Consider the following 57,671-nt stretch of genomic DNA (forward strand, 5'->3'; position numbering starts at 1 on the left):
AGGGCCATCACTTCAGACCTCATCCAATGAGGACCGTCAAGATGACTCAAGCGTGTAATCTATCTCTCTACAAATCGCGAGAAAAAAATGCCTCTCTTTGTCCTGAACCCATAACTGAGGGTTTACTTTTCCTAAATTCTCTTGATTGCTTTCTGTAATTATATTAAGCTAAAATTTGATTTATTGTTGGGCAACTGAAACGGCATCAAGAGTAGAAGGCTATCCATCTTTTGTGAAAACAGTGTTGTATCTAACTTGTATTATTACAAGACAGATATTTGAATGACAACAAATAATCAACTTGATTTTAGGAAACTATAATTAGAGACGCTAATATATTTTCATTATTAACGACTAATTCGCGTTATAAATTTGTGGAATCATTTTTGTCTTACGAGATGATCGAAGAATCTAGACGCTTCGGTATCTTGGTGCGTCGTTACGATCTGTTAGGAGAAGATCATGATTTAATGATCGAAGCAATCCGGTCTGATTCTCCTGATTTAGCCATAGTAAGAATACCTACTGTCCGGACAGACCTGATAAGGAAACTCCAGTCGCTTTTTAGTGATGTAGTGATTGGAGACTGCTTGGTCGTTTATGAACGAGACAATTTTAAGTTGGGGATACCAGGAAGTCTTAGGAATGCTGGATTCAGATTGAAAGAATCAGATAGTGGCGACGTCAAGACCCTGGACCATATGAATGCATCTGTTTTCAATGGGTATCGTAACCACTATTCGGCTAACCCCAGGCTAGAGAGATTTGATTTAGTTGAGGCATACAGCGAATGGACTCGATCTCACGTTGACAGCCCCCCTTGTAAATGCTTTCTGGCGCTGTTGGATAATGATCCCTGCGCTTTCTGTGCCGTGAGAATTGACCATCCTAGATCTATGATCGATTTGAACGGAGTGATGCCTGAGTTCAGAGGACGCGGCATATATAGCGACTTACTCAAATCGATAATCAAGATTTTTATTGATGAAGGATGTTCTTATGTGACCATTTCTACTCAGGTTCAAAACCTCGCCGTTCAGCGAGTCTGGGTCAAAGAAGGTTTTTTTATGGTCGGTTCATATTTTACCGTGCATTTGAATATTACCTAGTCAATTAGAAAATTTCAGGCCATGAATTTATTAAATATGCTCTACAACTTGCCGTCTATTTCAAATTTAAGATGCAAATCGGTATTGGTACATCGATGTCATATTGCATTAGGGGTATCTCGGTAGTAGTCCCGGTTTACAACAGCGAATCTGTCTTGAAGAGTCTTCTTGATAGGTTACATCCTGTTCTTGAGTCAACTGGCCGCTTATATGAAGTTATATTGGTAAATGATGGGAGTTCGGACAAAAGCTGGCCTATGATCCAAGCTGAATGCGCTTCAGAAGATTGGATCAGGGGCATAAATCTTATGAGGAATTACGGTCAACACAGCGCCCTGCTGTGCGGCATTAGGGCTGCCAGGTACGACATCACCGTGACAATGGATGATGATCTGCAAAACCCACCGGAAGAGATCCCGAGGCTTCTCATGGCCTTGGGCAATTATTGTGACGTAGTCTATGGCGTTACCCACGAACCGCACCACGGAACATTGCGCAAGCTCGCTTCCATTTCCGTAAAATTCTTTATTAAAAAGGCCCTAGGAGCTGCAATACCCTATAAGGCCAGCTCGTTCCGAGTTTTTCGTACCCAATTACGAGAGACGTTTAAAGATTATAGCGGCCCAGATGTATCTATAGATGTTTTGCTAACATGGGGGGCCCGGAATCTGTCATCTTTATCTGTCCGCCAGGATCGGCGCTTGGCTGGACGTTCCAATTATACTTTCGCTGCACTAGTAGGTCACGCATTAAACATGATCACTGGTTTTAGCAGCCTGCCGCTCAGACTTGCTAGTTTATTAGGTTTTGCTTTCATGTTGTTCGGGATTGCCGTATTGATTTATGTTCTCGGCCGTTACTTCATTCAAGGCGCCATTGTGCCTGGCTTTGCGTTTATAGCCTCAATAATTTCGATATTTGCGGGAGTTCAATTATTTTCATTGGGGATCATTGGAGAGTATATTGCCCGAATACACTTTCGTACCATGGACCGGCCACCATATTCTATCCGCGAAGAATCGTCTCCACGTAGCAAACCTTGCTTATCCTCCATGGATGGTTCACACGGGGATTCTTAGGCGCTTGTTCAAGAAATGATCGGAATCAACTAGCTATTTCAGTCTATTTTAGCCAAGAGGTAGAAATGCTTGACCCGCTGAGCGAGATACCTTTTAACAAACCTTCAATAGTTGGTAATGAAATATATTATATGGCTCAAGCTGTGATAAAAAACGGTCACATCTCGGGAAATGGGCCCTTCACAAAAAAATGTGAGCAATGGTTGGAAGATAAGTTGGGATGTCGGAGAGCCCTTCTGACACATTCGTGTACCGCAGCCCTCGAGATGGCGGCTATGCTGTGCGAAATTAAGCATGGTGACGAGGTGATTTTGCCATCGTTCACTTTTGTATCAACCGCAAATGCGATTGTGTTAAGGGGGGGGGTCCCTGTTTTTGTTGATATCCGTCGAGACACGCTAAACATAAATGAAAATTTTATCGAGAAAGCCATAAACTCTCGAACTAAGGCCATTGTGCCTGTTCATTATGGCGGGGCTCCGTGTGACATGGCTACCATAATGAGCATTGCCCATAAGCATGATCTTTGGGTTATCGAAGATGCAGCTCAGGGGCTTCTCTCGTCGTATCAAGATCAAAAAATCGGTACAGTGGGCCATATCGGCTGCCTGAGCTTTCACGAGACCAAAAATGTGATTAGTGGAGAGGGGGGGGCTCTACTGATTAACGATGAGCGTTTTATTGAAAGAGCGGAAATAATAAGAGAGAAAGGTACAAATCGGACTCAATACTTTCGGGGCCAGGTCGACAAATACACATGGTTAGATATTGGGTCTTCCTATCTTCCCAGTGACCTAATTGCGGCCTTTCTTTTTGCTCAGCTTCAAGAATGTGGTCGGTTGGTGGAGGCCAGGAGAAAACTAGCGGAATATTACGGGCAGGCATTACTCCCTTTGGCAGAGAAAGGTTTTTTTGAATTACCTTCATCTGAAAGAGTTTTTGCCGGAAACGGGCACATTTATTATATTTTAGTCGGCTCACTTGGTGAGAGAGATCAGCTTATCAAGTTTTTGAAAAAGAGACGGATAGCCACTGTTTTTCATTATGTTCCTCTTCATTCCTCTCCTGCTGGGCTGAAATACGGGCGCGTTTCCGGAACTATGGACGTCACCAATGATGTTAGTGACCGCCTCCTGCGATTGCCGCTCTACTACGAAATGACTTCGGAAGCAGTGAATAGGGTGGTCCAAAGTATTACTAACTTTTATAAGACGGTGGGGCGGAAAGAAAAGGCCTCCGCTTGAAATCGCTCATTGTGAGCAGAGTAACATTATCCGTTGTCTACTATGCAGCTCTTGACTGGCCTGCTCGTGTAATTTAAGCACTTGTGAACCCAATCATGATCAAGACAAAAAAATACTTCATCTTCGGGGCTGTTTTCTTTGGACTTTATATTGTTGGGTTGGTTCTGATACTGACCTATGTTTTTCCTGTTCGCCCTAGATTCGCTTCCATCTTGTGCTCAATATGGGATGTCGTAACGCTGTTACCATCTACATTATTCTTTTCTATTTGGCTCATCTCGACTTTTTCAGGCAGATTCAATAAATCAATCGACAATCTTTCTAAGCTGTCAATTGGCAATAAGACAGTGATAGTTTGTTTGACGCTTTCCGCTGTGATCATAATTAGTTTAATCGTTTTTGTCTTCCAGGGCCAGCCTGCGGTAGATGATGAAGAGGCATACCTGTTTCAGGCAAAAACTTATCTTACCGGTCGACTGGTTCTGCCTGTTCCACTCGCGCCCAATTCGATTTCCAGAACTTTCATGATTATCAATTGGTGTTGGACAACCAGATATCTCTGGGGACACCCTATCATTTTGGCTATTGGAATGGTTGTTGGTTCACCATACATAATAACGGTTCTGATGGCTCTTGGCTCGATCTTGTTACTCTATCTGGTTGGATGTCAAACAACATCGAAAAAAGAAGCGACAATAGCAGCCATTTTGATGGGATTATCACCATTTTTCCTGTTTGTCTCAGCGACACTTCTAACTGGCGTTTCCATGTTGTTCCTTCTTCTGCTTTTTATTCTAGGCTGGTTTCATCTAGAAAAATGCCCTAGGGTCTTATTGGCGCTTGGAATGGGATTCTGTTTGGGTTGGGCATTTACGATACGTCCTTTGACAGCTATTCTTTTCGGGGTACCTTTTGCTGTGATGGCCATGTGTAAAACATGGTACGATCCAAAGAACTGGCTCCCTCCTTCTTTGAGCTTAGCATTGGGCGGCGGGATGGTGCTACTATCAGTATTCGCTTACAATGAATTGGTTACTGGAAATCCCCTCACATTTCCACATTTCTACTACAATCCTATGGAACGCCTCGGATTTGGACAGAGAACCAATGGCTTGTTCACCCCGTTCCATGCTCTAATTAACCTATTCAAAAGCCTCATTCTGGTCAATTCCTGGCTGTTCGGCTGGCCTATTTCGTTACTGCCGATCGGCGCCGTGATGTCGTTGAGAGGAATTATGACCTTTGGCCCAACAACGAACTTCACTAGTACATGGAGTTTCGACCTATCGTGGAAGTCCTCGGACACGCTTTGGGTTGCTATAATATTTAGCGTCTGCTTCGGGTATTTTTTTTACTGCTGGTCTCTCTCCATCTTGACTATGCCGATATATTATTATGAATTGTTGATCCCATTATGTCTTCTTTCGGCAAAAAGTTTAATGGTTCTCCATACGTTTTTCTCTAACACGAAATTATCTCAACTGCGAACATTTGTTCCCGTTTTCTGTGGGCTTTCTTTCATCGGAAGTTTTCTTTTTTTCATCCCATTCAAAGCTGTTCACATGCGTGAAACATACAAATCATACAGAGCGCCCATCGAACTCGCATGTAGCTCCATAAAAGAAAAGGCCTTGGTTTACGTAGGTATCCGTAAACCTTCGAGGGCCCCTATGCAAAGCCTACCATATCCATCTCCTGAACTGGATGATAAAATCCTTTTCGTGTTTCTCAAAGACGACTACACCAATAAAGAGGCTAACAAAGTTTTTGCGGACCGAACCCCTTATCTCCTCTATTATGACAAAGATACAGAAACGTACACTATGCAAAAGCTTCCAAAATCAAACCCGTTTGATCAAATCAATTTGAGGGATAACATTAGACAGGAAAAAATATCAGGAAAAATTGTACGACCATGACATCCCTTCAAAGAGTCAAAACTGGAATTGTGGAGAATTTCAAAGGATTTTTGCGATGCCTAAATGGGAAAAGTCAATTTACTACGCTTTAATCGTTTTTTCGATAGTCGTTGGAGTTTACGAGTTAAATGTGTTTCGACATTTCATGGTGGACGACGCATTCATAAGTTTACGTTATGTAAGAAACGCTCTTGAGGGACATGGCCTAGTTTACAACATTGGTGAACACGTTGAGGGTTTCACGAGTCCATTATACATTTTGTTGACTTACATTCTCGGACGTTTTGGTTTAGATCTCGTCCTGGTCTCCAAGATACTGGGAGCATTGTCGTTCCTGCTGATTCTCGGATGTTTATGCATATGGGGTTCAATTAGAAAAACAGGTCAATTTCTTGATCTGCCCGCATTTGTATTAACATTTTCAATTGTAGTCACATCTTTCTCGCTCACTTTTTTCGCTATTACAGGCATGGAGACCGCGATATTTTCCTGGCTGACGTTGCTGGTTTTTCTTGACGCCACCCGTTTTGAAATCACTTTTAGATCAATTTTCTTAATATTTATTGCATTTTTGTGCAGACCGGAGGGAATTACTTTTTTGCCATGGATCATGTTGGCAATATTTTGTGTCAGGAGAACAGATAACCATCTAGCTGTCAGGAATATGAAAAGCATTCTTCATTTTAGACCGAAAGAAATTTCGGCTATTTGTGTTTTCTTGCTAGCTGTCGCAATATTCGAATTTGTACGTTGGATGTATTATGGGGAAATTCTTCCTAATACATTTTTTGCTAAAGCGCCGTGGACCATGGAAAGCGGAACTGTTCATTGGAGTCTGAAGGGTACGGGTTCGATCATTTATTTTTTTTCCGCCGCCGGCGGTGTGCTGGGGACTTTGCTCTTTCTGGCCGCCCTTTTCCGCAAAGGTAGCTCTTCGGGAATTCTGCTATTGGTATCGGCCTTGACGCTATCCCAACTATTTTTTCAGAAATACGCCGGAAGTGATTGGATGATCGGATCACGATATTTCATTCCCGTTCTACCCGTCTGGGCTATTGGCTTAGGTATTTCTCTCAGCGTCTTGGACATCTTAAAACCGCTTTTCTCCACTACACGGTGCATTGCAGTCAGTGGAATGGTAGTTATGGTCGCCACGATGAACTATTCAGATACCAATCAATTTCTCCGTAACATTCAGATTTATCCCAATAATGTGCAAACTTCCATAGGACTTAGACAAATTGGTAGTTGGATCAAACAAAATGTGCCTCCGGATTATCGTGTCAGAAACTGGCGCATCGGCGCTATCGGATATTACTGCGATAACCCAATTATTGACACATGGGGATTGGTCGACAAAGAAGTTGGAAGATTACGGTTCCATGCGTCGTCGCAAGATGAGGGGAACAGGCTGGTACAAGCTTATGTCGAAAAGATAAGACCAGAGATTCTAATTACCAAAATTGCTACTGGAGAAGAAACTCCAGAAAAAGGCTATCATTTGATTCACGAGGGACGAAATGGGAGTGAGATACTTGGCGTTTGGGTAAGAAACGACCTAACTGGAACCATCAAACAAACATCTGAGCCTGACAAATGATTTCCTGACAAAGGGGCAAAACGAAGAGTAATTGTTAGACCTACGAACCTTACAAAATCAAATGCTTTTCTCGAAGGTATTTTCGATCTGGGCATTAATCTTCGATTTCAAACAAGATTTGACAGCTCTGAATTTACCATTCGGTTCCCTCTCAATTTCAGGAACGTATAAACATTCTACTTCTAGAGCTGGACTAATCCATTTCTTAATCTCGTTCAAAATATATTTCTCGTCCGCTTCGCTATATGTTGATCGTTTAACTATATACAACTTTATTGCTCCCAACTTTTCCTGAACGACCTGGGCTTCAGAACAATTTTGAGAGTCTTTAAAAATATAATCAAACCTCATGATTCTACGGCCTTCCGGGGTTACTACGTAATCATCTTCCCTGCCTTCAATTTTCACTAACAATTTGGACTCTCTTCCGCAAGGGCAGTGAATATTAGGCTCTTCCCAAATTCCTATGTCTCCGACTTCATATCTGATAAACGGGAACTCCGGGCACGTAAAACCGGTGCACACTATCTTGCCCTTATAATGTTCGTCATCTATCGTCTCAGGCCCCAAACACTCTATTGCGCCTAATTCAAAATCCTCGTGATAAAAGCCGTCCGGGCATTGGGAAGCGTTCCCGCAACCTTCAGCGAATCCATATTGATCCGTTATTATAGCCCCAGTAAAATCTTCCAGGAACTTCTTCTGGAAATCCAGCGTATTTTCACACCCCATAAATATTACCCGGGGAGGACTCTCCAGACGTAGGCCGGCTTCCGCCGCGGTCACCGCAAAATTGTGAACAATAGAAGGATAGGCGGTGTAAAACTCAAAGTAATTCTCATTAAGGAAATCAACTATATGTGATATCTTTGAGGGTGTAATGTGCTGCATGTTGATTACCACCTGACGCATAGGGTTTATCCAGCGCCAAAATGGTGGCTTGTCTTGCTCTGCGGGTGTAAGGAGTTGAGCGCGAAAGTTTACGTGCCAGGAATCGTTTGTCATGCCGAACCGATGCCTGTGTCTCCACCACAAGGCCCACTGGAGTGATTCTGTTTCAGGGTTCACGTAAAAGTGTAAGCTCTTGCCAGTTGTTCCACTTGTGTGCCGAAACAAAAGTTTCTTCTTGTCGGTTTTTCGGGAAATGAATTTCTCGAGATTATTTCTAACATCTTCTTTTTTGAGGGTTGGAAGTTTCGGTAAGTCACTTATATGTTTGATGTCCGATGGACGGAGATTCAGTTGGTCCATCAGTTCTCGATAATACTGCACGTTGTCGTAGACTTCCTCGATAAGATTACTCAATCGCTCGTTTTGATAAGCTTCAATTTCTGAAGCCGACCATTTTTCTGACTCAAGTAGCCACTCAAGTTTTTGAAAAAAGTTTTGATCATACGTATTACGAACAAAATTGTAACCATAGAGCCAGCATGCTTTTGCTTGCAGCCATACGGGTAGGCGTCTGTATAAGAAAAATAGTGGGTGAGAACTCACTTTTACGCTTTATTGAAAGAAATGAATTTATCTTACACCAAGTATATCCAATAATTCAGGATTATGTTAGTATTTGCAAGATAAATTTTTATTCCGTCACTCCTTCAGACCTTATCAGGACAAAGCCATGCCCAGCCCAGCCCTTTCCAAAAAGTTAGTCAATTATTTCAGGGAAACCCTCAGTCTCTTGCCCGCCAACTATCAAACAATAGTCAAGGGGCTCTTGAGCTATCTGCCTGGAGTATATTCATTTGTGGATCAGACCCGCTCAGCGTCGGCCCGCTTCTGTTATTCAGTGTGGATGCGACACCTCGTGATTTCATGGGAATGTGGTGGTTTGAAACGCTTCCCCAACTCTTTACTGGAGCTTGGGCCGGGAAGCTCATTTGGGGTTGGGCTGGCCGCAATGCTTTCAGGGACTAATCAATATTACGCTCTCGACGCAATAAAATTTACTGATCTCAAGACTAACCTGGAAACTCTGGATGAGTTGGTCAGGTTATTTAAAGATCGAGCCTCAATACCTCATGGAGATGAATTTACTACCGAAGTTCGTCCTCCTTTGCAGACTTATGAATTTCCGACTCACATACTTGATGACGACCATCTTGAGAAATGCCTGCGACCAGAAAGGATTCAGCGTATTAGAGAGGCATTGAAAAAGGTTTTCTCCGAATCCCCCATGGATAAAAATGATGAAATCTGTTTTTTTTACCTCGCGCCGTGGTCTGATCACAGAGTTGTTCCTCAAGGCGCTGCGGACATGATTTTATCCAATACCGTCCTCCAATGTGTAGACAATCTGAAACAGGTTTATGAGAGTTTCAATTATTGGCTCGCGCCGGATGGCTTCATGACCCATAACATCGACTTCAGTTCATACGGCGCTACAAGAGAGTGGAATGGACATTGGGCATGTTCGAAACTTGAATGGTCTCTTATGAGGGGTAAGCGCCCATACCTTATTAATCGTGAGCCGTATTCGACACATATCAATTTTTTGAAAGAGCTACGCTTCAAGATTGTCTGTGACATCAAGTTTACGACCAAATCCGGAATAAAGCGTGAGGAGTTGGTGGAAGAGTTCAAAAATATGTCTGATGATGATCTTTATACTTCCGGAGCGATGCTTCAAGCGATTAAGCGGTTGAGCTGATTTTCAATCCGTCGCTCAGATCTGTAATTTCCGTTGGATTTGATGAGTTTTGTTCATTTTGGAGGTAGACTTGAAAAATGGAATGAAGCTAATCAAGACATCGATTTTCAGCGGATTGTTGGCTTTCATCATTGTGTGCGCCAGTGAACTTACTACAAGGGCTACTACTTACCATGTTGACGTAAATACGGGTGACAACAGTTTCCCTGGCACAGAAGAAAAACCTTTCCGGACTATCAACCAGGCTTCCAAAGTGATGGAACCGGGGGACAAGGCTATAATCCACGAAGGGATTTACCATGAGCAGATAATGGGCGGGAAATCCGGATTGCCGGACGCCCCTATAACTTACGAGGGCGTTGACTGGGATAAAGTCATTCTTAGAGGATCCGTCACAGTTAAAGACTGGAAGAAAGTTGGGCTGGTATGGTTCAAGGTTGGGTTGAAACCAATCACCAGGCAGAACCTTTTTGTGATGGTTGACGAAAAATATAAGCTCAAACAGGTGGAAAAGCCTCATGGCATGCCTGAAGGCAGCTTTTGCCTTGACGCAGACAGCAATTATTTTATCAGGCTCGCTGGAGACGCAAATCCAAACACTGATCACGTCGTGGATGTTTATGAACTGGATCTCGGTTTCAACGCAGGCGAACGTTACGGAGGAACTGCGAAGAAATACATTGTCCTGCGGAACATGACACTCGAAAAGTATGGTTCGTATGGAGTTTCAGCAGCGCCCAATCAACACGAACAAAATGCCCATTGGGAGCTTGATAATCTGAAATGTCAGTTTAGCGCTTGTGGAGTTTTTTCAGCCCTGGATGACTGGTATATTCATGACTGCCAATTCTTGCGAAACGCCATTCACGGATGTCAAATTGATGGATCCAGAGTCAGGTTTATAAATAATGTCAGCAATGAGAATGAGTTTTTCGGGCATTCAGGTTACGCAGGCGCAGGGCTGCTGATAGGCCCTAACCCGTGGGCTAACTCTTGTGAAGTCAAAGGCAATACATTCAAGGATAACGGCTACTCCGATGGATATGGATGCGCTATTTATCTGGAAGGTAGATCTCGGGACAACATTATAGAAAACAATTTTATAGAAGGTGGAACACACGCCGGAATATGTTTCTATGGTTCATCCAACAACAAAGTGTTCAATAATGTATTGGTTGATATTGCTCCGAAGAACACCTGGGAGCTTTGCGCAGCCTTTGTAATCGCCCATAGCCGTGAGGGAGCGCCGACTCAATCTGTAGGCAACTTGATCGCCTTTAACACGGTTTATCGATGCTCCTCCCCTATTGCTCTTTCCAAACCCGAAAGTTCAATACCGGAAAATCAGTTGAACCGATTTGTTGATAACGTTTTTTCCTATTGCCGACGCATTCTTCCCAAACCTTCCGCTCAAGTGGCTGAATTGAAAAATAACGCCTGGTTCAGTTGCCCTGAAGGGCATCAAAAACCGGCTTCAAACTTTGAACAGTCTGCAAGAAGATTCTATGAGGAAAGACTGGTTTCAGGAGTAGACTCTCTCGATTCTAAGCCGATAAGAGGCACGGATCCTTTGTTGGAAAATCCATCTGCGAAAAATTTCACGCCATCCAAAAATTCGCCTTTAGTGGATAAAGCTGTGCCCCTTGATTCTGTCAAGACCGATGTTCACGGAATTACGAGACCGCAAGGCGCTGCGCCGGATATAGGCGCTTATGAGTTACCGCAATAGATTGTTTCCTGAGAAAATTAAACGCCTAAAAGTCGCTTGAATTTTTGTATGTTTCCGGGATATGAAGACTTCGGATTATTAATCTGTAACTGTATATCTGAGTGGACGTCCCATGAAAATTATAGGTTGTGTTGGTCTGGTTTTAGTATTGTTAATGTCTTCCCCTCTCTTGGGCCAGGAAATACCGTTTATTGATCTTCTGCATCCCCCGGACGAAAAAGACATCACGGAGAGCACTCTCTTCAAATTGAGCAAAATGTTGAATTACTCGGACATGTATTTAGTCATACGGATCAGAGATAACCTGCCGGTTGGATACGCCCCATGGGACAGGATTAACAGGCGTTACACGCTGTTCAACATGCACGGAGAATACAGGGGGTTTATCCAGGCCACAATCGGTCAGCAGTTTATCAAACATCGTCGAGAAGACATCTGGTATCAATATTACACGCAATATCTTTTCTATTTTAAAGACAATATCTATAGAGGAGTGATGATCGCATCGTTGGGAGGAAGACCAAAGACTGAAATCCTTCCACTCGGTGAACTCGGCGGGAGTCTTGATCTGTATCCAATCGGAAACATTCCCATCCCCAAACCTGGGCCTCAACTCTTCATAGACCCAGCCAAGAGACCCATGGGAATAGACATATCAATTGTAAACCGTTTGCGTTAGAACCGTTTTTGGGGTGCACCCAACGTCTGAAAACATATGACTCTTGAATCCAAGAAAAGCCTGCTAAAGAATACTGTCGCTCTATCCATACCTAGCGCTGTTAATCCTTTCGTGTCACTGGCCCTGGTCTACGTCATTTCGAGGAAGCTCGGGGTCGAGGGCATGGGTCAATATTCGGTTTTGTTCTCCTACTTGAATATTTTTACAACTATAGCCTCACTAGGTTTGGGGGGCTTGATAGTCAGAGAAGTGGCTCGGAGACCTGAAGATCAGGGAGTTCTTACTTCTAATTCGGTCCTTTTTGGTATTTTTTCGAGTGTCATCGCTATGGTCATCATGGACCTGGGCGTTTCTTTGCTAGGTTATGATAGGGAATTGTATCTGGCTTTTCTGTTAGGATCAGTTTCCATAATCCCTGCAAGTTGCGTGCGTTTCCTCGAATCTACCTTTCGAGCCGTTGAAAAATCGGAGTTCATAGCGCTTGAGCAATTTCTTGAAAATATTTCAAAAGTGCTTTTGTGTATCGCCGTGGTTCTGACAGGTTATGGGATCATAGCTATATCCGCCGTGACTGTGCTGACAAAATTTCTGGCCTTGGGAGTATTGGCGTTTTTCTACTTCAAGGTGATCGGCAATTTTGCCATCAAATTCAAGAAGAGTGTTTGGAGCTTGCTTCTTAAACAGGCTCCGGTGTTTATGGGGATCGCTATTTGTTCAACCATTCATTTGAACATAGATACAATATTACTCTCCAAACTTTCCGGCGTGATTTCGGTGGGAATCTACAGCGCGGCTTCACGAATCAACCAGATGACAGTAATCGTTCCTATGGCCTTTTCAATGGCAATGCTGCCCATTTTTTCGAGACACTTCGGATATGGTCTGGAAAATCTGAGAGAAAAGACCGAGCTTTCTCTTCGTCTCGTCCTGATTGTCTGCTTGCCTATGGTTGCAGGAGTAATTTTGCTGGCGGACAAAATTATTTTCCTAATCTATGGATCCAAATTTGAGCAATCAATCTTGATTCTCCAGTTAATCGCTCCATTCCTGATTCCGTACAGCATAATCCTCATCCTTGCTCAAACTCTCATAGCCGCCAATTATCAGAGTATAGACCTTAAACTTAACATGGTAGCGGCGGTACTGGCGACGGTCCTGAATTATGTACTGATTAAACCGTATGCCGAATACGGAGCGGTAATGGCCAATATGGCGACAATCATAATATTTATGGCTCTTCAGCTTTGGTTTGTTTTGAAGTTGCTGTTCCCGCTGGATTTTAGACGAATCTCCACGAAACCCATTTTAGCGACGATTGGCATGTCGTTTGTTACATACATGGCGCGTGACATTAATTTTTTGTTGAACGTGACGCTTTCCGCAATCATGTATTTTGCGTTCCTGTTTTTAGTAAAAGGACTGTATCCTGAAGAAATCACAATCTTAAAAAATATAGGACAAAAAATTGGACAGCACTGCTTTAATTATTTCCGGCGCTCCCCGTGACTCGGATTCGGCCTATCAGTATAGAATCAGGAAGTTTGGAGAGTTGCTCATGGAGCGCTCAATAGACTGCGATTTCTTTTACACCCCTGAAAATAAACCTCTGAGCAAAGTCACGACTTCATCGCTGTTCATGCCGTCGTACCTAAATAGATTAAGGAAATATAAGTTTTTGTATTGTGGCGCGCCGTTTGTCGGACAGGCTCTTTGTTTCTGCCATACTATGATTCCCGGCGTGATTACTCTCGACATGCACGGGGATGACATAGGTCAATCGGCCCAAGCCAATCAGCTTCTTAAAAGGGACCCAAAGGCCGGCCCCTCTTTAATGGTGAAACTGCAGTATTCAATGGCGTTGCGTTCCTCAGACTTTATTCTGACACAATCGGAGTGGCACAAATCAGACTTGGTAAAGGCCGGTATAAAACCTGATCGAATTAGTGTCATAAGAAACGGGGTAGACCTGGATTTGTTTCAACCCTTGCCGCCCGCTGAGAATCCCCAGTTTACATTTGGTTACGCCGGTGAATTTCAGACATGGCAGGGAATTGATGATCTGATATCAGCCTTTGAGCTTGTCTCCAACAAGAACGCAACTATGGCGCTGATAGGCTTCAGGCCCACAGACCAAAAATTAAAACTCAGCTTTGCGGAAAAGTTTGGATCCAGGGTTACACTCGTTGATCGGACTGACAGAAAGACAATGCTTGATTGGTTAAGTCGCGCGTCGATTCTGATTTCACCAAGACCGAATCATGTGGCATCCAGGGCCGCCTTTCCCGTTAAATTCGCTGAATACGCGGCGCTAGGAAGACCAATTTTGGTCAACGCTGTGGATGAGACTGCGGATTTTGTCAGAAAATATAACTGCGGTTTCGTCTGCGCGCCGCCGAGTCCAACAAATCTGGCTCAAACCATGGATGTTGCGGCCTCGAGTTCGCGGGACACATTGATTCAAATGGGGCTTAGATCCCGTAGAATGGCTGAAGAAAATTTTTCGTGGCCCAAAGTAGGAGATGGTTACGCAAGCCTTGTTAAAAGCCTCATTGATAAAAATCACTCTAAAGAACTCAAAGCAAGCGGAATTTTCAGCCGATAATTATCTTTTTTTGTACAAATTAAAACCGGAAGTCTTCATCATAGGAACTTCCGGTTATTCTGGCTTTGCTGATATTTTGCTATCGGATCACATACCGGACCAGTGCTTCTTGTTACCAAAAGCGAGCCACAGTATAGCTGTTCCGACGGAGACTAAAAACAGTACCTCCATGTCCCTCACCTCCAACAGGAGAAAATATAACCGGCTTTTATATTATGTCAATAAGAAAATTAACGCGTTTTCATGCGCTTATGAAAAAATTACAGTCGTCCTCCCATTGATTCCACGTAGCCGGTGAGTTCCACGTAACCACTTCCGTGAACAACATGCCCATCCATGGTTCCTGTAATCTTTACCGCGCCCTCCCAGTAACTTGTTCCTGTACTCTTGTTGGCGGTGAGTTCCTGGTCCTTTACAGCAGGAGCTATTCGTAGGCTGAGCTTCTTATCGGGGATTTCTATAACCCACTCCGACGGATACCTTGCTTTTGATCTAGGACTAACCCATGAACCTGAAGATCTGATCTGTATTGAATCACCCGACAAATGAGTTGGCAATCCGGAATTGTCTACAAATGTCGCAAAAGGTTTTTCGAAAGAACCATCTTTTTTACGGAGATGAAAGGCCATCAGATCAACCCCGTTGTCTAGCTGCAAGCTGAACCAGTCCCAGCCTACCTGTCCGGTATTAAGTATGGACGACCCAAATTCATGGTCCATCCACATTAAACCTTGTACTTCATGTTTACGCCCTTCAAATGTTAGAATCCCTTTGGCTCTCAGTCTGGTAAACGAATAATAGTAGGAAGCCTGGTCCGGATCATTCCCTTTCACGCTGAGACCGCTGTCGCCATGCAATACCACAGGCTTTTCGGGAGTCAGGGTTAATTTAATGGAATAATCCCCTTGCGCCGCGTTCAACAGAATGTCTCGATCTTGTTGTGAGGCTCTCCAATCTTTCACGTGTACATCCAGGCGATCACCGGCGGCTCCAGCTAAACCAGGGCCTTCTCTAGACATAAGTTCCGTATGAAAAAATTTGTCCGCGCCAATATCCGTAATCGCCAAGTGGGCCGGGTACAAATCCCTGACCTCCCAAGCTGATCTTTCCTTGCCCATTTTGTTGAAAAGAGTCCGTCTGAAAAATGTCAACTGTGTTCCCCAATGATTATTTTTCGAAACAAGGTTTCCCGTAAAGTACCACCACTCCGTCTGAAAACCCGGATGTTTTCCATGATCTTTAGGAAACTGTAAAACTATTCCGGGAACCGCCTTTTCAAACGAACTGCAGTATGCGAATTGAACCAGACCGGTGAAAACTAAACTTTGCAGAGTCAGGGACACGAACCATTTGTATAAAAATCTCATAATCACCCTTTAAGGAAATTGATATGCGCTATTCTTTTTTTAAATGCTGCTTTTCTCTTGAAACCATCACAGAGATTGAGTTGACTAAAGGCATAAGGCCTCTAAGCTCTTTATCTTCCTTTTTTCGCTTTTGGCCCAGAACGTTGGCCATGTGATGCGTCACGCCAATTGAATCTTATCGATCCAGCTTTTGTAAAGGAGTTTTCATGTTTCCAATGTGGTTAAGAACAAATCTTAACAAATCCGTACCTACAAACTTATTCCTCATGAGCCGGCTTATTTTGGTCGTTTTTCTCATCTTTGTCGGGATAATGGGAACAACAGCCTATGCTCAAGCGCCTGTAAAAGGTGGCGCGAGAGAGTTACAGGATTCATTCCGAGCTGTGGCCAAAAACGTCCGGCCGGCGGTAGTCAATGTCTCTTCTGTAAGAATAATTCAAAATTCAGGGCCAGGTCCGGAAGTTGATCCCTATTTTGAAAACCATCCCTTCAGAGAATTCTTCGGTGATGATTTTTTCAGGCGCTTTTTTGGAGCCCCACCTTCTGGAGGCGGAAAACTTCGCCAGCAGGGCCTCGGCTCTGGATTCATATTCGATAGCCGTGGGTATGTGATAACGAACCGGCATGTCATAAAAGACGCTGACCAGATTATAGTGACTTTGGAAGGCAAGAAAAAATACCAGGCAAAGGTTGTCGCCGCCGATCCAAAGACAGATATCGCAATATTAAAAATAGATGGCAAAGATTTTCCACACGTGGTTCTCGGCAATTCGTCGACTTTGGAAGTCGGAGACTGGGTATTGGCAATAGGAAACCCCTTTGGCTTGACTCAGACCATAACAGCGGGCATCGTAAGCGCAAAGGGCAGATCTGACATGGGCATACTAGACTATGAAGATTTCATTCAAACAGACGCAGCCATCAATCCGGGAAACTCCGGAGGACCGTTGGTAAATATTGACGGCCAGGTCATAGGAATGAATACAGCTATTTTGTCTCGCAGCGGAGGATACATGGGAATCGGTTTCGCAATTCCTATTAATCTAATTAAGCAGGTGGTAGATAGAGTAATGTTAAAGAGGGCCAACCTTAATCGCCCTACTCGTACTCCTGAAAATGGGCATCCATTAAATCTTCCCGGGAAAAATCACGATACCAATGACCGCGTTTTTCCTCCGAGTTCAGGCCCAAGACGAGGGATTTAGCCCCTAAAACTAGGGGATACTTTTCGAGTGATTTGTAAAATTGAGATTTTGTGATGATGATATGACTTTTTGTTAGAAAAATGATATTTTGTTTTTTAAATTGTTTCAAATATTTAGTATAATTATAAGACCATTCCCGCGGAGGATATTATGAGAAAAAGCTGGGCGCTACTTGTTTTAGGTTTGACTGTCCTGTTCTGCTCCATGGTTCTGTCTGTTTCGTTTGCAGGCCCCAATGCGCCTGAAGGATACCGAAATGTTAAGCTGGGAATGACCAAACCGCAGGTCCTTGAGATCCTCAAAAAAGATCCTGGCTCAGATTCATTTGAAGAACTTGGGGACGAGATCGGAGAAATTATACGAAATGACAACCTCTTCAGGTTTGCCGCATATAAATTTGATCCGAACGGCGCCCTCATGGAAATTGATTTGCAGATGCGTGAGATATTGGGACGAGACAAGGTTATTGAACTTTTTAACGCCCAATATGGGTTGAACATTTCTGCAACAAAAAAGTTTGTAGGAGCGAGTCGGGCTATAGAGGTTCAAGACAACCGACTGGTGATCAAGGTCGCTTCAGACAATCCCAAGCGTTCGGCTAAAAGCGGGGAATGAGAGAGTCCTCACATCGGTACAAAATTCTGGATTATCAAGAGTCGAAAAGGCGGGTGGTTTTGCTAAGCGGCAAGCCATCACGCCTTTTTTGTATTCAATTTAGCGCTTGACTTCGTCTGAAGTCTCAATGGTGGTCGAAATTGCGTCAATGAATTGTTTCAATTGGTGAGCATTTTCTAAAATTCGTCGCGCTTCACGGTGTTGATATACTGTTCCCATTATTATCATGTCAGTCAATACGTCTTGTTCTTCGTAATACGCCTCACTGCTTATGGCGACTTCAGCTCCGATTTCGTTGTAAACCTTTTTTATGGACTTAGCGTAGGCTCCCGGGACCTGTCTAATGATCAGATTTACATGGATAGCTCTGGAGGCCATCAATTCGCTATTGTTGGAACCGAGAGAATCAATTGCCTCGGTCGCGCTTTTTACAGAATCAAGTTTAATCTTCTCAGCGATCATGGGGCATCCCTCTTCTAGGCGATTTATACTATTTGATAAGTTATGACCTTGATTCTTTGTGAGCTTAGACTTGCTTCGGCGTGCGTCAGGTCATATCATGAAAAATCTCGAAAACAGTTTGGGAATTCAGAACAAAGGTTCTTGATTAGATTAATTGAACTATTTAGAGTTGCAAACTTGGACTCACATATCTTTAGAAAGCGCCCAGGAGGTTCATAATGGGTGAATTTAAGATTAACAAGACTTTCGCGGAAATCAACAAAAAGATTAAGGACGGTTCTGTGGTCGTGCTGACCGCTGAAGAAATGATAGGGGCTACAAAAGAACTTGGGCCGATAGAGGCGGCAAAAAAGGTTGACGTAGTCACAACCGGCACTTTTGGGATAATGTGCTCTTCCGGCGCTTTTTTGAATTTTGGACACGCAAAACCCCGTATTAAGGCGAACAAAGTATATCTCAATGGAGTCGAAGCCTACGCCGGCATAGCTGCCGTTGACTGTTATATAGGAGCCGCCCAAACCCGCGAAGACGACCCATTAAACAAGGTGTTTCCCGGAAGGTTCCGTTACGGCGGAGGCCATGTCATAGAGGATCTTGTATCAGGAAAGAAAGTGAGGTTGGAGGCCTTCGGCTATGGAACTGACTGTTACCCAAATCTTGAACATGAAAGGGACATGACTCTAAAGGATTTTCCTGACGCCTGGCTTCTCAACCCCCGAAATGGGTATCAGAATTACAATTGCGCTGTAAATCTTTCAAAGAAAACCATTTATACCTATATGGGGGTCCTGAGACCGGATTGCATGAATGCGAATTTTTCCACGTCCGGACAGCTGAGCCCTCTGTTGAACGATCCTTTTTATAGAACCATTGGCTTGGGAACAAGGATTTTTCTGGGTGGTGGAGTTGGTTACGTCATAGGAAATGGGACTCAGCATAATCCAACCGTGAAAAGATCGGAAAACGGCGTTGTCATGGGCGGAGCGGGAACCCTCGCAGTCAAGGGCGATCTCAAACAAATGTCGCCGAAATACCTCAGAGGGGCTTCCTTGACCGGTTATGGCTGCTCGTTGAGTGTTGGGATAGGAGTGCCTATCGCCATTCTGAATGAAGAAATCGCCATGTTCACTTCCGTGTCGGATGATAAAATTCAGGCTCCGATAGTGGATTACGGGTCCGATTATCCCGAAGGTGGAGGATCGGCGCTCGGTTATGTCACTTACGCTCAACTAAAAAGCGGAGAGATAACCTTTGATGGAAGGAAAATCGCTACCGCGCCCTTGGCCAGTTATTCTACGTCCCTCGAAATAGCCAACACTCTCAAAGAATGGATCAGAACTGGGTCCTTTCTGCTGGGTGAACCTCAGGAAACGTTACCTACAGCTTCTTTTGGTGGCTTTGAGAATCTTAAATGAATCTTTCGGATAATTTCACAATTGGTGAACATCGCTCATACAGGTCTTTTGAAACTCATGACGTTTTTACAAGCTTTAGAGTTGTTGTTGAAACTTCAGATCTGTACATCAGGGCCCTCAGGAATCTTGAAAACGAAGCTAGAACACTGATTATAGAATGTCGCTCACAAATAGAGCGCTCTATAGCCAGAAGACCTGAATTCTTGACGAGTCTTGATCCTATAGACGCGGCTCCGTTTGACACCCCTGTGGTGACAAAGATGATTCACGCGGGTAAAAAAGCCGGAGTAGGTCCGATGGCCGCTGTGGCCGGGGCGGTCGCGGAATTTGTCGGAAGGAATCTCTTACCATCGTCAGAGGAGATTATAGTAGAGAATGGGGGAGATATTTTCATTCACGTCAAACGTCCTGTAGTAATAGGAGTGTACGCCGGCAAAACAAATTTAGGCGTAAAATTTGGTATAAAAATAGGACCAACGGTTATTCCCACAGGTGTATGCACATCATCAGCCAAAATTGGCCCATCGGCAAGCTTTGGAAGAGCTGACGCGGCGACGGTGGTCTCTGCAGATGTTAGTTTGGCTGACGCTGTGGCGACTGGACTGGGTAACAGGATCAAGACCACAAAAGACTTGGAAACAGGAGTCCAATGGGCGTGCAAGGTAGATGGGGTTCAAGCGGCGCTGGCTATTTGTGAAGATAAAATCGCCGTACTAGGTGATGTTGAACTCGTACCCATTGAATAGAAATTTCTGTGGGACCCGTATTTTGCTTGGATAACTCAGAAAGGATTTCCCATGAATTCGAAAAATGTGCTGTTGATATTCAAATCAAATATTATGTACAAACCGGTTATTTACCGGCTTGCACGCGATTTTGACCTTGTCTTCAACATACTTGAAGCTAAAATACTGCCGCGCAAAGAAGGACGGATACTACTTGAACTACAGGGCTCTGAAGACGTAATAGAAAAAGGAATCAGATTCCTCCAACAACATCAGGTAGTGGTTCAACCCCTATCTGACAAAGTATGGAGAGAGGAAGAAAAATGTGTTCATTGCGGAGCTTGTACCGGTTTGTGTCCAACCGGAGCTTTGGAAATGACGAGACCTGATATGCGAGTTTCCTTTGACGTCGAAAAATGCGTCGCGTGCGGCATGTGTGGTCTTGTCTGTCCTTTCGGCGCGATGAAGGATGTGACACTGTTCGATCCTTTTGCTGAAGGTCGATCGGACACCAAATAATCAATCTTGGCTACTTGCGGTTTTTTTTTCGGTAGACCCAGAACGATTGACTATCAGTTTTGAATGAACACAATCTCAGAAGGTATGGGGAAATTAACATGGTCAGTACACCCAATATTCAGAAGATTTTTGAGTATGCTCTCAATCAGGAGAGGACAGGAATGAGTTTTTTCCAGAATTCTATCGAGCGTATGGGTATTGGCGCAGCGGTAACTGCGCTCAAACGGCTTGTTGAAGAAGAAAGGAAACATATTTCGTTTATTGAAGGTATTCTCAAGGACATAAATCAGGGAAACGAGATTGATCTCAGCATTGCTTCGGACCCTTTAATCGTACCGACAAATTATTTTGACGCCAGAGCGCGAAGTGAATTCCTTGAGGAATGTGTCCAGGGATCGATGATCCCCGATGTAACTGTGTTTAACACCGCCTGGCTGATTGAAAAAGATCTGAGCGAGTTTTACGAGGCCATGGCCAAGAAGACCGAGGGGAAGGCGTCTAGCGCTCTGTCCATGCTTTCCGCTTGGGAAAAAGAGCATGAAAAGTTTTTTAGGGAATATCGTGACAAGCTGTCGGAAGTTTACGCTCAAATGCCATGGGGCGGATGACTTAATGTCATAATAGGGCTGATGAGTTCTGCCTGAATCAAATGAGAAAGAATCGTTTCTACCGGAATTGAGCGCCTACCGATGATTCTAACTTCGACCGACTATCATGACCTGACAAGCTATGACCGGAACAAAATGACCGGCCACCATCTCGATTGGTCCAACCAGCCTCGCACTTTCAAATTTTATGAAGGCTTGAAGAACATCAAGCTGATAGATCAAACAGGCTGGTCCGAGGCTAAGTTCTCCGACCTGTTTGCGGAACATGAAACTGTCCGCCAGAAATTAGATTTTAAGGACCTAAGCCGAATATTGACACTGGGCCATTGCCTGACCAGGAAAGAAAAGTTGGGAACGGGTGATTTCTATTTCAGAAACGTTGCCTCAGCAGGAGCCCTATACCCGTTCGAGATTTATATCGCCACAATGGGCGTGGATGATCTAGAGGACGGAATTTATCATCATTCGGTAGCGGATCAGTCACTAACTCAGCTACGCAAAGGAAACTTTTCAGGGGTCATCGCTTCATTGACGAATTTTATGGGTGGCCATAATTTTCATGTAGTCTTTTTATTAACCGCAATTTTTTTCCGAAGTTCATGGAAATATCGCGACCGGGCCTTTAGATACCATCTTCTGGACACTGGCCATCTGTGCGAAAATCTGGCTCTGGCTTTAAAAGCTGAATCTCTTGAATTTGATATATGTTATGATTTTGACGATTCTTCAATAAATCAACTTCTTGGTGTCGATCCGGCGCGGGAATCGTGCCTGGCTCTAATGACCGTTTCTTCAGGCGTAAATGAATTTGAGATCCACGAGTCATTAATTGAGAAGACGCCAGTCGATCTGAGTCGGTTCAGCAAATGCGCCCCTGAAGAGATACGATACCCTGCAATAAATGAGATCTACACTATAACGTCGAGAAAATCACATAGCTCTCCTTGTGAAAACCCCGAACAACTGTGTTCACCGGCTCAACTAAAGGGTGAACCGTTGAGATTGCCTGCGTTTGAAAACCAACCTGAGGTTTTAAAATATAGCGAGGCCATCTTTACCAGAAGATCCAGACGTAATTTCATTAGGAAGCCGATCCCGGAGTCAACTTTTAGCTGGATACTCGGCTTGTTCCATGGAAATTCCTCTTCTGGACCCTCCTGGTCCAAGTTTCTTTCGCTCGGGGTATTAATTTCTGATGTTGGATCTATTTCTAAGGGCTTTTACCTGCTGGATCCCTTTAACGGAGACCTATCTTTGGTTAAATCTGGTTTTCTAACGGAAAACATGGCTCATATATGTCTCGACCAGGCGTGGTTGGCAAATTGTTCCACACATTTCGTCTTAATAGCTGATTTGGATCATCTTGAAGGTCAATATGGTCCAAGGGCTTATCGTTACGCGATGCTTGAGGCAGGACGGCTCGGTCAGCGCCTGTATTTGGCGGCGGAATGCTTGAAGTTAGGCTGCTGTGGCATTGGCGCTTTTTATGATCAGGAGGCTCGGACGTTTTTGAATTTGAGGTCTGGGGCGCGTCTACTCTATCTTGTCGCGCTCGGCCCTCTCAAGAAATCATTTGCTTAGATTAAGTATCCTTCTTGCAGAGGTTATTACAAATGTTCGAAACCTTAAAAAACATCTTCACGCCGGTACAATCTTTGAGCGCGGATGAAGCTCGGGCTTTTATGGCGTCACGACCGGAAGGATCATACACGCTTCTAGATGTTAGGCAACCAGGTGAATATGAGGAATCTCATATCCCAGGAGCGACATTGATTCCCGTTGCGACCCTGTCAGACCGCTACAAGGATCTTGATCCCGATAAACCAATTATCGTTTATTGAGCCGCGGGAGGACGCAGTCGTGTCGCTGCGCAACTTCTATCCGGTTTTGGCTTCCGACAAATCTACAACCTCACGGGAGGAATAAAAGCATGGAACGGCCTCGTGGCTGAAGGCCCCGTTGAGATGAATCTGGGCTTGATCACTGGACTTGAGACTCCCACGGATATTCTCAAACTTGCCTATGGAATGGAACAGAATCTTGCAAATTTCTACCGGGAAATTGAAAAGAAATCTTCAGATGACGATTTGACAGAATTGCTAAATACCTTGGCTTCAGTTGAAGAACAACACACACAATATGTTTACAGTCTGTACAAATCCGGGGAAATAAATCCGCTTAGTTTAGAGGATTTCCAGAAAGCTGTTAAATCAGATGTTATCGAAAGCGGCCTTAAACTCGATGATTTCCTAAACACCAACCGGGACTTCCTGAAAACAGCTTCAGATCTTCTGGATCTGTCCATGATGCTGGAAACTCAGGCTCTGGATTTGTACCTTAGATTAGCTCAGAGGTCTACGAAAGAGGAGTCGCGATCCGCATTCCACAAAATCGCTGATGAAGAAAAAACCCATTTAATATCGCTGAGCAAGTTGCGAGATCGTCGGTCATAAGAGCATTTAAGTAAAAGGGCGACAATTTTCAGGTATAGCCTGTCGCTCGCCTGAGACACTCCGGCCTGATTAGCTGGATTGTCCGAAGTGGGCCCAATTCTGTCGACTATCTTTCTGAAATAGCTTTCAGACCTTAGTTGCCATAGAATTTTCGAATCAGACCAGCCACAAAGTTAATCTGATCCCAGCTTAATCCTGGGAAAATAGGTAAGGCCAGGGTTTGATCCGAAGCCTTTTCACTTTCCGGCAAATCACCTTTGGCAAATCCAACGTATCTGAAGCATTCCTGAAGATGCAGTGGCAGCGGATAATAAATAGCGGTTCCAACACCATGGTCGTTGAGAAAATGCTGTAAATCGTTCCTTCGTTCGGCTCGTATCACGAACTGATTGTAAACATGAAAATTATCCTCCAATTGAACTGGTAAGACAATTTTCCCTCTTTCTTCGACGTCTCTCAAAGCGTTCTTATAACAGTCCGCATTCTCTCGCCTTGTAGCTGTCCATTCATCGAGATGTCTGAGCTTAACTCTCAAAGCCGCCGCCTGGATAGCATCCAATCTGAAATTTCCACCGATGCGATCATGAAAATATCGCCGTGTGGCGCCATGCTGTTTAAGGCTTGCCACTAAGTCATGAATTGCATCGTCATTAGTTAATACGAGCCCACCGTCACCCACGCCTCCCAAATTCTTTGATGGGAAAAAAGAAAGACACCCGGTGGAACCGATTGATCCTGCCATACGATTCTTGTATCTTGCGCCTATAGCCTGTGCAGCATCCTCAATTACAAAGAGGCCGTGTTTTTCAGACATTTCCATAAGCTGATCCATCGCCGCGCACTGACCGAAAAGATGTACTGGTATGATTGCACGGGTTCTGGGAGAAAACAGCTCTTCGATTTTTTTGGTGTCAATGTTGAATGATACCGGGTCTATATCACAGAAGATCGGTTTCGCTCCGACACGACTCACGGATCCTGCAGTAGAAAAGAATGTGTAACTTGGGAGAATCACTTCATCGCCAGGACCTATGTTCAGAGCCATGAGCGATACCAACAGAGCGTCAGTTCCTGACGAAACTCCCACGGCCGCCTTTACCCTACAGTAAGATGCGATCTCCTGTTCAAAACTATCGATGTCGGGTCCACCTATAAACTGATTGCTATCCAGAACGCGCAGTACAGCGTTTCGCAATTCGTCCCTGATAACGCTGTGTATAGGTTCCAAATCCAATAAAGGCGCTTTCATACTCAAACCTCACAAAACAAAAGACCTCTCCTGTGATGGAGAGGTCTTCGTTACAAATATGAAAAATAAGGTTAGACGCGTGGCTTAACCAGCGGCAACCGTTTTATTACTTTTTGCCTTTTTTGACTGCGCCTTTGCCCTTTTTCGCAACGGCGGCCTTAACTATCTTAGCGGGGGCAGCGGGGCACTTTAGAACTGTCATCCAGCTACCAGCCCACTTGATTGTCGGCGCGCAAGGGCCACACATTTTCTGAGCGCCTTTGGCTTTCCCTTTGCACAGAACCTGGTCTTTGCAAGGAGCCGGTTTGCAGCTCGGAGTAGAATAGCAGCCCCAATCCGTCCCCTGCGGAGCAGGCATCTTGGTCATTCCACCGGCAAACACCGAACCGGCCAGAGCAAGCGACGCCACCAAAACAACCATCATAACCAACGACTTCTTCATCCTAAACCCTCCTTAAATAAGCATACTCCAATACAAGAGCTATTATACCATAGATTTAACGCACCGTATCATGCGTTCAAGCCGATTGTCAAGAAAAATCCTGGCTTCTGATCAGCTCAACCTGTGGCTCTGAACTCTAATGAGCTTTTCAGATCACCACACCTTAACCACATATACAACGAGGTAAGCTAAATGCGCACAAAATGCAAGAAAATTATTGACTTTTTATGATAAAAGACCAAATGAAAACAGGCTCATTCAAGCGCGTATCTATATTTGCATTATTATTGTCTGAACCACTGGTTTCCGCCCCAGTAATTTGTTGATAAAACGCCGGGTCACCCTTCGGACTTCTTCCCTGATCTCCTCCCAGTCCCCAGCCGTGGTCGGTCGAAATTGTCCGACCCGCTCAATGATCGCTGACCTTATCCCCTCCATCAGTTCAGGCTCGATCTCCTCATAAGTGACTCCAATGGACTGAAGCTCAGGCCCTGCCAACATACGCCCGTCATGACTGGAAACAACAAACGCCACCGTAATAAGCCCCACTTCTGATATCGTTCGGCGGTCTCGAAGAACATTGCGGCCAATATCTCCTACGCCCTTCCCATGAACATAGACCCGTCCAACTTCAATCTGTTCAGTGACCCCAATCCCTTCCGACGATATCTCGATCACATCTCCGTCGACCGCCACAACGACATTTTCCTCGGGCATTCCGTCTTCAATCGCTAGTCCCGCATGTCTTACCAGATGCCTGTATTCTCCGTGAACTGGAATAAAATATCGAGGTTTGACAACTCTCCACAAACCGCGGAGTTCCTCCTCCCTGCCATGGCCAGAAACGTGGACATCAGCTATTTTGTCATACATAACGTTTGCTCCCCGACGCGCCAACTCATTGATAATGTTGTTAATCGCTTTCTCATTGCCAGGGATGAAACGTGACGAAAAAATTACTGTGTCGCCCCCTTTCACTTTCAAGTATTTGTGCCTCTCTGAAGCCATTAATGCCAACGCAGACATAGGCTCACCCTGTGAGCCTGTTGACAGAACCGTAACCTTATCATCAGGAATTTCTTCAAGATCTTTTACATCAACCAATATGTTGTCAGGAATTTTCAGATAACCCCGCTCAACCGCAATCTTGGCGTTCCCTGCCATCGAACGTCCGACAAGCGCCACCTTGCGGTTGAATTTTTTAGTGAGCGTCAGAACCTGTTGCAACCTATGAATATTTGAAGCAAAAGTCGCTATAAGGACTCTCCCTGAAGCATTCGAAAAAATGTCTTCAAAAGATGAAATTAGGTCGCTCTCAGATCTTGTATGCCCGGAAAATTCCGCATTGGTGCTATCGGAAAAGAGAGCTAGCACCCCCTCGTCAGCATATTTTTTCAGCTTACCAAAATCACAGAGCCTCCCATCTACCGGATTGGGGTCAATCTTGAAATCTCCTGAGAAAACTATCTTTCCTATAGAGGTTTCTACCATGACCCCCACCGCATCAGGCACCGAGTGACACATGGCGAAAAAATCTACCAGAAAAGGCCCTATGCGCACAGGAGATTCGGTTGAAACAACTCTCCTGTCGGTGCTCGTTAAAAGATCGAATTCCTCGAGCTTGTATTCAATAAACCCCATCGTGAGCGATGTGGCGTATATCGGCGCGTTTACCTTTTTCAGCAAATAAGGCAAAGCGCCAATATGATCTTCATGCGCATGTGTAATTAATATCCCAAGGATACTCTGATCAAGCCTGCTGAGGCTGTCGATGTCAGGGATCACATAATCCACTCCCGGCATCGATTCATCCGGGAACATCAAGCCCGAGTCGAGAATGACCGCGCTATCTTCCCAGATGATCAGCATCATGTTCAGACCAATTTCTCCGAGCCCTCCTAGAGGCGCTACCTTTACACTCGGCGTATTATTATTGCTCATGATCTCTTTCTTCATAAAACAAAGGCGCTTTTGCTCATGAGATATACTTCGCTATCAGATCGCCCATTTCCGAAGTAGAATAGCCCATCTTGCCCGCTTCCAGGCTATTAACATTGTTTACTAGAGCTTTAATCACAGCGTTTTCGATTGATTTCGCCGCACTTTCTTGACCAAGAGTTTCCAGCATTAATGATCCAGCCAAGATTCCTGCAAGCGGATTTATCACATTTTTCCCGGTGTATTTCGGAGCTGAACCACCAATTGGCTCAAACATTGAAACTCCGTCAGGATTTATGTTTCCACCGGCCGCTATGCCCATGCCTCCCTGTATCATAGCTCCCAGGTCCGTAATGATATCGCCAAACATATTGTCGGTAGCGATCACATCGAACCATTCAGGGTTCTTAATGAACCACATGCATATTGCGTCCACATGAGCGTAATCTGTAGTGACATCCGGATATTCTTTTGCCAGATCTTGAAACGTTCGCATCCAGAGTCCCCAGGCATATGTGAGAACATTGGTTTTTCCGCAAAGTGTCAGCTTTTTTCTTCTACCCCTGGCGCGAGTCGTCTCAAAAGCGTAACGCAGCAATCTTTCAATCCCCTTACGGGTATTTATCGATTCCTGGATAGCAATTTCATCTGGTGTACCCTTCTTGAAATATCCACCTGAACCAGCGTAGAAACCTTCTGTGTTTTCCCGAACCACGACAAAGTCTACATCTTCTGGTTCCTTGTCTTTTAATGGGGTTTCCACGTGCGGGTATAACTTCACCGGGCGCAAATTGACATATTGATCCAATTCGAATCTTAACCGAAGAAGTATTCCCTGCTCGAGAATTCCAGGCGGAACATCCGGGTGACCAATAGCCCCAAGATAAATTGCATTAGATTCTCTAAGTTCTCCCAATACTGAGTCGGGTAAGACATCTCCGGTTTTAAGGTAACGTTCACCCCCTAGATCATATTCAATGAAGTTGAGCGAGAAACTGTATATTTTGGCTGCCGTTTCAAGGACTTTAACACCTTCACGTATCACTTCAGGCCCTGTTCCATCTCCTTTTATCACTGCAATATTGTAAGAATCAGGCATTTAAACCCCTTTTTGATTTGATTATGTATTATTTGGCTTGAATTATAGCTCATTAGGATAGATTGAGCAAACATCACATGGACTTCCGAGGCTCATCATGTCCCAATTCGAATTTTTCCAGAACTTACCCCAAAAAATCGACTATCGAAGTAACTATTTTGGCTGCTACGTTGGTCCCTAAATTCCTGGCGTATTCAGAAGACTTGGGAAATGCTCCGGAAAGCGCTTCATTCACCGATTCCCTAATAAGCGGCTGGTTCCTGCCGACCAGCCTACACGACCCCTGTTCACAATAGATAGGTCTTTCCGTATTGTCTCTACAGACCAGGCATGGAATATCGAAAAAGCTGGCTTCTCCCTGAACCGATCCGGAGTCTGAGAGAATGATTGAACAGCCTTCCAGCAATGACAGAAAATCTATGTAAGATTGGGGCTCTACCAACAGAAGATTCTTCATCCGAGCTACCCGCTCATTAAGGCCGAACTCATCCAGCCTCTTTCTAGTGCGTGGATGTATTGGGAAAATTACGTCCTGTGGTAACGATTCTAAAATTTGGATCACCTCTTCTAAAGCTTCAGGTTCATCCACGTTCGATGGTCTATGAATTGTTACCAGTATGTATTCTTTATTTCGAAGCCCAAAAGCGTTCCAACGTTTTCTAGACTGCACCCCTGGCAGAAATAGCCGTAACGTTTCAAGCATGATGTCTCCGACCAGGAATACTCGACTCATGTCGGAGCCTTCACGTTCCAGGTTCTTGAGTCCTGATGGTTCGGATACATACAAGAGGTTAGAGAGACAATCAGTAAGCCTACGGTTCCATTCTTCCGGCATCGTCTCATCAAACGAACGTAAGCCGGCTTCAACGTGGGCTACAGGTATGAATAGTTTTCTGGCTACGAGGGCCGAGGCGATGGTTGAGTTTACATCCCCAACAACAATTACAAGATCAGGTACGATGTCTAGACATACTTTTTCAAATTCGATCATGATTTTGCCGGTCATCTCACCGTGCCTGCCGGATCCAACCCCGAGGTGACGCGCTGGAGCCGATAGTCCCAGATCATCAAAGAAAACCCCGCTCATCAGATCGTCATAATGTTGTCCTGTATGGACAATCATGTGATTTATGTGCTCAAATGTTTTAAATTGACGCTCTAGCGGCCCGACTTTCATGAAATTTGGCCGGGCTCCCACCACACTGATAACTGTTTTCGTCATGTGTCAATCCCATTAATTTCTTGATTACAGCATCTTAACATCATATTAGACTTTTGTGACAATTAATTAGGAACGATCGGTAGAGTATTTAGAGATGAAACCAAGCGAATACATTCCTGGAAGATATCCATCAGATAGATCGCTAGAGGATGATCTTGGATCGTGGTGGGTCATTCATGTCAAACCCAATCGTGAGTGGAAGGTAGCAAAGTACTTCTTTCATCACGAGATTACTTATTACCTTCCGTTGTATGATCGAAAAACCAAAGTAGGGTATTTGAAACGTGAAAAAATCGTCAAAGCCCCCCTGTTCAGAGGTTATCTATGTTTTGCTCTTGAAAAAGGCCGGCATGGTCTTCTCCACGAATGCCACGATTACGTTAGAATAATCGACATTCCTGACCAGGACAAATTTGTGCAGGAAATGGAGCACGTAGCCAAAGCGCTCGATACTTGCCAGGATTTGTTTGTCAAACCAGGGATTGTTAAAGGTCGAAAGGTTCTTATTGCGTCAGGACCGATGGAAGGGGTAGTCGGTATAGTCTCTGGACGCTCCAAAAAAGGACAAGTCGCTTTGACAGTTGAAATGTTTAATCGTACGGTGATCGTGAATACCGATCAGTTCACAAATTTGGAGATCCTGGAATAAAATGGACGGCGTTGGCGCCGAAAACTGAGAGCGCAGAGATCGAATTCATCGAAATTGTTCCAGGACTCGCTCTGTGGAGACAGGTATCTCGAAAAAACATGTTGCAATTCATATTCAGTCTGATATAAATATTCATATACTTTAATTACCCCATTAAAGGAAATCGGGTAGCTTACCTCCTTGCGCTATCCTGCGGACAAAGCCCCATATCGGCATAACGATGATGGGGCTTTGATTTCAATAGGACGTCAGCCTTGAGATTCCGGTCAAAAATCCCCAGTACAAAACGTGTCAGTTCTTTTTGGATTATGCTTGAGCTTTTGTGTCCGCAGCGCCTTGCATGGCGACAAAGCCCCTAGTTTGAAGTCCAGTTGCAGAGGATGTTCCTGCGATTTTAGCCAGATATGTCTCGCCAAGATTCTGAATGTGGTCACTGACTGTGTCAAAGTAGTTGAAGTGAGCTTGCTCTTCATCGACGACAACTTCAAAAATTTTCACACTCGAACTGTCCCCGTTATCCCGGCAAACTAAAATAAACTGATTATAAGCGTCTATGGTGTCATCCTCGAGTTTTGAATCAAAGGAAAAGATTGACCGGATTTCCTGACCTTTTTCAGCTTTCCCTTCAGGCTCCGCAGTGGGTTCTCCTCCCAATTCTTTAATTCGTTCAGCAAACAGCTCAGCGTGTCTCATTTCATCGATAGCAATGAGCTTAACCTTTGCCGCCATCTCTCCGTAGTCCATGTTATCCAGGTTGTAGTGCTGGTTCATGTACTGGGCAATAGCGAGCAATTCCATCCCACGTGCCTTGTTCAAAACCTCTATGACGTTATTCTTCCGCTGTCCTCTGTTTTTTTGATCCACGTGACATACCTCCTGGTTTATCTCATCTGATACTGTTGTTAGGACACCCCTAGTCTCAAAAATTGGCTAATAATATATATGTATGGGCCGCTTTATGAAAAGTAAATAGAATGGAAAAACGTGGCTATAAGAAACTGATTTTGACTAATCCCAGAGTACCTCAATAGTTTCAGGGAGTCGCTCTTGTCTCCAGATTCGTGACAAAAGGGGGGTAGCTCATTTTAAAAGGTCCATGTTATTTCAGTACCCGCAAGATACTGAATCATACGATAATTGAGACTATATTCGGCGCTGGAAGAGGGGTTGTTTGCAATAGTGGTTTCTAGTGTAGTTTTTGGGTACGCATTAATAATCCCCATTCTTAGAAATATGCCGATCCCCAAATTTTGTGATAATTTTGCAATTGCGTCACCGTAAAGTTCAACCAAATAGCTGCGTTCAAAATTGGTTGTTGTTTTGAAAGATTGGTTTGGAAGACCTAGAAAATTTTCATTATAGTCGATACGTCCTAATACCGCCGGAAAAACAATTCCTCTGAACGAGCCACACAAGAAACTGTTTTCTTCTTTGAAATGAATGCCAATATATGGAACGAAAGCTCTAGACTCTATATATGCTGAATCGGATGAACTGAATACGGGCGCAGAAGCCTGGACCGGACCCGACACAGGTCCGGGATCTTTGAACGTAAGAGACAAATAGTCAAACCGAAGCCCAATAACTTCAGACCATCCTTGCTGTCTCCAAACTTTGTTCCAGGACCATCGAATCTCTGCCCCAGCATTTCCAATCTGCGATTCTGTTCGATTCCACTCCCTGTAATTTCCAGTTGGGTTCCAATTAAAATAATAGAAGGACGCTGTTTCCGTGAATGATGGTTTCAAATAAAACCCTTCTAAAACAAGGTCAAGAGATGTTCCGAATGACACAACTTCTGACAGTCCTATAGTGAGTCCGCCCTTATAAGGATACTTTTGCCATACTCTGGTCAGACCCTGAGTTTGAGTATCAGAGGCCTCCAGTTCAATGAACTGCCCCCCTGTCTTATTCGGAATTATCACACCTGCATAAAGCTTGGGCAAATTTACCGAGATCCCATGTCTGTCCAAAAGGCTAGAATTTGACTGTTCACACGAAGAATCGTCTTTAGAAGCTACAATTTGTTGATGGATCACATCGGAAATCAGAGGCAAATTGTCGGCGGCGGCGCATGGAATAACCATCGACAGAATTATAATTGTAAAAATAAGACGCATCCGGATCCTCCTGGAAGTCCTCCATCTTCTCAATCGCAAGGATCTGCGACCAACGTGCTGGTTTTCATCTTTGGTCCAGGCAAGTTGACAACATCGTCTTTGCGCCCGGATTGCCCTTATAACAGGACTGTGAATCATTTTCCCGGAGGCCCAGCTCAAAGTTTTAAATTAACCCCTCACAGGATATCTGATTTGAGTAAACATCAGTCAGGATAAGAGATTATCTATGATTTGAGATAGTAGTGTCAACAATTTTTTCCTTGAGTGACTTGCGCTTTGTCCATCTGTGACACGGCAACTATGGTTATTGCCTTCTGTGACCCTCATGAGCTTGACAAGAGTTGCTCAATGCTCCACGATAAATCATCTCTAGGTAATGGTTACCCGGCAGGACCAATCAATCCATGGACTAAGACAGAAACCATCGGGGCTTTCCGAGGAGACGATCAGGGTATGCAGGAGCAGGAGTGAGAAGAATCAAACTGGAAAAGCCTATATTGGTATCAGATCTCGATGTGGTTTACGTCGGAACATTTGTGCCAAAGACGTGCGGAATTGCGACGTTTGCAAATGACCTTGGAACTTCAATCTCGCAGGAAATGGGCGGCAAGCCATATCGCGTCATTGCCATCACCGATCGAGCGGGAGGGTACAATTACCCGTCTGAGGTTACATTTGAGATCCGAAAGAACGTGATTCGTGATTATGCTCGGGCGGCCGAATATCTTAACGGTTCATCGGCACAGATAGTCAGCCTCCAGCACGAATTCGGAATCTACGGGGGCGACGCTGGCAAATACCTTTCAGTGTTGCTATCTCATTTGAAAAAGCCCGTAATTACGACCCTGCACACGATCTTAGAAAATCCGCCCAGCGATTACCTGGAGGCCTTAGAGGACGTCATAAATTACTCCCAGCGACTTGTGACCATGAGTCAAAAGGGGGCCAGGATGCTCCATGAGATATATGGCGTTCCACAGGACAAAATCTCAATAATACATCATGGTGTTCCTGACGTTCCTTTTGTTGATTCTAACTTCTATAAGGAACAGTTCAATGTGGAAGGCCTGACAGTTCTTCTTACCTTTGGATTGATCAGTCCCAACAAAGGCATAGAAACTGCCCTGGAAGCTCTGCCTTGTGTTGTGGAGAAATACCCCAACACTGTCTACATCATCCTTGGCGCAACGCATCCTGAAGTTAAGAAGGTTCACGGTGAGCAGTACCGCTTATCACTCGAACGAAAAGCTATTGACCTAAAGATAGCAGACAATGTGGTGTTCCAGAACAGGTTCGTTGATCTGCAGGAATTAACTGAATATATGTCTTGTTGTGATGTTTATTTGACTCCGTATTTAGCAAAGGAACAGATAACCTCTGGAACGCTCGCTTACGCTGTGGGCATGGGCAAGGCTGTAGTGTCTACGCCCTATTGGTATGCGGAAGAATTGCTCTCGGATTCACGGGGAATATTGGTAGATTTCAGCGACGTGAAAGGTATGGCCAACGCCCTTAACGACTTGATCGGCGATTCCTTGCGGCGAAATAGAATTCGCAAGGCGGCATACGAGTACGGGCGCACAATGGTGTGGCGGGAGGTAGGCCGTCATTACGTGGAAATGTTTTTACAAATGCTCAGCGAACGGAGGGACTTGGATGTGATATCTTCCTGGAAGCAAAAGATGCTTCCTCTGATTACCCTCCCAGAGATCAACCTCGATCATTTGATTTCTTTATCAGACGACGTCGGTCTGTTGCAACATGCGTCCTTCGGTATACCGGATCGTGATCATGGGTACAGCGCTGATGATGTCGGTCGGGGACTTGCTGCGCTAATGACTTGTTATAACCAGCAGAGAGACGACCAGATACTTCCTTTAATCCGAACTTATGTTAGCTTCCTGAGTCACTCTCAGACGGAAACAGGCCATTTCCACAATTTCATGTCGTATGATCGAAGATTCATGGACAACCACGGGAGCGACGATACCTTGGGCCGGGTCCTTTGGGGTCTCGGGACCGTCGTCAGGTGGGGGACAAAAGAGCAAATACGCGCCCTGGCTCAAAACATGATGGAAAAGGCCGCTCCAAGAATACCCGAAGTTGATTCGCCGAGGGCCAAGGCCTATGCCATTATCGGTATGTACCATCTACTGCAAAAATTCGTGGGAGCAAGCCAATTCAAGCGACTTCTGATTCAGTTGGCTGATGATCTGGTTAGCCTATACAAAGAAAACAGGAGTGCGGACTGGGAGTGGTTTGAGGACGTGATAGCCTACGGAAATGCTAAAATCCCTGAGGCGCTGCTCCGCGGTTACCAGGTAACCCAAAACGAAGAATACCTGAAGGTTGCTCTGGAATCGCTGGACTTCATTACCAAGGAGCAAATGAATGGAGTCTATTTTGACCTTGTTGGCAACGAAGGCTGGTACCCCAAAGGAGGGGAAAAGGCCCTCTTTGGACAACAGCCCATAGACGCAGGCTATCTGGTGGAAGCCTATGTGGCGGCTTCAGAGATAACGAACAACTTCAAGTACCTGGAACTCGCTCGGCTTGCTTTTGAATGGTTCTTGGGCCGAAATAGGCTGAATACCGCGCTCTATGATTTTGCTGACGGTTCGGTGGCAGACGGGATCGACTCCAGCGGAATCAGCGCCAACCAAGGCGCAGAATCGGTTGTGTGCTACCTTCTCGCAGTTCTAGGTCTTTCCGAACTCAAGGCTCAGAGAATCCTCCCTCCCAAATAGAACCGAATTTTTTTGACGCTGTCTTGCTGATTGCATGTCTCAATACAGTTCTTCAGAACTGTTCGTATTTTTTCCTCTTATACTGATTTGCGCCCAAACAGGTAACTTGCTCTGACGAATGCTCACAATCTTTGCCAGTTGCAAAAGGGCATAGGTTGAGGTAAAAGCCCTGTGAACGGATAAGTTAGCTGCAATAGGCATAAGACGTCCAGCGTAAAACCAGCCAAGTATTTAATTGAGCTTGGACGCATCAACGTGCCTTAGGACGGCAAGAAAAGGATTTTCGATGAGTGATTCAGGCCCAATAGTCATGATTTCCAGCTATCCTCCACGCATGTGTGGAATCGCGACTTTTGCCGAGGAAGCAAGGGAATTCATACAAAAGCATAATCCTGACAGGGAAGTCTTGGTGATAAGCCACACCGATGGCCAGGGAGAAGGCGTGTTTCCTATTATTGACATGTCCAAAAGGGACTGGTGGAAGACTGTGGCCATAAAAGTGCACAGACTGCGCCCTTACGCAGTCCATCTGGAACACGAATACGGTCTGTACGAGTATTATGACTCGAGAGGCCATGGAGATGGGAACGAAGGGTTCCTGGATCTACTCGATGCAATCAATGATTTTCCCACTATTGTTGAACCGCATACCGTCCACGGTAGGCTGACGAGTTTTGAGGCCAATTTCATCTACCAGATGTGTGAACGGGCAAGGGTAGTACTGTTCAAGTGTCATTATCAGAAATGGCGCCTGGACTGGAATTTCGTTGGGCAAGGCTGGCGAACCCCCAGAAACGTAATGGTGGTTCCTCATGGGGCTAGGCCCGATCGACGCTGGGCCATCAAGGATGTGCCGCTCCTCAAGGAAGAGTTAGTCCTGGACCAGATCCCATACCTGGGTAACCGTTTAGTGGGCATGGTCGGATGGATACAGTCCAACAAGCGCTGGGACATATTGACTTCCATGTGGGAAGATATTCATGCGGAAATATTGGAACGAACCGGCCAAGACTGGGACCTTTTGGCGGCAGGCTCCATGAGGGATCCGAACCACTTGACAGACTACGAAAATTATCTGGAGCAACTAGCAGCCCTGGAAAAAAAAGGACTGGCTCACTACTTTGAGTTTATCCCACGCGGAGAAATATATTACAAAGTTATGGCGGTTTGTGACTTCATAGTTTTGCCTTCGACCGATGAAACACAATCCGGAACGCTTGCACGAATTATTGCCCTCAACAAACCATATATAACGACGGCCCCTATGGAAGGACTGACCGCTCAGACACTGGAGAGCGAAGGCGGACTGCTATTTACCACCAAGAAAATGTTGAGGGACCAGGTTATCAGGATGGCCTGTGACGAAGAACTCCGGTTACAACTCGGAGAAAACCTCAAGCAATATCTTGATGAGGTGGTTAGCTGGGAACTGGTAGCCAACCAGTACAACGAGGCATACGAATTGGCTCGTCAATCCGTTGCTTCCGGCCGAGCGGTCGAGCTACCCATGGAATTTTGATGAATAGACCCAGGGATTGTGAAATATGAGAAACGTTCCGGATAGCGGCCGTCAAGAACTCCTTAAAAGGTATGAGGCAAACCCTATCCTTACCCATAGCGACTGGCCATATCCCATAAATTCGGTGTTCAATCCGGGCGCTACAATGGTTGATGGCCAGAACCTGCTGTTGGCGCGAGTGGAAGATCGTCGGGGATTCTCACATTTGTGCGCTGCACGAAGCCCAAATGGACTTACTGACTGGAAAATTGATCCTCTGCCGACATTTATGCCGCAGCCCAAAGGGTACCCGGAAGAGACATGGGGAATAGAAGATCCCCGAATTACGTGGCTAGAAGATCTCGGACTGTGGGTTGTCACATACACTGCATATTCAGATGTCGGACCTCTTGTCTCCCTTGCGTCCACCAAGGATTTTGTGAACTTTCAGAGGCTCGGCTGTGTCATGCCTCCAGAGGACAAAGACGCCGCGATTTTTCCCGTTAAGTTCAATGGCAGATATGCGATGCTGCATAGGCCCGTACCGTCCATTGAGGAATCGGGAAAACACATCTGGATTTCTTTTTCCCCAGATTTAAAGCATTGGGGAGATCATCAGGTCGTATTAACCGCCAGAAATGGAGGCTGGTGGGACGCCAACAAAATTGGGCTTTCAACGCCACCGCTTGAGACTTCTGAGGGCTGGCTGATCCTGTATCATGGTGTAAAAGAGACTGTTAGTGGGAGCATTTACAGACTCGGCCTCGCCCTGCTGGACCGAGAAGACCCAAGCCGAGCGCTAAAACGGACTGATCAGTGGATATTTGGCCCTGAAGAGTCGTATGAACGCAGTGGCGACGTTGGTAATGTAGTCTTCCCGTGTGGCTGGATTCTCCAGGGGGATGAGTTGCGTGTCTATTATGGAGGCGCAGACAGTTGTGTAGCAATTGCCATTGCGAGTCTGCGTGATGTATTAGGCTTTCTTAAAGAAGGCCCCCTCCAGTCGTAATCCGTACAACCCGCTGCATTGTAACCACTCAAATGGTCATGGCTCCAGTGGCCTTTTTGAATGTTATTGATACTTAAACACTCATGTGATGAACATCGTCCTTGGGCGCGTATCTTGCTATTTCACGCTGACGCTGGTGAATCAGGCGGGTCGGACAAATCTGTCAAACTTTAGATCATCAAGAACGCAAGATTCATTTAACAACCTTCACATAACCCTAAACTCCATCCGGTAGACCCAAATTAAATATCTCGTTCTTCCAGTGGCGCCTCAGTCCCAGAGACGTTGGAGCTTAAAAGTTGTTTCTCGATCAACATTGACGCGCACAAGGCCTCCGTCAGTTTTCACATCCCAAAAACTGAGTCCCTCGCTCGACTCACGCATGACAAAAGTCTTGGGTTCCAGGCCAGTGACTCTACATTCAACGTCGGTCAACTTTCTAATGCCTGTAAATCCCAGGTTTGGTCTACCAATTCTCATAATATTAGCTCCTTCCGGAGATATCATGTTTCCATTTACACTAACAATATACTATAAAGATTAGTATCGCTTCAATTGAAAAGTTATAACAAAATTGGGTTGTCTTTCGAAAAAGAACCAGCTATCGAAATTATTCAGAATGTTCGATCCGGGAGGTTTTCATTCCGGTTGATGTAAACCGCTTAACGATGTAAATTTTGATGATGTAGTGAGCGTAAAGAACAATAAAGTCAGCTTAAACGTTTTATGGCCACTGTTAACGACCGACCTCAAAGACAGGCAGAGTAGACGTCTACTTCAACCGTTTCAATTGAACACCATATTGGAGGTCACGATGAGCAATCCACTTGATCCAGTGCGGATCGCTTTCGACAAGGCCGTGGGGCCTCATTTAAAAAGACAGAACTTGATGGCGGATTTAAAAGAAGCGGATATTGGAAAAGAACGCCGCTCACAGTTCGTGAAGGAATCGACCCAACTTGATGCAGAGTGGGTCGAGGCTCTGATTGGGCTTCGAAAGGTTATGGACGAGTGTTTGGTTCTCCAACACAGAATCGACGCATAATGTAACTCATGGTACTCAATGGCATCCACCTCGTTCCCTGATTTCAGTGATTTCGATCAAGGTCAGCGTTTAGAACTGACGAATCCAATCTTGGAGGATTTGGGGTGAAACACAGGAGCGACCCAGTGTAATTTGTCACAACAAGTCAACAGGTTGTCCGTAACACACTCCATAGGAAGTTTCGCGAAGGAGCCAAAGCCTCTCGCGAAATTAATAATGGGTGCTGGTGTAGTTGTGTCGATCGCTCTTTGTTCGGGTTGATTTTGGACACTCATAATGATCTCAACACATTTGTCATCCAGATGACGGCGAGTGGGAAATCTACTCAACCTCAATCTTTTTGTCATGTTTATCTTGTGATTTCGAGCCAATAATGCTATACTCGCGCCACAACGTATAACTTAACCTGATAAAATCTATTCCATCATTTTATGTCTTACGTCGGGGGGACCGATGAATTTTATTCAAAAGAACGTTATCATCAGGCGCGGGTGGTTCATTCTACCCCTAATCCTGTGGGCGATCGGGACCTTATCGGCTCACAGCCTCTTTTCAACACCAAGACATACAGCGTCGGCGCGTATACAAATACTGGATTTGCGAGATCGGTTTGATCCAAGGGCCTGGTTCCCGGACAGATACGTGAGTATCCAAGACAGTAGCATCAAGGAACATGTCGAGGCGTTTAGGTCCCTAGACCTGGCCCAATCCGTGATTGCATCACTAAAGCCTCAAGATCTCAACGAATTACGCATGGCCATCGCGAGTTCAAATGGTTTCGCAATAGCGTCTACTGACCCCTCGCGGTCTGATACCCTTTTCGACGGGCAATCCGAAGCGCTGGATTACGTCCGGCGCAATCTGTCGGTGGAACCTGTAATCGGGTGTAACATGCTCGATGTCTCGATTTCCGTGGCCGCACGACAATTGGCCACTGAACTGTTGGGCCGTTACTTACGGGTTTTCACTTTTAGAAACCTTGAAAAAAGGCGGATGGAAACGGTTGAGTCCGCGAACAGCTTACAGGAAGCGGCGGATCAAATCAGGTCAGAACTGAAAGAGACCGAGGCCGGAATTCTGGATTTTGTGGTTGAAAATGGTTTTCACGCGACAAGGGAAAGTCGGCTCGGGCAGGTTTTTGGACTCTTGAACTCGCGAGTGGGAAATGCTCCAAACGTCCAACGAACGTCGGGCGATTGTGAAAACAGGATAGGACCTGGCCGCGGATCGAATTTCCAGAAAGAGCTGGCAGAGAGACTGGAAAAGGATCTCGAAAAGCTGGAATTCGAACAATCCGGACTCGGTTGTTCCTTGGGAATGAATCATCCAAGAATGATCAGTCTCATGGGCAGGATAAATTTCACCCGTTCGCGTGTTGAATATTTTCGTAGGGCGGCCGCGGTCGAGGACAATGACGCAAATGGTTCACAGGTTCCATCCTCGAAGGCCAGGTCTCTTGAGGAACAATACTCTGATCTCAGGCGTGAACTAGACTACAAGAATGAATTCTACAACCTCGTTCGTAAGGAAGCCCAACAGTGGCGGCTAAAGGCAAAGACTATAAGTAACAATGTTCTGGTGATCGACGCTCCCCGCGTTGTTTCGACAAGATGGTATCAAGACAAATGGCTCCTGTGGGGGATCATCCCGATTGCCCTTTCGCTGGGTGGTTTATTCGGGCGCTCGGAAATGATATAATGCGCTAAATTAATCCAAGGAAAGGATTTTCAACCTGCCTAACGATGAAATTTCTCACGATTGTCCTTTTAAGCCTGGCATTTTTCATTGGTGGATGCTCCAGCCTGATGGACGGCCACTTCGTTACCAACGACGGCAAAGAGAGCCCTTTCAAGGCCCCGGTAAATCAGCACGAACCGATACAGGCGCCTTCTTATCGCGATTAGGGGCTAAAGTGCAAAAGGGCCGGTCCCTCTAGGACCGACCCTCATAGAATCATGTTTTTCGCCTTATTTATTAGGCTTATGCGGCTACGAGTTCCGACGCCTGATATCTCCCCTTCAACTTCTGCAACGCGGCCCTTTCGATCTGTCGCGCTCGCTCCCTCGTAACACCGAAGTGTTTCCCCAATTCTTTCAGAGTTTCAGGTTCGTCGGACAGTATCCGTTTTTCAACTATATATTTTTCGCGTGGATTCAGCTTATCCACAGCCTCATCTACCCACCGTTTCAAGTTTTCAAGCTCCTGCTTATCTGCAAGGTCCCTCTCCTGGTCTGCCCGCTCATCTCTGAGCGTATCCGCGAATGAATCACGGGAACTATCACCCAGGAGTTCATCCAGAGAAAGATCTCTGGCTTTAAGTCTGGCGGCCATATCTATTACTTCATCGTCCGTCACGTTGATCCTGTCCGCCAACTTTGAAACATTATCCAGATGCACATCAAAATCAGTGGCTTCGGGAAGGTCGCCGACGCGATAGAATAATTTCCTCTGAGCCTGTGTTGTGCCCATTTTGACCATGGACCAAGACCTGATAATGTGGTTCTGGATGTAAGCCTTAATCCACCAGACGGCATACGATATCAGCCTGTAGCCCTTGTCAGGATCAAACTTTTCCACAGCCTTAATCAGGCCTATGTTTCCTTCTTGAACCAAATCCATGACCTTTATACCGTAGTTGCGGTACCCTAACGCTACCTTTATGACAAAACGCAGGTTAGAGGTTATCAATTCGTTCACAGCCGTATCATCGTCGCCACCCTTGTACCGGTTAGCCAATTCAACCTCTTGCTCTCGGGTAAGCACAGGATAGCGCTCTATTTCATTCAGGTAAGTTTTCAGTTCGTCGGCTTCAGTCCAATAATTCATTTTAACCTCCCCGGTATTAATTGGCCACAATATGTTTGATGCCTATCGGGGAAAAAGGTTTCAATTTAACTTTATTCTTCGGGGTGACTGTGTTCTTTCTCGTGTTGCTCCTCTTCGGCCTCATTTTCATGGCTTTCCTCGAACTCCTTGATCCCTTGGGCCAGATCTTCGAGTCTTTGATTCACCAGGAAATTAATCGTGCCCTCCGGATAATCACCATCATCATTCGGGGAACCGGCAGGTATACCTGTGAGCAGCTCTATTCCCTGATCAACGTGATCCACCTGCCAAATGTGGAACTTTCCATCCTTCACCGCTTCCACGACTTCAGAAATCAGAGCGAGATCGCCAATATTTGACCTGGGGATCACGACTCCCTGGCGTCCTGTAAGACCCATGGCCTTGCAAACCTTGAAATAGCCCTCGATCTTTTGATTGACGCCTCCGATGGCCTGAATTTCTCCATTCTGGTTCACACTTCCCGTCACAGCTATCCCCTGATCGATAGGAACACAGGAAAGAGAACTCATTAAAGCGTACAGCTCCGTGGAGGACGCGGAATCACCATCCACTCCCGAATAAGACTGTTCGAAAGTTATGCTGGCCGTTAGGTTGAGCGGTTTGTCCTGGGCGAAACGGTCCCGGAGGTATCCTGTCAGTATCAAAACACCCTTGTCATAACTGGAACCGGATAGTTCAGCTTCTTTTTCAATGCTAATGATGCCCGATTTACCCATGCTCGTCTTCACTGTGATGCGTGACGGCTTGCCAAATGATATCTCAGGTAGCGAATATACGCTGAGCCCGTTGATTTGCCCAACCTTGGCGCCGTCGGTGTCGATCATGATGATCCCGTCTTCAATGTATTCCTGGATTTTCTCCTCATACATGTTGACTCGCTCGATGCGATCGGCGTTCGCAGTCTCTATGTGTTCAGCCTTGATTACGTCCGAGCCGGCTTCACACGCGATCAGGTCGGCCTCACGCAATACATCGCCTATACGTTCAAGCTGAATCGTGATTTTCTTTTTGCGGCCGGCCCATCGAACGGCGAGCCGAGTCAAAGCCTCCACGCCGCTTGCGTCAGAAGGCAGAAGATTTTCTTCAGAAGCTACGCGGGCTATGAAACCAATTACTTTCTTACGGTTTTCATCGGTGTTGTTCATACTGATGTCAAAGTCGGCCTTTACCTTGAAAATCTTGCGAAAATCCTCATCGTACCAGTGAAGCAGATCATAGACCTCGGCGTCGCCAACCATTATGACTTTGAGATTGATTGGTATTTTTTCGGGTTTCAGGGCCGTGTTGAAAAACCATCCAAAAGGTTCGGCCTGGACTTCGGCGACACGGTTCCTGAGATTTCTCTTCAGAGTAGGCCATACGCCCGGCTCCATTATGAGGTCCCGGGAATTGAGTACCAGGAATCCGCCATTGGCTTTAAGCACGCTCCCGGCCTTTACATGCCTGTAATCCGAGTACCACGCACCACCCTGATCTATCACCCGCTCTATAGTCCCAAAAAGATTGCGGTACGTCGGCGTGGTTTCGATCACCACCGGTGGTTTAGAGGTTTCCGAGTTGTCGATGAGTAGGTTAACTTCATAGTATTTAAACTGGGTTGGGTCTGGAGGCATCAGCATCGGCGGGCTCGCCCCTTCGCCGCCTGTAGGAGATGGCACAAGTCTTGGCCGGAATCGATCCAAATGAACAACTATATCGGCCTCGACCTCGTCAAAATAGGACTTTACCGCGTCGCTCGGGAAATTCTCCCGGATCTGACTCATCAGGTCCTTTAGCAGTGGTTCTATCCAGTCTTTGCCCAGTTTTTCGAGGTCTTCCTGTATCGTTTTGTCAATGTCACGAGCCGCCTTGAAGATTTTCTCCATTTCCTGAGACAGCTCTTTGTAAGTGGCTTTTATCTTGGTCAGCTCATCACCGGAAAACTTGCCTTCATCCACCAGCGCTTCGAGCTGTTCTATTTTCATAGGGTTACCGACAACAACAGGCGCCAGATCCGGTCTTGTGAACGGGCCGACCTGAACCTGAACCATCATGAAATTCTGGGAAGTGACCTTGTTCTCAAAATTCTTGAACAGGGCTTTCTGCGCACCCATGTGGCGATTAACGATTTCGTTTCGCGCGGTTTGAAACTCCTCACTTTCAAAGATAGCCGGGATCTTCTTCTTTAGAGAAGTTATGAGTTCCGCCACCTGATCCCTGAAAGCCGACCCCCGCCCTGCAGGTAAAACAATAAGCCTGGGATGGTCGGAGTCCTTGAAATTGTTCACATAACAAAGATCGTCCGGCACGGCGCCGCCGACATTGAATTCCTCGAGAAGCTTTTTCAATGTTGCGGTGCGGCCTGTTCCATTAGTGCCTGAAACAAAAATATTGTACCCATGGCTCTTCATTGCCAGACCGCGTTTGATGGCCTTTATCGCTCTATCCTGGCCGACTATATCCTCAGCCACCTCAATTGATGCGGTTGTGCCCGATATCAGACCTTCTGGTGGAGCAGCCCACGTTAGATCCTGCGGTTTCAGTTCGAGTTTTTCTTTAAGATCACTCATGTTCTGACTTCCCTTATAATTTTTTGTTATCGTTACCTACACCGAGCCAAAAAGCTTCATATCGAGCATTTCGACGATAGTGTGGCCTATAATCATGTGTGTTTCCTGAATTCGAGGCGTTATAGAGCCATATACAGCCAAATAATGATCACAGAAACTTTTCATCGGGCTGTCAGGAGCTCCGCCGATACCAATCGTCACGAGACCTGATTGCCGGGCGACCGAAAGCGCCTTATTAACATTGGCCGACTTTCCTGACGTGCTTATTCCGATCACCGCGTCGCCTTTTCGTCCCAAGGCCGTAATCTGTTTTGCAAAGACATCCTCAAAGGCATAGTCGTTTCCAATAGCAGTCAACACGGATGTATCCGTAGTCAGCGCAAGAGCCGGCAATGGTCTTCGCTCTATGCGATAGCGGTTTACGAATTCAGCGGCTATGTGCTGGCAGTCCGCAGCGGACCCGCCGTTGCCGAAAAGCAAAATCTTGTCGCCTCTGTTTATAACTTTAATAAGTTGATGGACGATTTCGACAATTTGTTCCACGTTATCAGCCAAAAACTTATCCCTGACACGCGCGCTTTCCTGAAAAATGGCCCCAATTTCGTTTTTCAAGACTTCTCACGCCCCTTTTGGGTAGAATAAACCAAGCTCCGCCCAAGTTATTATTACTCATTTATCACATAATTCGCCAATATTGCATAAATAAATGGGATAACAACCAAAACCGGATCTGCTCGAATTGCTTTTTCCCTCTATCTTTTAGTAGCTTTTTGGCTTATATCTGAAAAGTTAAGAGGCTGAAATGATTTTTCAGAAAAACGATATAGTCGATTTTTTTGATGATTCCCGCCTTTCCTGCGCCTTCGTGCTGGATGTCGATGATCGCCGACTACGTGTGCTCAACGATCAGGGTAAAGAAATGAATATATCGGCCCATAGGGCGCTAATCAGGGGAAAAGACCCGGACTTTCCCTTGTCTGCGTCCAGAGATCAACAGACGGGTCGACTCAAGGAGCTGTGCGTCAGGCGCGATGAGATAAAAAAGACAATCGATCTTAAGGACTTGTGGGAAGTAGTTGGACCAGAGACAAACCACATTTCGATCCAGGATTTGAGTGAACTATTTTTCGGGCCAAACGACGGTCCTGATTCTCAAGCCGCTTTGGTGAGAGCGATTGTTGAAAATCGGCTTTATTTCAAGATTCGACCCGAAGGTGTCGAGGCTGTGCCGCCTGAGAAGGTTGAACAGGAAGAAATCCGCAGGCGAAGAGAGGCCGAACGAGGGATGTTTCTAACCCGATGCTCGGAGTTTCTGTCCAAATTGAAAACTAATGAGCCAATTGACGTGGCCCAGGCTCCCGCTGGATTGACGGAACTTCTCGAAGAGGCCGCGATACAGGGAACAGACTGGATTACCAACAAAAAGGTAAAAGAGATATTTTCACGCGGCGCATTGACGCCGAAATTTGATCCCTTCAAGGTCCTGGTTAAACTTGGGGTATGGTCCGAAGACGAAAACATCCGATTGAGAGCGGAACACATCGCGACAGAATTTACGAGCGCGGCGCTAGAGGCCGCTGAAATTGTAGCGTCCAAACCCTTGGATGACGCTCCCAGGGAGATCTTTGAACACAACGTAGTGACCATTGATTCGGTCGCCACAAGAGACATAGACGATGCTATTTCCTTTAGCGCAGAGGGCGGAAACATCACTATCGGTGTCCACATTACTGAAGCCGCGTTTTATGTTGAGCATAATTCCGACCTCGATAAAGAGATCCGGGAACGGGCCGTTTCAATCTACATGCCGGACCTTACTCTGCCAATGATACCGACGGTCCTGTCGGAACAGGTGGCCAGTCTGGTGCAGGGTGAATTTCGACCTGCCATAAGCGCCGTAGCAGTGTTTGACGCTGGCCGCCAGATGATTGAATACCGTATCGTCCGGTCTTTAATAAAGGTTGGCGAAAGACTCTCCTATGAAGAAACGGATCGCCGAATCAAGGACCCTGACGCGCCGGAAGCCAGGATGCGAAATATAGCCCTGGCATTGAGACGGCGAAGGATGGAGTCGGGCGCCATAATATTCAAAGATCCTGAACTAATCATAAAGGTCAGTGAAGACAAATCCATCGAACTGGCGGTCCGGGAGAGAGAGACAGGATCTCAAATACTGGTTTCAGAGTTCATGATCCTAGCAAACAATCTTTTTGCCCAAGCGCTTAAGGATAGTCGACTCCCCTGCGTCTTTCGCAGCCAGCCGCCGCCTCTTGAAAAGATTGAACTGGGCCCGCGATATGATCCAGTGCTATCTTACCGGTGTAAGAAGGCCCTTTCGCGTGGAAGCCTTGGCCTGTTCCCTGAACCTCATTCTACTCTCGGCCTGAATGTGTACACCACTGCGACATCACCGCTGAGGAGATATACCGACCTGCTTACACAGAGGCAGTTGGCGGCTATGCTCGATGAACGTCTTCGACCAATTGACGCTGACACTATGGACAGGCTCCTTTCTGAAATATCTTACAAATTGGAGAGAGCGTCCACTGTTGAAAGGGAACGTCACCGTTATTATCTATTAAAATATATGGAACTGAAGAAGGGCGAAGAGTTCGAAGTGATTGTGCTCAATCGTTTTCCCAGATTTTATCTTGTACAGCTTGAGTCATTGGGCTGTAACACTGTGCTCCATACCCCTCCGGGTGTGTCTCTGAATCCTTATGACCGGGCGCTGGCCAGAGTGGAAAAGGTAAATCCGCGAGAGGATCGCTTAACGTTTTCGCTCGTTCGAGTTCTTCCACATATTTAGCGTATGACACTTTATAATTATTGGGTTGGACTACTTATTTGTCAGATAAAAAATTACTGAGACACACTAGCCTTGTGGGATTTGAACAAAGCCTTCTCAGAGCGAGACGCCTCAACCCCAAGAAAACTTTTCCGTCGAATGGATTGATTACTGCAGCCGTGCTGGCCCCCATTTTTCAAAAGAACGGCTCCCTGCATGTTTTGCTTACGCAAAGATCTGAAATGGTGGAACATCATAGAGGCGAGATTTCCTTCCCTGGCGGTAAACTCGATCCTTCGGACCCTGATCTCAGGTCGTGCGCCCTCCGCGAAACCCACGAAGAAATTGGAATACCGCCCGATGATGTGAAAGTCATAGGGGAACTCGACGATTTTTACACGGTAGCGACAAAATTCCACGTCGTGCCATTTGTGGGGGTGGTCCCCTACCCTTATAAACTGAGTCTCAGTTCCAGGGAAATAGCGGCTATTGTCGCCCCGCCTCTCGAGATCTTTTTCGATCCGTCGAGGCGGAGTGAGGACACATTGATTTTCCGAGGCGAACCTGTCACCGTGGTTTCCTATAGATGGGAAGGCCACAATATATGGGGAGCCACAGCAAGGATTCTCCAACACCTCGTCGAGTTGATAGAATCAGGGGAGAACGAACATGAACTCAATTGATGGTTATCCGGATGATTTCACAACAGCGGCGGAATTTCATGGGCACGTCTGCCCGGGTCTGGCGATAGGGTATGCGGCTGTAAAGGCTGCGTCAGGGGTGATCGGAACATCCTCATCCGAAGACGAAGAATTAGTATGTATTGTTGAGAATAACTCCTGCTCCGTTGACGCGGTGCAGGTCCTTCTCGGGTGCACTTTTGGCAAGGGAAATCTGATTTTTCGCGACTGGGGAAAGCAGGTTTTCACTTTCTATGACCGGGAATCGGGAAAGGCGGTTCGGGTCGCTTTGCGAGAGTCCTCTCCCAATCGCGAGAAAATTCATAAATTGAGGAAAAAGATTGAGGGCGCCCAAGCGACTGATGAGGATAAAAATGAAATGCAAAGGCTTAGGAATGAGTACATTGAAGCCCTAATATCCGAACCGGCCAAGTTCTTCGACGTAAAAGAAATTTCAATGGCTCCTCCTGAGATGGCTCAAATAGTGGAAACCGCTCCTTGCGCTGTTTGCGGGGAACAGACGATGATTTCTAGGATGATCAAACGTGGCGAATCCATGGTGTGTAAAGGCTGCGCAAAATGAAAATCGCCGACAATTTCTATATCTATCTTTGGAACAACCCAAGAGAGAACAACTGTAACAGTTACGTGATAGATGGTAAGGTTCCAGTCCTGATCGATCCCGGACTGGAAAACTACGTTGACAATCTTTTCGACCGCATGAAGGAAGACGGCTTTGATTCAAGCAGGATACAGGCAGTTATCGGGACACATTGCCACCCGGATCATTTCACAGGCGCTGGCAAATTCTCCGGTTCCAAGGTCAAAATAGCTCTTTCCAGGGAAGAGGAAAAGTTCATGATCGATGAGGGATCGAAGTGGTACGCGTCCCAGAATAAACAGGCCCCTGAAACCCCGGTTAATTTTTATCTGAAAGAGGGCGATTTAAAACTGGGCAAGCATGAATTTGAGATCTTCATCACGCCGGGTCACAGCCCTGGGAGCCTTTGTCTTTACTGGACAAAGTTTAAGACCCTGATCTGTGGTGATGTAATTTTCCGAGGCAGCATAGGCAGGGTGGATCTACCGGGCGGTAATGGCCGACAGCTCAAGGAGAGTGTGGAAAGACTCTCAAAGCTCAAGATTGATTTGATTCTGCCAGGTCACGGTCCGGCAATACAGGGCGCAGCGAATGTTCAGGCCAATTTTCAGATGATAAAAAGTTATTTTAGGTCCATCTGAGCGCGCTACATTAATTTAATTAATGATTATCAGATGTTGGCATATCCACTTCGCTTGCGCGGCCGTCTCTGACCCAATAGGGTACTTATGACTGTAAAAAAGGCGCCAATTATTTTCCCGCATGTTCAAAAATTCGGCAGGCGCCGCTGGTTTTTTGGACCATATCAAAACCTATTATATCAGCAAGTTATGATTTATGGCTTTTTAGTGTTCAAATATTTGGACAAAGCGGCTGATTCCAGGCTGTTCTATAAACATAAAATAATTGAAAGGAAATGATGACAAGCGTATAATATAAATACTGATATGGGTTATTATCTACAAGATTTTAATTTTGGCACGCCAGTTGCTTTAATAATGGATAAGAAAATAATCTTTTCCTCCTACGCCAACTGCAGTGTCAGTTGGTATTTTTTTTGGTAAGCATTGAAAATAATGTGATGAATCGAGCTACCGCTTCGAGACTCATCTTCTGGCTTCTGCTGATCATTCTCACACTTTACCCATCTTTGGGTTCTGCTGGTGAGAATTCGGAAAACCCTCGTTCCACTAGGATTCTTATTCTGCCATTCAGCCTGTCGCCGGTATCACAACAGGATAAAGAGCTAGTATCATTTGGGGATCACGCCACTGAAACAGTCAAGTCGACGGTTGAGTCTATGGGCCGCTCCGCAAGCGCAATTCCTCTCGCGTCTTGTGAAAAATTTCTCACAAATGGGACCAATTCAATTGATGACAAAAGCGCTGTCGATCTTGCCCGCAAACTGGACGCGGATATGGCGATTTTCGGATTCCTGTCCCGGGAACATGGTCGGTACCGGATACGGGGGATGATGTGGGACATGAAAACTAACAGACCATGCGTGTCCACTGATGTCACGGTGGAGAATATTCATTCTCTGTCAGGGGCTCTCAATGTTTTCTCCAACGCTATTAACAGGCGCTTGACTGGAGCCCCAAAACTCGAGTTTTACAAATCGGAAGGCATGTCTACAGTCACCGCGCAGCCGGGCCGCAATCCTGCTCTCGTGAATATGCCCAGCAGATCAGCGCAATCCTCCGCGCCATGGAGAAGTCCCGAGATTTCAGTGGGGATTTCTTCTGTAACCATCGCTGATTTGGACGGGGACGGCAAGAATGAGACGGTGTTTCTTGATGAAAACGGTTTGACAATCAGTAGGTTCGACGATGGAGGGCTTAAACCGCTTACCAGATACTCCCAGGGTCCTGCGATTTATGTGAGCGCCGAAGCGAAGGATCTCGATGGGGACGGTGTCGCGGAGTTGATATTATGTTATCGAACCTTATCAGGGTTTGAGTCTGCGATTATTCAGTACAAGGGGATGAACCTGACTGTCGCTGATAAGCTCCAGGACGTAATACTCAAGGTAATATCGGAACCTGTCGATGAAAAAGAAAAGGAGATACTTGTAGGACAAAGGATTGATTCCTCGAACATTTTCAGTGGCCGGGAAGAGCAATATGAGTTCAGGCAAGGGAAGCTTCAGAAGGTTGGTGACATTAGCCTGCCACCGGGAACTTTTTTGTTGAGTTACGCTTCGGGCAGATTTGGGGCAGATAACCAGTTCCTCAGGATAATTTTGAATCAGGATCAGCGTCTGATGGCCTTTGACCAGGAGAACAGGCTGCTTGCGATCAAACCGGACCGGCTTTACGGATTGAGGAGACGTATCAGACTATACAGACAGGGCCAATCGCCGCTCGACATCGCGATGCCGGGACGGATACTTATCAGCAACGCTCAGGGAATGGGCAAGAACGAAATTCTTGTCATTCAACAGTCAGAAGCCGGCTCAGCGGTGGAGGCTTTGGGTTGGAACGGCAAGGAGTTTCTCGAAAACTGGCGAACTGTCACTAGCCCTGGTATCATTTCGGACTACCTGATAGCTGATTTTAAGAATGACGGCGCAAATTCGCTTGTGCTGGCGCTTGTTAACCCCATGTTTTTTCAGAGTATCACGGGATACCGTAGCATTGTGTTCGCTTATGACATGTCGATGTGATGATCAATCTTCCTGGAAACCTCTCTACTGCGCCAAGCCCTTGAACCAATAAAACAACCTTCCATAATACTCATGTAGGGCTATCTCGGAATCGTTCAACCAATCAGCCTTTGGAAGACACAATTCATACAGTGGTGGAGTCGTTGTTTCCCTGAAATCGCACGGGCAGGCGATCGGTTTCATTCCCCGACCCCGAAACATGCTCATCGCCCTCGGAATATGGGTAGCGGATGTCACAAGGGCGAAAGGACGAGTCCCGACAATCGGTTCAAACAGCCTGGCTTCATCGTCGGTATCCAGGGCCCTCGTCTCCAGAATTATCGCGTTCTCTGGGACACCTAGCCACTCAGGCAGAACCGCCATCGCGTCTGCATAGCTAACCGCGCCCCCTGACAGTACGAGCTTGGAGTTTGGTATCTCGCGCCATAATCGCCATCCTTCCAATAGCCTCAGTACGGACCGATCCCATCGGTCAGCCGGGCTTTTATCGGGTTTCACGGCAGTTCCCCCGAGTACAACGATAAATTTTATTCCAGCGTCCCGCAATTTCGCTGGATCGACGTAAGGACCTGCCTCGTCTTCCAACGCCTTCACCAAAGTATGTCCAGTCCATCCAAGTGAAAAAACGAACAACGTCAAACCAGCCAGCGCAAACAGTAGCCTGGCGGCGCGTCTTCGATGATTCCAGGAAAGTATAAGAGCCACGACTACCAGGATAAATGTTAGCCCGATTGGATAGATCGCTGCGCTCATGATTTTCTTACTGACGAACCAAAAATAGATCATGTTATATGACAACCACGTAAGTTCTTTGCCGGCAGTTACGGCTTGCGCCTGGAACCCCCTTGAACTTTTTTACTTTCAAGACTAGAGTAACTCAAGTAATTTGCTCCAGACAAGATTAAGTTTACATGATAGATTTGCATAACCATATACTTCCTGGGATAGATGACGGAGCGACAGATATTAACGAGGCCTTGGAGATGGCCCGCATCGCAGTTGAGGAAGGCTTTTCGGGGATAGTCGCCACACCTCATTTTGGTAGTGGGCAGTTCACTAGCGACGTCAATGAGGTCAGGAGACGCGTGCTTGAACTCAATGATAAACTCGCGTCGGTTGATGTAAATCTGACCATCTATCCAGGCATGGAAGCTCGTCTGACCGCTGATGTTCTGAACTCCCTATCGAATGGTACCGTAATCTCTTTGAATGACAGTCAGTATATACTTCTTGAGTTGCCACCTCTTCAGGTCCCGGCGGGTTTTGAAAACTTTGTGCGCATGATGATAAATTCCGGTCGAAAGATAGTCCTGGCTCACCCGGAAAAGAACGTGGAATTACAGACTTATCCAGACACGATTTATAAACTCGTCACAATGTTCAGACCTGGGGATTTGTTAGTTCAAATTACTGCGGACAGTATCACAGGTGACGCCGGGCTTCGCGCTCTGTCAACTTCGAAGTGGCTACTGGAGAACGGTTTGGCGCATATACTCGCCACTGACGCTCATTCTCCGATTCACCGGGCCCCTAGAATGCGGAACGCTTTTGAACTGGTTTCTTCACTGGTAGGACGAGAAAAAACTATTAAGATGACAACGGACTGGCCTAGAAACATTATTCAAAATGAAGACGTCGTCTGCTCTCATCCTCGGAAAAAGCCCGAGAAACGCAAACGATTCTTTGGCCTATTTGGAAAGTGAGTTCTTGAGTGCAGCAACTCCTTGTTATCAATGAGATTTATCGTCAACAACCAGGCCTTTCTCCTCGGCTCACACTTTTTTTCACTCACTTGTCTAAAAAAAGCTTGCATTGAACTCAGCGTTGTTATAATGAGAGTCAAAACCGAGACAAATTTGATCTCGGGGGGCTTAGCCAGGTAAAGGCGCGCATTGGCGGCGGTTTTCAAAGAAACCGTTCAATATCGGCCTGATTTGGTTCAAGGAAGGAATAATCCGTGAAAATACTTGAGGTCCGGTCTTTGCCTGCGCTAGAGATCAAACTTATAGGATTTGCTCGGCTTTGTGACCACCGAGAAATTTCACGGACACCTTTCAAAGCAGAGACCATTTAACCCTGTTCCAAACAACCGGTTACGGTCTCACCAAGTTCTATTCAGGCGAACCCCTTTTAAGGGGGACCAGGCGCTCGGCTTCGATCAAAAAGATCCAAATCCTGCTGTTAGGGGATGGCCTATGACGCCGAACGCCCTTTTTTCAAAATTGCGAGATCCACTTTAACAGGGGGGTTCGCAATTACCTTGGCGAAACGGGCGACATTCTTGTGGAACACACTTTGCGCTACCGTTCCAGGGAAATGGGGGGATGACGCCCGCTCGCCAAAACACTATTTGATTTGATAAGGACTTTCCAATAAGTTGAAAAGAACGACACAGGGGCTCTTCCCCTTGGAAGCGCCCCTGTGGTTTCAAACGTCTGAGTGGTCTACTGTTCGATAGACTACTTGACGATAAACGGAACTAGTAGCAGCGCCACCATATTGACGACCTTGATGACCGGGTTCAAGGCCGGGCCCGCAGTATCCTTATACGGATCACCTACGGTATCACCGGTAACCGCCGCTTTGTGAGCTTCGCCACCCTTACCACCAAAATATCCATCTTCAATGTACTTCTTGGCGTTATCCCAGGTAGCTCCACCAGTCGTCATCGCGATGGCAAGGAACAGACCTACAACGATGCTACCGATGAGCATACCACCGAGGGCTTCCTTACCAAGTGTAAACGCCACCACTAGAGGTATCACCACCGGCAGCAGGGATGGGATAACCATCTCTTTCTGGGCTGCGGCCGTGACGATATCCACGCACTTGCCGTATTCGGCTTTGACACCAGGGAGACCTTCTCTTAGGCCTTTGATTTCCCGGAACTGTCTGCGAACTTCTTCTACGATTGATCCGGCGGCTTTCCCAACTGCGAGCATACAAAGGGCTGCGAAGAAGTAAGGAATTATGCCTCCAATTAGCAGACCGACTAGGATTTTCGGATCAGACAGGTCGAAGGCTACCGCCTTTCCTGACAAACCTTCTATGGCTCTTGTGTACTCGGCGAAAAGGACCAGGGCCGCCAGAGCTGCGGAACCAATGGCATATCCTTTAGTAACAGCCTTTGTAGTGTTACCAACAGCGTCAAGCGGGTCCGTTCTGTTACGAACTTCTTCCGACAAGTCGGCCATTTCAGCGATACCACCGGCGTTGTCCGTAATAGGCCCGTATGAGTCGATTGCGACAACTATTCCAGTCATGGAAAGCATGGAAACAACGACAACAGCGATTCCGTAAAGTCCGGTTCCGGTGCTTCCGGTGAAACCACCGCCAATCGCGTATCCAATCATGATAGAGGCTGCAAGGACAAGGACAGGCAGCACTGTCGAAATCATGCTGATAGCAAGACCGGCGATGATGTTGGTGCCGTGACCGGTTGTAGAAGCCTGAGCGACATATTTAACCGGGCCGTACATACCGGTGAAATATTCAGTAATGACAACGATCAGGCCAGTAAGAACCAGACCAATTACAGCCAGGAAGAATATGCTCATTGGCTGAATGATGTAGGCCGTAGCGAGTGGCTTGCCGAGAGGAAGATACCCCGCCACGAAATAAAAGGCTATTGCGGCGAGTATGCCAGCGACGGCCATACCTTTGTAAAGAGCGCCCATGATATAGACGTCTTTTTCGTTCTTGGTCCTGCTCACTTTAACGAAGAAGGTCCCGATAATCGATGCGATAATCGCGACGCCACCGATGAGCAGCGGCATAAAGAAAGCGGGCGTCCCCATACCATAGATAGTGCTGCCGAGCAACATCGCCGCTACGATCGTAACAGTGTAGGTTTCATAAAGGTCGGCGGCCATACCCGCGCAGTCACCAACGTTGTCACCAACGTTGTCAGCGATAACACCCGCGTTACGGGGATCGTCTTCCGGAAGATCGGCTTCGACTTTACCAATAAGGTCGGCGCCCACGTCCGCGGCTTTGGTGTAGATACCTCCACCCACACGGGCGAACACGCTCATGAGTGAACTACCAAAACCAAGACCTACAAGAGCGGTAAAGATTTGGTGTTCGTCGGCATTGTTTCCCCTGGCGAGCATGTAAAAACCGGCGACACCTAGCAGAGCAAGACCTGTAACCACGATTCCGGTCACAGACCCACCCTTGAACGCGACGTCCATAGCGTCCGCAAGGCTCTTACCCGCAGCAGCGGCCACGCGCACGTTCGCGTTGACGGAAACTTTCATCCCCAGGAAACCAGCAAGACCTGACCCAATCAAACCGACCAAGAAGCCGATTGCCGGCATCCTTCCGAGGGCAACCCAGAGGATAACAAACAAGATAGCCGCGATAATAGCCACGACCTTATACTGGCGAGTCAGATAAGCCATTGCGCCTTCAGCGACATAGCTGGATATTTCCCGCATTCGCTCATTGCCCGCATCCTGCTTAAATACCCAACCCGCGGTTATTAGGCTATAGGCCACTCCCGCGCCCCCACATAATAGGGCGACATAAACAACCCAGTCCATCCACCTACCTCCTTAGAATGTTTAGCGAACACTTTATAATGGAAAATACTAGTGTATTGTTGAACATTATATAGATTTGGGTTTATGTCAAGGACAAATAGAGACTCGCTCAATCATGAATTTGCTTATCTGACTCTTGATTACATCGTTTTAAAGGACTCAATAGACTTGTACCGATGAAGTCTTACCTTTAAGCGATATTTCGCGCCAGATCTGACAACATAGAAAGGTGTCTTGGTCGTCGCGAGTCTGTGCATTAATCAGTATGTACGTATTATGCCATTTCCTGAATAGATCTTGAACCCGTGAAGCAATACTCACAGTATCTCTAACCATTATTTCTTGCGAATCTAATATCGGGGTCTCAGGAAAGGAAATTTTTGGAACAGTCCGTCTAATAACGAGCCCTACTTAACAGAATGTTTTTCATGACCTCAAAAATCGAGAGAATTTATTTCCCCACCGGCACTATTAATAAAGGACTTACCCCTGCCGGAATTTTCATGGCTGAGGAAACCGAATTGTCATCAAAAGCTCCCACAGTCCCGACCCTCAGGCCCAACGCTTCTGCCTGAAGATAGAGATTCTGGTTCGAAGCGCCCGATTCCATGAAGACGTACTGAATTCCTCTGTTCCCATATTTGGCGGTGGTTTTGGCAAACGCGGCGCCAATAACCACTACAGCAGGAGCTGCAGCAAGCCACATTTGTGATAACGCGGCCTGAGCAAGGGCTGCCCTGGAATCCGATTCGGAAATTTGAAGTAGAGAATTATTAAACGAGTTGTACTGAAACACACCGGCCGGTAATCCTTTTACCGTTTGATTCCCTGTAAGCAGGAATATTTCTAAAGGATAGATTCCGCCTGCCGACGGCACGGTTTTGGCGGTAGCTCCACTCATAGCGTCTACAGGCAGGACACCATTCGCCGCCCATAGCAATTGAGAAATCTGCTCCAGTGTCAACGGCTCTTTAGAGTAATGCCTGACTGATTTTTTCTTCAACATTCCCGCTTCCACAGACATTTTTCCTGTCAAACCGGGTTTGGGAAGCTTAAACTCCTGCGCTCCAAACACGCGTTCCTGGAACAACTGGCCCAACACCAGAGCGATTACGCAAAACATCAAGGATTTTATCGACTTCATGGGTTTGTCTTTCTCCGTTTATATACTCCAAACAATTATCCTATTGGATCTGGAAACACAACGGGCCCTGTGGTAAATTTGTTGCTTAGACATATTTTTCAGTCAGAAAAGGAATCATAAATGCAAAAAACTCTATCGATAATCAAGCCCGACGGTGTGGAGAAAAATCTGATCGGGGAAGTGGTTAGAATTTTTGAATCAGAAGGCATTCGGATAGCGGCCATGAAAATGAAAAGGCTCAGCAAGCCCGAGGCAGAAGGATTTTACTATGTTCACAGCGAGAGGCCATTCTTTCCTGAGCTGGTGGAATTCATGACCTCTGGGCCAGTGGTGATAATGGTTCTGGAGGCCGGGGACGTGATAAAACGCAACAGGGAGTTGATGGGAGCGACGGATCCTTCGGAGGCAGCGGCCGGAACAATTAGAGCCAGTTGGGCGGGTAGTAAACAGAATAATATAGTTCATGGCTCTGATTCGGAAGAAAGCGCAAACTTTGAGATCAGCTACTTCTTCAGTGGCACAGAGATATTTTGACGACCAGCTTCTCCAATATTAGGGCGGACCGTCTACCGGATCTAGCCGGGATGACTCTGGATGAGGCGGAGTCATTTTTCATTGCTTTGAATCAGGACAAGTACCGTGCCGCTCAGGTCCTGAGATGGATACATCAGGGGCTCTGCGTATCTTTTGACCCTATGACCAATCTCTCCAAGAAATTGCGGGAGCTGCTTAGCGGCGCTGCCCGCATAGAGCGCCTCAACAAGATCAAGACAATGGAATCCCAGGATGGGGTCAGAAAATTCCTCTTCGGTCTGACGGACGGCCGACAAATTGAATCCGTGTACATACCCACAG

The 57,671-nt window shown here is 46.1% G+C and carries 51 protein-coding genes (1 of these 51 running past the window's edge); 34 read left to right on the top strand and 17 right to left on the bottom strand.

The window, feature by feature from the left end; genetic code table 11:
* Positions 1–386 precede the first annotated feature (386 nt).
* The 5 genes from WC647_08215 to WC647_08235 all read left to right on the top strand — a co-directional run bounded on the left by WC647_08215 (position 387) and on the right by WC647_08235 (position 6,951).
* Positions 387–1,109 carry a GNAT family N-acetyltransferase gene (locus tag WC647_08215; GenBank protein MFA6222285.1) on the top strand — a complete coding sequence of 241 codons (723 nt, stop codon included), beginning with the start codon at positions 387–389 and terminating at the stop codon, positions 1,107–1,109.
* Between the two features lie 95 nt (positions 1,110–1,204).
* Complete coding sequence (locus WC647_08220) at positions 1,205–2,188, top strand: glycosyltransferase family 2 protein (GenBank protein MFA6222286.1); 984 nt, start codon at positions 1,205–1,207, stop codon at positions 2,186–2,188.
* 65 nt (positions 2,189–2,253) lie between these two features.
* A complete protein-coding gene (gene rffA, locus WC647_08225; GenBank protein ID MFA6222287.1) occupies positions 2,254–3,432 on the top strand; it encodes a dTDP-4-amino-4,6-dideoxygalactose transaminase in 1,179 nt (392 codons plus the stop codon).
* Between the two features lie 95 nt (positions 3,433–3,527).
* Entirely contained in the window at positions 3,528–5,351 is a 1,824-nt protein-coding gene (locus WC647_08230) for a glycosyltransferase family 39 protein (GenBank protein MFA6222288.1), read from the top strand.
* 55 nt (positions 5,352–5,406) lie between these two features.
* Positions 5,407–6,951, top strand: a complete 1,545-nt coding sequence (locus WC647_08235) for a hypothetical protein (protein MFA6222289.1) — start codon at positions 5,407–5,409, stop codon at positions 6,949–6,951.
* A 57-nt stretch (positions 6,952–7,008) separates the two neighbouring features.
* On the opposite strand, the gene WC647_08240 is transcribed toward WC647_08235, so the two are convergent.
* Positions 7,009–8,445, bottom strand: a complete 1,437-nt coding sequence (locus WC647_08240; GenBank protein ID MFA6222290.1) for a hypothetical protein — start codon at positions 8,443–8,445, stop codon at positions 7,009–7,011.
* Between the two features lie 127 nt (positions 8,446–8,572).
* Here WC647_08240 and WC647_08245 point away from each other — a divergent pair, with 127 nt between their 5' ends.
* From WC647_08245 to WC647_08265, 5 genes are all read left to right on the top strand, one after another.
* Positions 8,573–9,601, top strand: coding sequence for a hypothetical protein (locus WC647_08245; GenBank protein ID MFA6222291.1), 1,029 nt, complete (start codon positions 8,573–8,575; stop codon positions 9,599–9,601).
* A 70-nt stretch (positions 9,602–9,671) separates the two neighbouring features.
* On the top strand, positions 9,672–11,330 hold the full coding sequence (locus tag WC647_08250) for a choice-of-anchor Q domain-containing protein (protein MFA6222292.1): 1,659 nt from the start codon (positions 9,672–9,674) through the stop codon (positions 11,328–11,330).
* A 112-nt stretch (positions 11,331–11,442) separates the two neighbouring features.
* Positions 11,443–12,009: a hypothetical protein gene (locus tag WC647_08255; GenBank protein MFA6222293.1), complete on the top strand. Its 567-nt coding sequence runs from the start codon at positions 11,443–11,445 to the stop codon at positions 12,007–12,009.
* A gap of 36 nt (positions 12,010–12,045) precedes the next feature.
* Positions 12,046–13,515 carry a flippase gene (locus WC647_08260; protein MFA6222294.1) on the top strand — a complete coding sequence of 490 codons (1,470 nt, stop codon included), beginning with the start codon at positions 12,046–12,048 and terminating at the stop codon, positions 13,513–13,515.
* On the top strand, positions 13,475–14,611 hold the full coding sequence (locus tag WC647_08265) for a glycosyltransferase (protein ID MFA6222295.1): 1,137 nt from the start codon (positions 13,475–13,477) through the stop codon (positions 14,609–14,611). Before WC647_08260 ends, WC647_08265 begins: the two co-directional genes overlap by 41 nt.
* 260 nt (positions 14,612–14,871) lie before the next feature.
* On the opposite strand, the gene WC647_08270 is transcribed toward WC647_08265, so the two are convergent.
* A complete protein-coding gene (locus WC647_08270) occupies positions 14,872–15,978 on the bottom strand; it encodes a lipocalin-like domain-containing protein (GenBank protein ID MFA6222296.1) in 1,107 nt (368 codons plus the stop codon).
* 206 nt (positions 15,979–16,184) lie between these two features.
* Between WC647_08270 and WC647_08275 the strand changes: the two genes are divergently transcribed.
* Positions 16,185–17,183, top strand: coding sequence for a trypsin-like peptidase domain-containing protein (locus tag WC647_08275; protein ID MFA6222297.1), 999 nt, complete (start codon positions 16,185–16,187; stop codon positions 17,181–17,183).
* Positions 17,184–17,333: 150 nt separating this feature from the next.
* Positions 17,334–17,798, top strand: coding sequence for a hypothetical protein (locus WC647_08280; GenBank protein MFA6222298.1), 465 nt, complete (start codon positions 17,334–17,336; stop codon positions 17,796–17,798).
* A gap of 99 nt (positions 17,799–17,897) precedes the next feature.
* Here the strand turns inward: WC647_08280 and WC647_08285 are convergent, their stop codons facing one another.
* A complete protein-coding gene (locus tag WC647_08285; protein MFA6222299.1) occupies positions 17,898–18,260 on the bottom strand; it encodes a hypothetical protein in 363 nt (120 codons plus the stop codon).
* A gap of 218 nt (positions 18,261–18,478) precedes the next feature.
* Between WC647_08285 and WC647_08290 the strand changes: the two genes are divergently transcribed.
* The 7 genes from WC647_08290 (at position 18,479) to WC647_08320 (ending at position 23,980) form a co-directional block, all read left to right on the top strand.
* Positions 18,479–19,675 carry a homocysteine biosynthesis protein gene (locus tag WC647_08290; protein MFA6222300.1) on the top strand — a complete coding sequence of 399 codons (1,197 nt, stop codon included), beginning with the start codon at positions 18,479–18,481 and terminating at the stop codon, positions 19,673–19,675.
* Positions 19,672–20,421, top strand: coding sequence for a UPF0280 family protein (locus WC647_08295; protein ID MFA6222301.1), 750 nt, complete (start codon positions 19,672–19,674; stop codon positions 20,419–20,421). The genes WC647_08290 and WC647_08295 overlap by 4 nt, the downstream gene beginning before the upstream one ends.
* Positions 20,422–20,472: 51 nt before the next feature.
* Positions 20,473–20,919: an NIL domain-containing protein gene (locus WC647_08300; GenBank protein ID MFA6222302.1), complete on the top strand. Its 447-nt coding sequence runs from the start codon at positions 20,473–20,475 to the stop codon at positions 20,917–20,919.
* 98 nt (positions 20,920–21,017) lie between these two features.
* Positions 21,018–21,527: a ferritin family protein gene (locus WC647_08305; protein ID MFA6222303.1), complete on the top strand. Its 510-nt coding sequence runs from the start codon at positions 21,018–21,020 to the stop codon at positions 21,525–21,527.
* Positions 21,528–21,608: 81 nt separating this feature from the next.
* Complete coding sequence (locus tag WC647_08310) at positions 21,609–23,108, top strand: SagB/ThcOx family dehydrogenase (protein ID MFA6222304.1); 1,500 nt, start codon at positions 21,609–21,611, stop codon at positions 23,106–23,108.
* 32 nt (positions 23,109–23,140) lie between these two features.
* Entirely contained in the window at positions 23,141–23,368 is a 228-nt protein-coding gene (locus tag WC647_08315) for a rhodanese-like domain-containing protein (GenBank protein ID MFA6222305.1), read from the top strand.
* Positions 23,369–23,470: 102 nt separating this feature from the next.
* Positions 23,471–23,980 (top strand): ferritin family protein, encoded by a 510-nt coding sequence (locus WC647_08320; GenBank protein ID MFA6222306.1) that lies wholly within the window; start codon positions 23,471–23,473, stop codon positions 23,978–23,980.
* A 133-nt stretch (positions 23,981–24,113) separates the two neighbouring features.
* Here the strand turns inward: WC647_08320 and WC647_08325 are convergent, their stop codons facing one another.
* The 5 genes from WC647_08325 to wecB form a co-directional block, all read right to left on the bottom strand.
* The gene (locus WC647_08325) at positions 24,114–25,229 is read right to left on the bottom strand and encodes a DegT/DnrJ/EryC1/StrS family aminotransferase (GenBank protein ID MFA6222307.1); all 1,116 of its coding nucleotides are present in this window, start codon (positions 25,227–25,229) and stop codon (positions 24,114–24,116) included.
* Between the two features lie 106 nt (positions 25,230–25,335).
* The gene (locus WC647_08330) at positions 25,336–25,671 is read right to left on the bottom strand and encodes a hypothetical protein (protein MFA6222308.1); all 336 of its coding nucleotides are present in this window, start codon (positions 25,669–25,671) and stop codon (positions 25,336–25,338) included.
* A gap of 270 nt (positions 25,672–25,941) precedes the next feature.
* Positions 25,942–27,612, bottom strand: coding sequence for a ribonuclease J (locus WC647_08335; protein MFA6222309.1), 1,671 nt, complete (start codon positions 27,610–27,612; stop codon positions 25,942–25,944).
* Between the two features lie 34 nt (positions 27,613–27,646).
* The gene (locus tag WC647_08340; protein MFA6222310.1) at positions 27,647–28,708 is read right to left on the bottom strand and encodes a 3-isopropylmalate dehydrogenase; all 1,062 of its coding nucleotides are present in this window, start codon (positions 28,706–28,708) and stop codon (positions 27,647–27,649) included.
* Between the two features lie 124 nt (positions 28,709–28,832).
* A complete protein-coding gene (gene wecB, locus WC647_08345; protein ID MFA6222311.1) occupies positions 28,833–29,930 on the bottom strand; it encodes a UDP-N-acetylglucosamine 2-epimerase (non-hydrolyzing) in 1,098 nt (365 codons plus the stop codon).
* A gap of 94 nt (positions 29,931–30,024) precedes the next feature.
* Between wecB and WC647_08350 the strand changes: the two genes are divergently transcribed.
* Complete coding sequence (locus WC647_08350) at positions 30,025–30,579, top strand: transcription termination/antitermination NusG family protein (protein MFA6222312.1); 555 nt, start codon at positions 30,025–30,027, stop codon at positions 30,577–30,579.
* Positions 30,580–30,885: 306 nt separating this feature from the next.
* Here WC647_08350 and WC647_08355 read toward each other — a convergent pair whose 3' ends face one another.
* The gene (locus WC647_08355; GenBank protein MFA6222313.1) at positions 30,886–31,443 is read right to left on the bottom strand and encodes a bacterioferritin; all 558 of its coding nucleotides are present in this window, start codon (positions 31,441–31,443) and stop codon (positions 30,886–30,888) included.
* Positions 31,444–31,664: 221 nt separating this feature from the next.
* Entirely contained in the window at positions 31,665–32,699 is a 1,035-nt protein-coding gene (locus WC647_08360) for a hypothetical protein (protein MFA6222314.1), read from the bottom strand.
* Between the two features lie 348 nt (positions 32,700–33,047).
* Here WC647_08360 and WC647_08365 point away from each other — a divergent pair, with 348 nt between their 5' ends.
* The 4 genes from WC647_08365 (at position 33,048) to WC647_08380 (ending at position 37,953) form a co-directional block, all read left to right on the top strand.
* Positions 33,048–33,170 (top strand): hypothetical protein, encoded by a 123-nt coding sequence (locus tag WC647_08365; GenBank protein MFA6222315.1) that lies wholly within the window; start codon positions 33,048–33,050, stop codon positions 33,168–33,170.
* Positions 33,167–35,446 carry a glycosyltransferase gene (locus tag WC647_08370; protein MFA6222316.1) on the top strand — a complete coding sequence of 760 codons (2,280 nt, stop codon included), beginning with the start codon at positions 33,167–33,169 and terminating at the stop codon, positions 35,444–35,446. Before WC647_08365 ends, WC647_08370 begins: the two co-directional genes overlap by 4 nt.
* Positions 35,447–35,732: 286 nt before the next feature.
* Entirely contained in the window at positions 35,733–36,965 is a 1,233-nt protein-coding gene (locus WC647_08375; protein MFA6222317.1) for a glycosyltransferase, read from the top strand.
* Between the two features lie 25 nt (positions 36,966–36,990).
* Positions 36,991–37,953, top strand: coding sequence for a glycosidase (locus tag WC647_08380; GenBank protein ID MFA6222318.1), 963 nt, complete (start codon positions 36,991–36,993; stop codon positions 37,951–37,953).
* Positions 37,954–38,223: 270 nt separating this feature from the next.
* Here the strand turns inward: WC647_08380 and WC647_08385 are convergent, their stop codons facing one another.
* Positions 38,224–38,433 (bottom strand): hypothetical protein, encoded by a 210-nt coding sequence (locus WC647_08385; protein ID MFA6222319.1) that lies wholly within the window; start codon positions 38,431–38,433, stop codon positions 38,224–38,226.
* A gap of 334 nt (positions 38,434–38,767) precedes the next feature.
* Here WC647_08385 and WC647_08390 point away from each other — a divergent pair, with 334 nt between their 5' ends.
* Positions 38,768–38,998, top strand: a complete 231-nt coding sequence (locus WC647_08390; protein MFA6222320.1) for a hypothetical protein — start codon at positions 38,768–38,770, stop codon at positions 38,996–38,998.
* 453 nt (positions 38,999–39,451) lie between these two features.
* The gene (locus tag WC647_08395; protein ID MFA6222321.1) at positions 39,452–40,696 is read left to right on the top strand and encodes a hypothetical protein; all 1,245 of its coding nucleotides are present in this window, start codon (positions 39,452–39,454) and stop codon (positions 40,694–40,696) included.
* 282 nt (positions 40,697–40,978) lie between these two features.
* Here WC647_08395 and WC647_08400 read toward each other — a convergent pair whose 3' ends face one another.
* The 3 genes from WC647_08400 to WC647_08410 form a co-directional block, all read right to left on the bottom strand.
* Entirely contained in the window at positions 40,979–41,824 is an 846-nt protein-coding gene (locus WC647_08400; protein ID MFA6222322.1) for an RNA polymerase factor sigma-32, read from the bottom strand.
* A 71-nt stretch (positions 41,825–41,895) separates the two neighbouring features.
* Complete coding sequence (locus WC647_08405; GenBank protein MFA6222323.1) at positions 41,896–44,394, bottom strand: ATP-binding protein; 2,499 nt, start codon at positions 44,392–44,394, stop codon at positions 41,896–41,898.
* Between the two features lie 36 nt (positions 44,395–44,430).
* Positions 44,431–45,006: a D-sedoheptulose 7-phosphate isomerase gene (locus tag WC647_08410; GenBank protein MFA6222324.1), complete on the bottom strand. Its 576-nt coding sequence runs from the start codon at positions 45,004–45,006 to the stop codon at positions 44,431–44,433.
* Between the two features lie 190 nt (positions 45,007–45,196).
* Here WC647_08410 and WC647_08415 point away from each other — a divergent pair, with 190 nt between their 5' ends.
* From WC647_08415 to WC647_08435, 5 genes are all read left to right on the top strand, one after another.
* Positions 45,197–47,203: an RNB domain-containing ribonuclease gene (locus WC647_08415; GenBank protein MFA6222325.1), complete on the top strand. Its 2,007-nt coding sequence runs from the start codon at positions 45,197–45,199 to the stop codon at positions 47,201–47,203.
* A 38-nt stretch (positions 47,204–47,241) separates the two neighbouring features.
* Complete coding sequence (locus WC647_08420) at positions 47,242–47,865, top strand: CoA pyrophosphatase (GenBank protein ID MFA6222326.1); 624 nt, start codon at positions 47,242–47,244, stop codon at positions 47,863–47,865.
* A complete protein-coding gene (locus WC647_08425) occupies positions 47,852–48,445 on the top strand; it encodes an FmdE family protein (GenBank protein MFA6222327.1) in 594 nt (197 codons plus the stop codon). Before WC647_08420 ends, WC647_08425 begins: the two co-directional genes overlap by 14 nt.
* Positions 48,442–49,104: an MBL fold metallo-hydrolase gene (locus WC647_08430; GenBank protein ID MFA6222328.1), complete on the top strand. Its 663-nt coding sequence runs from the start codon at positions 48,442–48,444 to the stop codon at positions 49,102–49,104. The genes WC647_08425 and WC647_08430 overlap by 4 nt, the downstream gene beginning before the upstream one ends.
* Positions 49,105–49,544: 440 nt before the next feature.
* On the top strand, positions 49,545–51,128 hold the full coding sequence (locus tag WC647_08435) for a VCBS repeat-containing protein (protein MFA6222329.1): 1,584 nt from the start codon (positions 49,545–49,547) through the stop codon (positions 51,126–51,128).
* A 24-nt stretch (positions 51,129–51,152) separates the two neighbouring features.
* On the opposite strand, the gene WC647_08440 is transcribed toward WC647_08435, so the two are convergent.
* Positions 51,153–51,914: an ElyC/SanA/YdcF family protein gene (locus tag WC647_08440; protein ID MFA6222330.1), complete on the bottom strand. Its 762-nt coding sequence runs from the start codon at positions 51,912–51,914 to the stop codon at positions 51,153–51,155.
* Positions 51,915–52,039: 125 nt separating this feature from the next.
* On the opposite strand from WC647_08440, the gene WC647_08445 reads away from it, so the two are divergent.
* Positions 52,040–52,831, top strand: coding sequence for a CpsB/CapC family capsule biosynthesis tyrosine phosphatase (locus WC647_08445; GenBank protein ID MFA6222331.1), 792 nt, complete (start codon positions 52,040–52,042; stop codon positions 52,829–52,831).
* A gap of 756 nt (positions 52,832–53,587) precedes the next feature.
* Here the strand turns inward: WC647_08445 and WC647_08450 are convergent.
* Both WC647_08450 and WC647_08455 read right to left on the bottom strand, forming a co-directional pair.
* Positions 53,588–55,672 carry a sodium-translocating pyrophosphatase gene (locus WC647_08450; GenBank protein MFA6222332.1) on the bottom strand — a complete coding sequence of 695 codons (2,085 nt, stop codon included), beginning with the start codon at positions 55,670–55,672 and terminating at the stop codon, positions 53,588–53,590.
* Between the two features lie 451 nt (positions 55,673–56,123).
* Entirely contained in the window at positions 56,124–56,816 is a 693-nt protein-coding gene (locus tag WC647_08455) for a SagB/ThcOx family dehydrogenase (GenBank protein MFA6222333.1), read from the bottom strand.
* A 120-nt stretch (positions 56,817–56,936) separates the two neighbouring features.
* On the opposite strand from WC647_08455, the gene ndk reads away from it, so the two are divergent.
* Together ndk and rlmN are read left to right on the top strand one after the other, a co-directional pair.
* The gene (gene ndk, locus WC647_08460) at positions 56,937–57,350 is read left to right on the top strand and encodes a nucleoside-diphosphate kinase (GenBank protein MFA6222334.1); all 414 of its coding nucleotides are present in this window, start codon (positions 56,937–56,939) and stop codon (positions 57,348–57,350) included.
* Positions 57,347–57,671, top strand: the start of a protein-coding gene (rlmN, locus tag WC647_08465) for a 23S rRNA (adenine(2503)-C(2))-methyltransferase RlmN (protein ID MFA6222335.1). 740 nt of this gene lie beyond the right edge of the window; 325 of the gene's 1,065 nt are visible here — the first part of the coding sequence; the start codon lies at positions 57,347–57,349; its stop codon lies beyond the right edge, outside the window. Before ndk ends, rlmN begins: the two co-directional genes overlap by 4 nt.

This window comes from Desulfomonilaceae bacterium, assembly GCA_041662605.1.
Taxonomy (GTDB): domain Bacteria; phylum Desulfobacterota; class Desulfomonilia; order Desulfomonilales; family Desulfomonilaceae; genus CAJBEZ01.

What these genes read in the sequence shown, in the direction of transcription:
- WC647_08220 (MFA6222286.1), top strand. Translation starts at nt 1,205, where the DNA reads ATGTCATATTGCATTAGGGGTATCTCGGTAGTAGTCCCGGTTTACAAC.
- rffA (MFA6222287.1), top strand. Translation starts at nt 2,254, where the DNA reads ATGCTTGACCCGCTGAGCGAGATACCTTTTAACAAACCTTCAATAGTT.
- WC647_08230 (MFA6222288.1), top strand. Translation starts at nt 3,528, where the DNA reads ATGATCAAGACAAAAAAATACTTCATCTTCGGGGCTGTTTTCTTTGGA.
- WC647_08235 (MFA6222289.1), top strand. Translation starts at nt 5,407, where the DNA reads ATGCCTAAATGGGAAAAGTCAATTTACTACGCTTTAATCGTTTTTTCG.
- WC647_08245 (MFA6222291.1), top strand. Translation starts at nt 8,573, where the DNA reads ATGCCCAGCCCAGCCCTTTCCAAAAAGTTAGTCAATTATTTCAGGGAA.
- WC647_08255 (MFA6222293.1), top strand. Translation starts at nt 11,443, where the DNA reads ATGAAAATTATAGGTTGTGTTGGTCTGGTTTTAGTATTGTTAATGTCT.
- WC647_08260 (MFA6222294.1), top strand. Translation starts at nt 12,046, where the DNA reads ATGACTCTTGAATCCAAGAAAAGCCTGCTAAAGAATACTGTCGCTCTA.
- WC647_08270 (MFA6222296.1), bottom strand. Translation starts at nt 15,978, where the DNA reads ATGAGATTTTTATACAAATGGTTCGTGTCCCTGACTCTGCAAAGTTTA.
- WC647_08275 (MFA6222297.1), top strand. Translation starts at nt 16,185, where the DNA reads ATGTTTCCAATGTGGTTAAGAACAAATCTTAACAAATCCGTACCTACA.
- WC647_08280 (MFA6222298.1), top strand. Translation starts at nt 17,334, where the DNA reads ATGAGAAAAAGCTGGGCGCTACTTGTTTTAGGTTTGACTGTCCTGTTC.
- WC647_08285 (MFA6222299.1), bottom strand. Translation starts at nt 18,260, where the DNA reads ATGATCGCTGAGAAGATTAAACTTGATTCTGTAAAAAGCGCGACCGAG.
- WC647_08290 (MFA6222300.1), top strand. Translation starts at nt 18,479, where the DNA reads ATGGGTGAATTTAAGATTAACAAGACTTTCGCGGAAATCAACAAAAAG.
- WC647_08295 (MFA6222301.1), top strand. Translation starts at nt 19,672, where the DNA reads ATGAATCTTTCGGATAATTTCACAATTGGTGAACATCGCTCATACAGG.
- WC647_08300 (MFA6222302.1), top strand. Translation starts at nt 20,473, where the DNA reads ATGAATTCGAAAAATGTGCTGTTGATATTCAAATCAAATATTATGTAC.
- WC647_08305 (MFA6222303.1), top strand. Translation starts at nt 21,018, where the DNA reads ATGGTCAGTACACCCAATATTCAGAAGATTTTTGAGTATGCTCTCAAT.
- WC647_08310 (MFA6222304.1), top strand. Translation starts at nt 21,609, where the DNA reads ATGATTCTAACTTCGACCGACTATCATGACCTGACAAGCTATGACCGG.
- WC647_08315 (MFA6222305.1), top strand. Translation starts at nt 23,141, where the DNA reads ATGTTCGAAACCTTAAAAAACATCTTCACGCCGGTACAATCTTTGAGC.
- WC647_08325 (MFA6222307.1), bottom strand. Translation starts at nt 25,229, where the DNA reads ATGAAAGCGCCTTTATTGGATTTGGAACCTATACACAGCGTTATCAGG.
- WC647_08330 (MFA6222308.1), bottom strand. Translation starts at nt 25,671, where the DNA reads ATGAAGAAGTCGTTGGTTATGATGGTTGTTTTGGTGGCGTCGCTTGCT.
- WC647_08335 (MFA6222309.1), bottom strand. Translation starts at nt 27,612, where the DNA reads ATGAGCAATAATAATACGCCGAGTGTAAAGGTAGCGCCTCTAGGAGGG.
- WC647_08340 (MFA6222310.1), bottom strand. Translation starts at nt 28,708, where the DNA reads ATGCCTGATTCTTACAATATTGCAGTGATAAAAGGAGATGGAACAGGG.
- wecB (MFA6222311.1), bottom strand. Translation starts at nt 29,930, where the DNA reads ATGACGAAAACAGTTATCAGTGTGGTGGGAGCCCGGCCAAATTTCATG.
- WC647_08350 (MFA6222312.1), top strand. Translation starts at nt 30,025, where the DNA reads ATGAAACCAAGCGAATACATTCCTGGAAGATATCCATCAGATAGATCG.
- WC647_08360 (MFA6222314.1), bottom strand. Translation starts at nt 32,699, where the DNA reads ATGCGTCTTATTTTTACAATTATAATTCTGTCGATGGTTATTCCATGC.
- WC647_08365 (MFA6222315.1), top strand. Translation starts at nt 33,048, where the DNA reads ATGCTCCACGATAAATCATCTCTAGGTAATGGTTACCCGGCAGGACCA.
- WC647_08375 (MFA6222317.1), top strand. Translation starts at nt 35,733, where the DNA reads ATGAGTGATTCAGGCCCAATAGTCATGATTTCCAGCTATCCTCCACGC.
- WC647_08380 (MFA6222318.1), top strand. Translation starts at nt 36,991, where the DNA reads ATGAGAAACGTTCCGGATAGCGGCCGTCAAGAACTCCTTAAAAGGTAT.
- WC647_08385 (MFA6222319.1), bottom strand. Translation starts at nt 38,433, where the DNA reads ATGAGAATTGGTAGACCAAACCTGGGATTTACAGGCATTAGAAAGTTG.
- WC647_08390 (MFA6222320.1), top strand. Translation starts at nt 38,768, where the DNA reads ATGAGCAATCCACTTGATCCAGTGCGGATCGCTTTCGACAAGGCCGTG.
- WC647_08395 (MFA6222321.1), top strand. Translation starts at nt 39,452, where the DNA reads ATGAATTTTATTCAAAAGAACGTTATCATCAGGCGCGGGTGGTTCATT.
- WC647_08400 (MFA6222322.1), bottom strand. Translation starts at nt 41,824, where the DNA reads ATGAATTATTGGACTGAAGCCGACGAACTGAAAACTTACCTGAATGAA.
- WC647_08405 (MFA6222323.1), bottom strand. Translation starts at nt 44,394, where the DNA reads ATGAGTGATCTTAAAGAAAAACTCGAACTGAAACCGCAGGATCTAACG.
- WC647_08415 (MFA6222325.1), top strand. Translation starts at nt 45,197, where the DNA reads ATGATTTTTCAGAAAAACGATATAGTCGATTTTTTTGATGATTCCCGC.
- WC647_08425 (MFA6222327.1), top strand. Translation starts at nt 47,852, where the DNA reads ATGAACTCAATTGATGGTTATCCGGATGATTTCACAACAGCGGCGGAA.
- WC647_08430 (MFA6222328.1), top strand. Translation starts at nt 48,442, where the DNA reads ATGAAAATCGCCGACAATTTCTATATCTATCTTTGGAACAACCCAAGA.
- WC647_08435 (MFA6222329.1), top strand. Translation starts at nt 49,545, where the DNA reads ATGAATCGAGCTACCGCTTCGAGACTCATCTTCTGGCTTCTGCTGATC.
- WC647_08440 (MFA6222330.1), bottom strand. Translation starts at nt 51,914, where the DNA reads ATGATCTATTTTTGGTTCGTCAGTAAGAAAATCATGAGCGCAGCGATC.
- WC647_08445 (MFA6222331.1), top strand. Translation starts at nt 52,040, where the DNA reads ATGATAGATTTGCATAACCATATACTTCCTGGGATAGATGACGGAGCG.
- WC647_08450 (MFA6222332.1), bottom strand. Translation starts at nt 55,672, where the DNA reads ATGGACTGGGTTGTTTATGTCGCCCTATTATGTGGGGGCGCGGGAGTG.
- WC647_08455 (MFA6222333.1), bottom strand. Translation starts at nt 56,816, where the DNA reads ATGAAGTCGATAAAATCCTTGATGTTTTGCGTAATCGCTCTGGTGTTG.
- ndk (MFA6222334.1), top strand. Translation starts at nt 56,937, where the DNA reads ATGCAAAAAACTCTATCGATAATCAAGCCCGACGGTGTGGAGAAAAAT.